Origin of the sequence: Streptomyces sp. NPDC057743 (genome assembly GCF_042798755.1) — a bacterium.
Lineage (GTDB): Bacteria > Actinomycetota > Actinomycetes > Streptomycetales > Streptomycetaceae > Streptomyces.
Window position 1 is genome coordinate 37,835 of record NZ_JBHVJX010000035.1, and the last position, 45,144, is coordinate 82,978.

38 protein-coding genes and 1 pseudogene are annotated in these 45,144 nt (G+C 74.2%); 26 read left to right on the forward strand and 13 right to left on the reverse strand.

What is annotated here, in order from left to right; translation table 11 throughout:
* Nucleotides 1–30 precede the first annotated feature (30 nt).
* From ACFVFQ_RS30745 to ACFVFQ_RS30755, 3 genes are read left to right on the forward strand one after another with little or no spacing between them, the layout of a single operon-like run.
* A complete protein-coding gene (locus tag ACFVFQ_RS30745) occupies nucleotides 31–1,359 on the forward strand; it encodes a Bcr/CflA family multidrug efflux MFS transporter (RefSeq protein ID WP_383422372.1) in 1,329 nt (442 codons plus the stop codon).
* Nucleotides 1,360–1,415: 56 nt separating this feature from the next.
* Nucleotides 1,416–2,489, forward strand: coding sequence for a serine hydrolase domain-containing protein (locus tag ACFVFQ_RS30750; protein WP_383422306.1), 1,074 nt, complete (start codon nucleotides 1,416–1,418; stop codon nucleotides 2,487–2,489).
* Nucleotides 2,490–2,530: 41 nt separating this feature from the next.
* Complete coding sequence (locus ACFVFQ_RS30755) at nucleotides 2,531–3,484, forward strand: small ribosomal subunit Rsm22 family protein (protein ID WP_383422308.1); 954 nt, start codon at nucleotides 2,531–2,533, stop codon at nucleotides 3,482–3,484.
* Between the two features lie 26 nt (nucleotides 3,485–3,510).
* Here ACFVFQ_RS30755 and ACFVFQ_RS30760 read toward each other — a convergent pair whose 3' ends face one another.
* Nucleotides 3,511–3,684: a DUF6243 family protein gene (locus ACFVFQ_RS30760; protein WP_383422310.1), complete on the reverse strand. Its 174-nt coding sequence runs from the start codon at nucleotides 3,682–3,684 to the stop codon at nucleotides 3,511–3,513.
* Between the two features lie 179 nt (nucleotides 3,685–3,863).
* Between ACFVFQ_RS30760 and ACFVFQ_RS30765 the strand changes: the two genes are divergently transcribed.
* Both ACFVFQ_RS30765 and ACFVFQ_RS30770 read left to right on the forward strand, forming a co-directional pair.
* Nucleotides 3,864–4,463: a TetR/AcrR family transcriptional regulator gene (locus ACFVFQ_RS30765; RefSeq protein ID WP_383422312.1), complete on the forward strand. Its 600-nt coding sequence runs from the start codon at nucleotides 3,864–3,866 to the stop codon at nucleotides 4,461–4,463.
* Between the two features lie 149 nt (nucleotides 4,464–4,612).
* Nucleotides 4,613–5,353 (forward strand): bifunctional DNA primase/polymerase, encoded by a 741-nt coding sequence (locus ACFVFQ_RS30770; protein ID WP_383422314.1) that lies wholly within the window; start codon nucleotides 4,613–4,615, stop codon nucleotides 5,351–5,353.
* 60 nt (nucleotides 5,354–5,413) lie between these two features.
* Here the strand turns inward: ACFVFQ_RS30770 and ACFVFQ_RS30775 are convergent, their stop codons facing one another.
* Nucleotides 5,414–6,400: a hypothetical protein gene (locus ACFVFQ_RS30775; protein ID WP_383422316.1), complete on the reverse strand. Its 987-nt coding sequence runs from the start codon at nucleotides 6,398–6,400 to the stop codon at nucleotides 5,414–5,416.
* A gap of 429 nt (nucleotides 6,401–6,829) precedes the next feature.
* Between ACFVFQ_RS30775 and ACFVFQ_RS30780 the strand changes: the two genes are divergently transcribed.
* On the forward strand, nucleotides 6,830–7,477 hold the full coding sequence (locus tag ACFVFQ_RS30780; RefSeq protein WP_383422374.1) for a PhzF family phenazine biosynthesis protein: 648 nt from the start codon (nucleotides 6,830–6,832) through the stop codon (nucleotides 7,475–7,477).
* Between the two features lie 28 nt (nucleotides 7,478–7,505).
* Here ACFVFQ_RS30780 and ACFVFQ_RS30785 read toward each other — a convergent pair.
* Nucleotides 7,506–8,133: pseudogene (locus ACFVFQ_RS30785) on the reverse strand (heme oxygenase (biliverdin-producing)).
* Here ACFVFQ_RS30785 and ACFVFQ_RS30790 point away from each other — a divergent pair.
* The gene (locus ACFVFQ_RS30790; protein ID WP_383422380.1) at nucleotides 8,081–8,236 is read left to right on the forward strand and encodes a hypothetical protein; all 156 of its coding nucleotides are present in this window, start codon (nucleotides 8,081–8,083) and stop codon (nucleotides 8,234–8,236) included. The pseudogene ACFVFQ_RS30785 and the gene ACFVFQ_RS30790 overlap by 53 nt on opposite strands.
* Nucleotides 8,237–8,360: 124 nt before the next feature.
* Here the strand turns inward: ACFVFQ_RS30790 and map are convergent, their stop codons facing one another.
* Entirely contained in the window at nucleotides 8,361–9,218 is an 858-nt protein-coding gene (gene map / locus ACFVFQ_RS30795) for a type I methionyl aminopeptidase (protein ID WP_383422318.1), read from the reverse strand.
* 67 nt (nucleotides 9,219–9,285) lie between these two features.
* Here map and ACFVFQ_RS30800 point away from each other — a divergent pair, with 67 nt between their 5' ends.
* Nucleotides 9,286–9,528: a hypothetical protein gene (locus ACFVFQ_RS30800; protein ID WP_383422320.1), complete on the forward strand. Its 243-nt coding sequence runs from the start codon at nucleotides 9,286–9,288 to the stop codon at nucleotides 9,526–9,528.
* 18 nt (nucleotides 9,529–9,546) lie between these two features.
* Here the strand turns inward: ACFVFQ_RS30800 and ACFVFQ_RS30805 are convergent, their stop codons facing one another.
* Both ACFVFQ_RS30805 and ACFVFQ_RS30810 read right to left on the reverse strand, forming a co-directional pair.
* A complete protein-coding gene (locus tag ACFVFQ_RS30805; RefSeq protein ID WP_383422322.1) occupies nucleotides 9,547–10,236 on the reverse strand; it encodes a hypothetical protein in 690 nt (229 codons plus the stop codon).
* 95 nt (nucleotides 10,237–10,331) lie between these two features.
* The gene (locus tag ACFVFQ_RS30810) at nucleotides 10,332–11,291 is read right to left on the reverse strand and encodes a dihydrodipicolinate synthase family protein (RefSeq protein ID WP_383422324.1); all 960 of its coding nucleotides are present in this window, start codon (nucleotides 11,289–11,291) and stop codon (nucleotides 10,332–10,334) included.
* A gap of 171 nt (nucleotides 11,292–11,462) precedes the next feature.
* Between ACFVFQ_RS30810 and ACFVFQ_RS30815 the strand changes: the two genes are divergently transcribed.
* The 7 genes from ACFVFQ_RS30815 (at nucleotide 11,463) to ACFVFQ_RS30845 (ending at nucleotide 17,676) form a co-directional block, all read left to right on the forward strand.
* The gene (locus tag ACFVFQ_RS30815) at nucleotides 11,463–12,146 is read left to right on the forward strand and encodes a FadR/GntR family transcriptional regulator (RefSeq protein WP_383422326.1); all 684 of its coding nucleotides are present in this window, start codon (nucleotides 11,463–11,465) and stop codon (nucleotides 12,144–12,146) included.
* Between the two features lie 232 nt (nucleotides 12,147–12,378).
* Nucleotides 12,379–13,470 (forward strand): exo-alpha-sialidase, encoded by a 1,092-nt coding sequence (locus ACFVFQ_RS30820; protein ID WP_383422328.1) that lies wholly within the window; start codon nucleotides 12,379–12,381, stop codon nucleotides 13,468–13,470.
* Entirely contained in the window at nucleotides 13,467–14,801 is a 1,335-nt protein-coding gene (locus ACFVFQ_RS30825; protein WP_383422330.1) for an ABC transporter substrate-binding protein, read from the forward strand. The genes ACFVFQ_RS30820 and ACFVFQ_RS30825 overlap by 4 nt, the downstream gene beginning before the upstream one ends.
* Nucleotides 14,798–15,700: a carbohydrate ABC transporter permease gene (locus tag ACFVFQ_RS30830; RefSeq protein WP_383422332.1), complete on the forward strand. Its 903-nt coding sequence runs from the start codon at nucleotides 14,798–14,800 to the stop codon at nucleotides 15,698–15,700. Before ACFVFQ_RS30825 ends, ACFVFQ_RS30830 begins: the two co-directional genes overlap by 4 nt.
* A complete protein-coding gene (locus tag ACFVFQ_RS30835; RefSeq protein ID WP_383422334.1) occupies nucleotides 15,697–16,551 on the forward strand; it encodes a carbohydrate ABC transporter permease in 855 nt (284 codons plus the stop codon). The genes ACFVFQ_RS30830 and ACFVFQ_RS30835 overlap by 4 nt, the downstream gene beginning before the upstream one ends.
* A gap of 43 nt (nucleotides 16,552–16,594) precedes the next feature.
* The gene (npdG, locus tag ACFVFQ_RS30840) at nucleotides 16,595–17,350 is read left to right on the forward strand and encodes an NADPH-dependent F420 reductase (protein WP_383422335.1); all 756 of its coding nucleotides are present in this window, start codon (nucleotides 16,595–16,597) and stop codon (nucleotides 17,348–17,350) included.
* 107 nt (nucleotides 17,351–17,457) lie between these two features.
* Complete coding sequence (locus ACFVFQ_RS30845; RefSeq protein ID WP_383422336.1) at nucleotides 17,458–17,676, forward strand: hypothetical protein; 219 nt, start codon at nucleotides 17,458–17,460, stop codon at nucleotides 17,674–17,676.
* A 13-nt stretch (nucleotides 17,677–17,689) separates the two neighbouring features.
* On the opposite strand, the gene ACFVFQ_RS30850 is transcribed toward ACFVFQ_RS30845, so the two are convergent.
* A complete protein-coding gene (locus tag ACFVFQ_RS30850; RefSeq protein WP_383422338.1) occupies nucleotides 17,690–18,496 on the reverse strand; it encodes a site-2 protease family protein in 807 nt (268 codons plus the stop codon).
* A 202-nt stretch (nucleotides 18,497–18,698) separates the two neighbouring features.
* Between ACFVFQ_RS30850 and ACFVFQ_RS30855 the strand changes: the two genes are divergently transcribed.
* Nucleotides 18,699–22,070, forward strand: a complete 3,372-nt coding sequence (locus tag ACFVFQ_RS30855) for a BTAD domain-containing putative transcriptional regulator (protein WP_383422340.1) — start codon at nucleotides 18,699–18,701, stop codon at nucleotides 22,068–22,070.
* Between the two features lie 53 nt (nucleotides 22,071–22,123).
* On the opposite strand, the gene ACFVFQ_RS30860 is transcribed toward ACFVFQ_RS30855, so the two are convergent.
* From ACFVFQ_RS30860 to panB, 3 genes are all read right to left on the reverse strand, one after another.
* Nucleotides 22,124–22,954 carry an ABC transporter permease gene (locus tag ACFVFQ_RS30860; RefSeq protein WP_383422341.1) on the reverse strand — a complete coding sequence of 277 codons (831 nt, stop codon included), beginning with the start codon at nucleotides 22,952–22,954 and terminating at the stop codon, nucleotides 22,124–22,126.
* On the reverse strand, nucleotides 22,951–23,991 hold the full coding sequence (locus ACFVFQ_RS30865; RefSeq protein ID WP_383422343.1) for an ATP-binding cassette domain-containing protein: 1,041 nt from the start codon (nucleotides 23,989–23,991) through the stop codon (nucleotides 22,951–22,953). The genes ACFVFQ_RS30860 and ACFVFQ_RS30865 overlap by 4 nt, the downstream gene beginning before the upstream one ends.
* A 272-nt stretch (nucleotides 23,992–24,263) precedes the next feature.
* Nucleotides 24,264–25,169: a 3-methyl-2-oxobutanoate hydroxymethyltransferase gene (gene panB, locus ACFVFQ_RS30870; RefSeq protein ID WP_383422347.1), complete on the reverse strand. Its 906-nt coding sequence runs from the start codon at nucleotides 25,167–25,169 to the stop codon at nucleotides 24,264–24,266.
* Nucleotides 25,170–25,380: 211 nt separating this feature from the next.
* Here panB and ACFVFQ_RS30875 point away from each other — a divergent pair, with 211 nt between their 5' ends.
* The 4 genes from ACFVFQ_RS30875 to ACFVFQ_RS30890 all read left to right on the forward strand — a co-directional run bounded on the left by ACFVFQ_RS30875 (nucleotide 25,381) and on the right by ACFVFQ_RS30890 (nucleotide 30,376).
* Entirely contained in the window at nucleotides 25,381–27,012 is a 1,632-nt protein-coding gene (locus ACFVFQ_RS30875; protein WP_383422350.1) for an MFS transporter, read from the forward strand.
* Nucleotides 27,009–27,674, forward strand: a complete 666-nt coding sequence (locus ACFVFQ_RS30880) for a TetR/AcrR family transcriptional regulator (RefSeq protein WP_383422352.1) — start codon at nucleotides 27,009–27,011, stop codon at nucleotides 27,672–27,674. The genes ACFVFQ_RS30875 and ACFVFQ_RS30880 overlap by 4 nt, the downstream gene beginning before the upstream one ends.
* 328 nt (nucleotides 27,675–28,002) lie before the next feature.
* Nucleotides 28,003–28,923: an endonuclease/exonuclease/phosphatase family protein gene (locus tag ACFVFQ_RS30885; RefSeq protein ID WP_383422376.1), complete on the forward strand. Its 921-nt coding sequence runs from the start codon at nucleotides 28,003–28,005 to the stop codon at nucleotides 28,921–28,923.
* Nucleotides 28,924–29,122: 199 nt separating this feature from the next.
* On the forward strand, nucleotides 29,123–30,376 hold the full coding sequence (locus ACFVFQ_RS30890) for an MFS transporter (protein ID WP_383422354.1): 1,254 nt from the start codon (nucleotides 29,123–29,125) through the stop codon (nucleotides 30,374–30,376).
* Here the strand turns inward: ACFVFQ_RS30890 and ACFVFQ_RS30895 are convergent.
* Together ACFVFQ_RS30895 and ACFVFQ_RS30900 are read right to left on the reverse strand one after the other, a co-directional pair.
* Nucleotides 30,348–32,102 (reverse strand): NAD+ synthase, encoded by a 1,755-nt coding sequence (locus ACFVFQ_RS30895; RefSeq protein WP_383422356.1) that lies wholly within the window; start codon nucleotides 32,100–32,102, stop codon nucleotides 30,348–30,350. The two genes, ACFVFQ_RS30890 and ACFVFQ_RS30895, sit on opposite strands and share 29 nt — an antisense overlap.
* Nucleotides 32,103–32,214: 112 nt before the next feature.
* Nucleotides 32,215–34,080: a multicopper oxidase family protein gene (locus ACFVFQ_RS30900; protein ID WP_383422358.1), complete on the reverse strand. Its 1,866-nt coding sequence runs from the start codon at nucleotides 34,078–34,080 to the stop codon at nucleotides 32,215–32,217.
* A 436-nt stretch (nucleotides 34,081–34,516) separates the two neighbouring features.
* On the opposite strand from ACFVFQ_RS30900, the gene ACFVFQ_RS30905 reads away from it, so the two are divergent.
* The 4 genes from ACFVFQ_RS30905 (at nucleotide 34,517) to ACFVFQ_RS30920 (ending at nucleotide 40,923) form a co-directional block, all read left to right on the forward strand.
* The gene (locus ACFVFQ_RS30905; protein WP_383422360.1) at nucleotides 34,517–35,278 is read left to right on the forward strand and encodes a DUF998 domain-containing protein; all 762 of its coding nucleotides are present in this window, start codon (nucleotides 34,517–34,519) and stop codon (nucleotides 35,276–35,278) included.
* 35 nt (nucleotides 35,279–35,313) lie between these two features.
* Nucleotides 35,314–36,162, forward strand: coding sequence for an alpha/beta fold hydrolase (locus ACFVFQ_RS30910; RefSeq protein ID WP_383422378.1), 849 nt, complete (start codon nucleotides 35,314–35,316; stop codon nucleotides 36,160–36,162).
* Nucleotides 36,163–36,486: 324 nt separating this feature from the next.
* On the forward strand, nucleotides 36,487–37,848 hold the full coding sequence (gene glnA / locus ACFVFQ_RS30915) for a type I glutamate--ammonia ligase (protein ID WP_274916014.1): 1,362 nt from the start codon (nucleotides 36,487–36,489) through the stop codon (nucleotides 37,846–37,848).
* A 51-nt stretch (nucleotides 37,849–37,899) separates the two neighbouring features.
* Nucleotides 37,900–40,923, forward strand: coding sequence for a bifunctional [glutamine synthetase] adenylyltransferase/[glutamine synthetase]-adenylyl-L-tyrosine phosphorylase (locus ACFVFQ_RS30920; protein ID WP_383422362.1), 3,024 nt, complete (start codon nucleotides 37,900–37,902; stop codon nucleotides 40,921–40,923).
* Between the two features lie 3 nt (nucleotides 40,924–40,926).
* Here the strand turns inward: ACFVFQ_RS30920 and ACFVFQ_RS30925 are convergent, their stop codons facing one another.
* Nucleotides 40,927–41,565, reverse strand: a complete 639-nt coding sequence (locus ACFVFQ_RS30925; protein WP_383422364.1) for a TetR/AcrR family transcriptional regulator — start codon at nucleotides 41,563–41,565, stop codon at nucleotides 40,927–40,929.
* Nucleotides 41,566–41,744: 179 nt separating this feature from the next.
* Here ACFVFQ_RS30925 and ACFVFQ_RS30930 point away from each other — a divergent pair, with 179 nt between their 5' ends.
* Entirely contained in the window at nucleotides 41,745–43,298 is a 1,554-nt protein-coding gene (locus tag ACFVFQ_RS30930) for an APC family permease (RefSeq protein ID WP_383422366.1), read from the forward strand.
* 58 nt (nucleotides 43,299–43,356) lie between these two features.
* Entirely contained in the window at nucleotides 43,357–45,006 is a 1,650-nt protein-coding gene (locus ACFVFQ_RS30935; RefSeq protein ID WP_383422368.1) for an amidohydrolase, read from the forward strand.
* Nucleotides 45,007–45,144: the final 138 nt, after the last annotated feature.

The window sequence follows — 45,144 nt, forward strand, 5'->3', positions numbered from 1 at the left end:
ACTGGCCCACCCCACAACCCCCTGGACACTATCTTTCCGCCCCCCGGCTCTCCCGCCGCCTACACACCGGAGGGGCCCCCCCCCCGGGCGGGCCCGGGGGGGGGGGGGGGGCCCCCCCGGGGGGCCCCGCCCCGCCGTACCAGTCTGCTCGTGACGCTCGTCCTCGGCGGGCTCACCGCCGTGCCGCCGCTCTCCATGGACATGTACCTGCCGGCCCTGCCGCAGGTCACCGCCGCGCTGCACAGCCCCGCCGCCACCGTCCAACTCACCCTCACCACCTGCCTCGCCGGCATGGCGCTGGGGCAGTTGATCGTCGGGCCGATGAGCGACAAGTGGGGGCGCCGCCGGCCACTCCTGATCGGCATGGTCGTCTACGTCCTGGCGACCGCCCTGTGCGCGGTCGCCACCAACGCCGAGGTCCTGATCGCCTTCCGGCTGCTCCAGGGGCTGGCCGGCGCGGCCGGCATCGTCATCGCGCGGGCCGTGGTGCGCGACCTCTACGACGGCGTGGCGATGGCCCGCTTCTTCTCCACGCTGATGCTGATCTCCGGGGTGGCCCCGGTGGTCGCCCCGCTCATCGGCGGCCAGATCCTCCGGATCACCGACTGGCGCGGGGTCTTCGTGGTGCTCACCGTGGTCGGCGTGCTGCTCACCCTCCTGGTCTGGTGGCGGCTGGACGAGACGCTGGCGGCGGAGCGCCGGCAGCCCGGCGGGCTCGGCCCGGCGCTGCGCACCATGCGCGACCTCCTCGCCGACCGGGTCTTCTCCGGCTACCTCCTGGTCGGCGCCTTCGCCTTCGCCGTGCTCTTCGCCTACATCTCCGCCTCGCCGTTCGTCATCCAGGAGATCTACGGCGCCTCCCCGCAGACCTTCAGCCTGCTCTTCGGCCTCAACTCCGTCGGGCTGGTCGTGGTCGGCCAGATCAACGGCAAGCTGCTGGTCGGCCGGGTCGGCCTGGACAAGGTGCTGGGCGCCGGCCTGGCCGTGGTCGCGCTGGCCGCCACCGCGCTGTTGCTGCTCTCCTCCGGGGTGTTCGGGAAGGCCGGGCTGTTCCCGGTGGCCGCCGGGCTGTTCGTGCTGATGTCCGCGATGGGCCTGATCATGCCCAGCACCAACACCCTGGCCCTGCTGCGCACCCCGCACGCGGCCGGTTCCGCCTCCGCGCTGCTGGGCACCTCGACGTTCCTGCTCGGCGCCGTCGCCTCGCCGCTGGTGGGCATCGCCGGTGAGCGGACGGCCGTACCGATGGCCGTCGTCCAGCTGGCGTGCGCGGTTCTCGCGCTCGTGAGCTTCCTGGGAATGTGCCGGCCGTGGCAGCGTAAGAAGGGACGCACCGCCGGCGAGAGGACTGAGCTCTGAACGCACCGAGACTCAAGGCGGGGTCGCCGGTCGAGGCGGGGCTGCACCCCGCCTGGATGGCGCGGCTGGTGGCCGGTGTGTGCGGACTGCCCGAGGGGCGACCGCCGTGGTGCCCGGGCGCGGTGGTACTGGCCGGCCGCGGCCCGGTCGTCGCCGCCGAGGCCGCCACCGGCTGGGCGGTCCGCTACCGCGGCTACGACCCCGCCCACGACCGGGGCCTGGACCTGCCCCGCGACCAGTGGGAGCCGATGCGGGTCGGCACCGTCTTCGACCTCGCCTCGGTCAGCAAGCTGTTCACCGCCCTCGTCGCCGTCCAGCAGGTCGAGCGCGGCCGGCTCGCCCTCGACGGGCCGGTCGCCGCCCACCTGCCGGCCTTCGCCCCCGGCATCACCGTCCGCGACCTGCTCCGGCACACCTCCGGCCTCGCCCCCGAACTCCCCTTCTACGCGCGCCGCGACCGCGCCGACCAACTGGCGCTGCTGTGGGCCGAGGCGGCCGCCCCCACCGGCGGCCCACCCGGCGGGCACTGTTACTCCGACCTCAACCTCATCGCCCTCCAACTGCTGTTGGAGGGGCTGACCGGACGCCCCCTGGACGCCCTGGTCCGCGACGACATCACCGCCCCGCTCGGCCTGACCAGCACCGGCTACGGTCCGCTCGCGCCGCAGGGCGTGGCCGCCACCGAGGACCAGCGACGCCCGTGGGCCAAGGCCGACCGGGGCCTGCTGCGCGGCGCGGTGCACGACGAGAACGCCTGGGCGCTCGGCGGCGTCGCCGGCCACGCGGGCCTGTTCTCCACCGCCCAGGACCTGGCCGTGCTCTGCCGGACGCTGCTCAACGGCGGCGCGTACGGCACCACCCGCATCCTCGGCCCGGCCGCGGTCGCCGCCCTGCTCGACCCGCCCGGCCTCGGCTTCGCCGTCGACCAGCGGTACTTCATGGGTGAGCTGGCCGGCCGGGGCGCCGCCGGCCACACCGGCTTCACCGGCACCAGCCTCGTCCTGGACCGGGCCACCGACACCTTCCTGGTGCTGCTCGCCAACACCGTCCACCCGCGCCGCCGGGCCGGCGGCAGCGCCCCCCGCGCCGCGGCCGCCACCCGCCTCGCCCGCGCGGTGGCCGCCGCCTGAGACGGTACGACCGCGCCGCGGACCCCCGTAAACTTGCCGGAATGCACGACGAACTGCGCGCCGCCCTGGCGGGCCTGCTCGACGGCCTGCCCCCCAAGCAGGCCGCGCAGGCCGTCGAGCGGCTGATCGCCAACTACCGGGGCCGCACCCCCACCGACGCCCCCGTCCTGCGGGACCGCGGCGACGTCGCCGCGTACGCCGCCTACCGGATGCCGGCCACCTTCGCGGCCGTCCGCGCCGCGCTGGCCGCCTTCGCCGCCCGTGTCCCCGACTGGTCGCCGGCCACCCACGTCGACGTCGGCGGCGGCACCGGCGCGGCCACCTGGGCCACCGCCGCCACCTGGGACGGCCCGCGCAGCACCGTCCTGGACTGGGCGCAGCCCGCCCTCGACCTCGGCCGCGAACTGGCCGCCGGCACCCTCCCGGACGTCACCTGGCGCCGCCAGGCCCTCGGCGACGGCCTCACCGTCCCCGACGGCACCGACCTGGTCACCGTCTCCTACGTCCTGGGCGAACTGCGCCCCGAGGACCGCCGCGCGGTGGTCGCCGCCGCGGCCGCCGCCGAGGCGGTCGTCCTGATCGAACCGGGCACCCCCGAGGGCTACCTGCGGATCCGCGAGGCCCGCGAGCAGCTGGTCGCCGCCGGCCTGCGGATCGTCGCGCCCTGCCCGCACAGCGCCGCCTGCCCGATCGTCCCGGGGGAGGACTGGTGCCACTTCTCCGCCCGGGTCAGCCGCTCCTCGCTGCACCGCCAGGTCAAGGGCGGCTCCCTGGCCTACGAGGACGAGAAGTTCTCCTACGTCGCCGCCACCCGCCTGCCGGCCGAGCCGGCCGCCGCCCGGGTCGTCCGCAAGCCCCAACTCCGCAAGGGCCAGGTCCTGTTGGACCTGTGCACCGCGGACGACGCCCTGCGCCGCGACACCGTCACCAAGCGGCACGGCCCGGCCTACCGCGAGGCCCGCGACGCGGCCTGGGGCGACGCCTGGCCGCACTGAGGCCGGCGGCCGGGCGCGGCCGCGGCTCACTCCTTCCGCGTCCGCTCCTGCATCTTCCGTAGCAGCTCCCGTCGCCGCTCCTGCGGGTCCGTCGCCCCGGACGCCCCCTGCGCGCGGCCGCCCGCGCCGCCGCGCAGCGCGCCCCGCGAGAGGTTGCTCCGGGTACCGCCGACGCCCAACATCCCATGTCCCTTGGTCATGAGGGGAGTTCCTTCCTGTAGCGGATCAACTTTCCGGTGGAGGAGGGGCGTTGCGGGCGCGCGACACCCACGCCGCACGAGACGATCCGTCTTGCTCCTCGCTCGTCACCATCTTCAGGTGAGACGCATCGTCTCGTCAAGACGATACGTCTCGCCTCTCGCTCGCTACACTCCCCTCCATGGCCAACAAAGCAGCCCCCGACCCCACCCGCCGCAGCGAACGCTCCCGCCGCGCCATCTTCGACGCCGCCCTCACCCTCGTCGGCGAGGTCGGCTACGAGAAGCTCACCATCGAGGGCATCGCCGCCCGCGCCGGCGTCGGCAAGCAGACCATCTACCGCTGGTGGCCCTCCAAGGCCGCCGTCCTGCTCGACGCCTTCGGCTCCGTCGTCGACGAGTACGACCAGGAGGGCCTGCCCGACACCGGCGACCTCGCCGCCGACCTCAAGACCGTGCTCCGCGCCACCGCCGACGAGTTCAACGACGCCGCCTGGCAGGCCCCCTACCGCGCCCTCGCCGCCGCCGGCGCCAACGACGAGGAACTCTCCCGCACCTTCGTCGGCCGCCTCATGGAACCCGGCACCCGCGTCTACGTCGACCGGCTCCGCGCCGCCCAGGACGCCGGCGAACTCGCCCCGGACATCGACCTGAGGATCGCCGCCGAGATGCTGCTGAGTCCCTTCTCACAGCGCTGGCTGATGCGCACCGGCGAACTCACCCACGCCTACGTCGACACCCTCGTCGACCAGGTGCTCCGCGGCCTGCGCCCGCGCGACTGAAGCCCCGGCGGCGGGCGGCGTTGGCGTGAAATGCCCTCTTCGCCCGTGCCGCGTTCACCCCGGATCCGCACACCGGTCACCTGGCGCCCAGGATGGTGGCAGCATTGACCCCAGACCACCGCTCGAAGTGACTCGAAGTGAGGGGATAGATGGAACGCAAGAGCAGGTTCTCCCAGTGGCTGCGCCGGCCGAGGAGCAAAGCGGGCGGCGATACGGACACGGGATCAACGGCCGCGCCCGGCCGTGCGGACCTGCTGCTGGCGGCCGTCGCCGCCGGCTTCCCGGTCGCCCCCGCCGCCCACCCCTCCGGCTACGGCTGTTCCTGCGAGCGCATCGGCTGTCCCACCCCCGGCCGCCACCCCATCTCCTTCGGCTGGCAGACCGTCGCCACCACCGACCGCGACAAGGTCGCCGCCTGGGTCCGCACCCTCCCGCAGGCCAACTTCGTCACCGCCACCGGCATGGCCCACGACGTCCTCGACGTCCCCGTCGAGGCCGGCCGCGCCGCGCTCGGCCGCCTGGAGGCCGCCGGCATCGACGTCGGCCCGGTCAGCCTCAGCGGCGCCGGCTTCGGCGACGGCCGGATGCTGTTCTTCACCGCCACCCGCGGCACCCCCGACGACGAGGACGAGTGGTGGCCGTGCGAGCTGGACTGCCACCCCGAGACCCTCGACGAGCATCCCGGCTTCCGCTGGCACTGCCGCGGAAGTTACGTCCTGCTGCCGCCCTCCACCCTCCCCGGCGACCAGCCCGCCGTGAGCTGGCTGCGCGGCCCCGAACTCCCGCTGCCGGACCCGCTGACGCTGCTGGAGACCCTGACCGACGCCTGCGCCGAGTTCATCGGCCGCGAGCCGGACCACGAAACGGCCGCCTGGCCCATCGGCCGCTGACCGTCCCCACCGCCGGACCCCGGGTTACTGCACTCCCTGGGCGCTGAACTGCGTACCGGACTACTGGGCCTTCGCCGAGATCAGCGCCTCGATCCGGTTCAGCACCTTGATCTTGCCGCCGGTGGCCTTCGCCGGCACCGTGACGGTCTGCCCCGACACCGACGTGAACGCCATCCGCTGGGTCTTGTCCACCGGGTTGTCCATGATCCCGCGCACCTCTGCCGGCACCGTGATCGTCCACCCCTGGGAGACCGTCTTCTGCTGGTGGTAGACGGTCGAGAAGAACACCAACGCCCCGCCGTCCGTGGTCCGCAGCGCCACCGGCGGCAGGCTCGACGCCTGGTCCTCCCACTGGATCCGGACCCCCGGCTTGTTGGCGTCCCTCGCCCGCTGGGCCCGCCACCCGTCGGTCTGCCGCCCCGGCGCGAACGCGTCGCCCTTACCGGTGCTGAGGTAGTCCGCGTACGTCTGGCTCAGCTTGCCCGGGTCGACCGTCAGCCCTGACGAACCGTCCGTCGGCACCGCCTCGGCGAAGCCGTCGGTGACCTTCAGCTGCGGCGCCTTGTTGCCCGGGAACGTCGCCAAGTACGCCGCCCGCCACGGGGCGTTGAAGCTGTTCCGGCTGAACACCAGGAACCAGCGGGTGTTCTGACCGTCCTGGCCGCGGCGGTTGCTGAGCGCGTCCCCGACGAAGAACTTCGGCCAGCCCTTCTGCTTGGGCACGGTGAAGTGCGCGTCCGAGAACGCCAGCGGGGTGAAGCCCGGGTTGCCGTCGGGGTGGACGCCGCGCGCGGCCTTGATCCCCGCCTGGTTGATGGCGAGCAGCGCACCGTCCTCGAACGAGGCGTTCACCTTCGGATCCAGCGTGCGGTTGGCCTTGTTGAAGCCGTCGGTGAACCGCTTGAGCGCCTTGGTGGCGTCGCCCTGCGACACCGCGGGCAGCTCCTCGCGCTCGCCGTGCACCGTCATGCACCCGCTGAGCATCACCAGCGCGGCTGCTGCCGACGTCACTGCTGCGGGCACCCGGAACGGCGACCTGCGTGTCATGGGGCTCGGGCTCCTTCGGGGCGACCAAGGCGGACGGACAACCGCCGGGGTGGCACGATTCGGCGGCAACCATACCCGGTGCCCCCCGCCTCCCGCCGTCCCGGCTGGTTTGTGCGCCCCCCCTTATCCGGCGACCTGGCCGCCCGCGTTCGGCTCCCGTGACGGCTGGGGTGGCTCACACCTGCCCCCCGCCCGCCGCTCTCGATCTCCCCGCCGCCTCAACTGGTCGTTGCCCCAACTGGTCACCGCGCGGCCGACAATGTGTGGATGAACGAGCGGAGCGGGCGGAGCGCGGGAGTCGTGGGAAGCGGCGAAGGGGGAGGCCGCGGCAGTGGGAGTCGGGGCAGTCGCGGGGGTGGTGGCGCCGGTGTGGATCTGCTGTGGGTGTTCTGTGGGGCGGACGGGCGGGGCGGGAACGCGCTCGCGGTGATGCGGGCGGGGGCCGCTCTCCCGGGGCAGGCCGAGCGCGCCGCCCTCGCTGCCGAACTCGGGTACAGCGAGACGGTGTTCCTCGATGCGGCCGCCGCCGCGCGGGGCGGCGGCCCGGAGAGGCGGGGGGACCTGGGCGTCGTCGACGTGGATATCCACACGCCCAGCGTGCGGCTGCCCTTCGCCGGGCATCCGCTCGTCGGCGTCGCCTGGCTGTTGCGGGAAGCGGGGCGGCCGGTGCGGGCGTTGCGGCCGTCGGCGGGGGAGGTGGGGGTGCGGTACGACGGCGACCTCACCTGGGTGCGGGGCCGGGCCAGTTGGGTGCCCGGGCGCCGCACCGAGCGGTACGGCTCGGTCGCCGAGGTGGACGCGTTGCCCGCGCCGCCGGCGGGGGAGGGCTGGCTCTACGCCTGGGCCTGGGAGGACGAGGCGGCGGGGACGGTGCGGGCGCGGGGGTTTCCGCGGCGCGGTGACGGGATCGTCGAGGACGAGGCGACGGGGGTCGCCGCGCTGCTGCTGGCGCACCAGTTGGGCCGCCCCCTGAGCGTCCGTCAGGGGGCGGGCTCGTGGATTCACGCCCGGCCGTGCGGCGACGGGGCGGTGGAGATCGGCGGGCGGGTGCGGGCCGCGGGGCCGGTGGCGCGTTAGACGCGGGCCGGGGCGATGGGGCGGGGGATCAGGCGGTGCGGGGGAATTCCTTGCCCAGGTCGTGGAAGAGGGCGGTGTTGAGGGTGAAGGCGCGCTTGCACTCGTCGATGACGCGGTGCTTTTCGAGGTCGTCGACGGGGAGGGCGTCGAGGAGTTCGCGGTAGGTGCGCTTGAAGGCGGCCGGGTTGCCGATGCCTTCGAAGACGTAGAAGCGGACGCCGTCTCCCTTGCGGGCGAAGCCCCAGGTCTTCTCGGCGGTGCCGCGGATGATCTGGCCGCCGGAGAGGTCGCCGAGGTAGCGGGTGTAGTGGTGGGCGACGTAGCCGGCCGGCCACTCGCGGGCGCAGGTGGCGATGCGGTCCGCGTAGGCGGCGGTGGCGGGGAGGGGCTCCAGGGTGGTGCGCCACTGGGGGCCGCCGAGGTGGGCGAGGTCGCGCTCCAGCTCGGCGGTGCGGGCGAGTTCGGGGCGGAGGAAGGGGCCCGCGACCGGGTCGGTGGCGAGGGCCGGGGGGGACGTCCTCCAGCGCGCGGTAGACGAACCAGAGCTGCTCGGTGTAGCGGCGGTAGGCGGCGACGCCCAGTTCGCCGCCCAGGAGGTGGCTCATGAACGAGGAGCCCTCGGCCTCGGTGTGCTGCTCGTGCGACGCCGTGCGGATGGCCGTCGAGAAGGACGGGGTGTCGGCGGACGGGGACGGGCTGGACGCTTCCAAGGTGGGCCTCCGGGGGCCGGGAGTGCGCGGACGGGCGGGAACAGGCTGATGCGTGCGCGCCGGCGTCAGCTTAGGGTTACCTCACTACGCGGGGCGGGCCCTGGTCAACCTGTTCCCGACAACCTGTCGGTAAAAACGCTACTCCTGTCCGGATCAGACCGGCGTAAGCGCCGTCACGGCAGCGTGAGGATCTCCGCCCCGGTCTCCGTGACCACCAGCGTGTGCTCGAACTGCGCCGTCCGCTTGCGGTCCTTGGTGACCACGGTCCAGCCGTCCTCCCACATGTCGTACTCGTAGGTGCCCAGCGTCAGCATCGGCTCGATGGTGAAGGTCATGCCGGGCTTGATGTCGGTGGTGTGGTGCGGGCTGTCGTAGTGCGGAACGATCAGGCCGGAGTGGAAGGAGGAGTTGATGCCGTGGCCGGTGAAGTCGCGGACGACCCCGTAGCCGAAGCGCTTGGCGTAGGACTCGATGACCCGGCCGATGATGTTGATCTGGCGGCCCGGCTTGACGGCCTTGATCGCGCGGTTGAGCGCCTCCTCGGTGCGCTCCACCAGCAGCCGCGACTCCTCGTCGACGTCGCCGCACAGGTACGTGGCGTTGTTGTCGCCGTGCACGCCGTTGATGTAGGCGGTCACGTCGAGGTTGACGATGTCGCCGTCCTTCAGGACGGTCGAGTCGGGGATGCCGTGGCAGATGACCTCGTTGACCGAGGAGCACAGGGACTTGGGGAAGCCGCGGTAGCCGAGCGTGGAGGGGTAGGCGCCGTGATCGCACATGAACTCGTGGGCGACCCGGTCGAGTTCGTCGGTGGTCACGCCGGGCGCGATGAGCTTGGCGGCCTCCGCCATCGCCTGGGCGGCGATCCGGCCGGCGATCCGCATCCGCTCGATGGTGTCGGTGTCCTGCACCTCCGGCCCGGTGTACGGGGTCGGCGCTGGCTTGCCGACGTATTCGGGGCGCCGGATCGAGGCGGGGACGTGGCGGGGCGGGGAGATCTCCCCGGGGACAAGAAGCGACTGGCCAGACATGCCAGCGAGTGTATCCGCGGGCCGTCGGGCAGGATGGGGGCACGGGAGCCACACACAGGAGGCGGCAATGGCGCTGTTCAAGAGGCGGACGGTGGGCAAGCCGGGCGAGTGGTTCTACTGCCTCAAGCACCAGGCGGTCGAGGAGGGCCCGCAGTGCCGCGCCGCCGACCGGTTCGGCCCGTACGGCACGCGCGAGGAGGCGGCGCACGCCATGGAGACCGCCCGGGAGCGGAACCTGGAGTGGGAGACCGACCCCAAGTGGCACGACAGGGGGAAGGGCGGCCAAGGCGGCGACGGGGACGACGCGTAGGCGCCGGGTCGGCCGGGGTCACCAGCGCGGGGGCGGCGGGGCGGCCAGGCCCTCGGCGAGCCGGGCGAGGCGGTCGCGGAACCGGCGGTGGTGGCGCGGGGCGGGCCGGCTGTTCTCGCCGGCGGCGGCGCTGACCAGGTGTTGGACGGTGTCGAGGTCGAGGAGGGGGGCCGGGTCCGGGGGCAGGTTCAGGGGGAGATCAGGGTCGAGGGTCGGGTTCACCTCCGGGGTGAGGCGGGGGTCGGTCCCCGGTGGGGGTGGGGCGGCGGTCAGGGCGTCGTGGGCCAGGGTGTGCAGGTCGCGGTCGCCGGAGTCCAGGGCGAGCACGGTGGCGCCGTTGCGGCGGGCGTCGTGCACCCGCTCCAGCAGGCCGGCGTCCGGTCGTTCCGGCGTCACCACCAGCAGCGTCGCGCCGCGCCCGGCGGCCGCCAGCCGTCCCGGGCCGACCGCGAGGTGCGGGGGCGCCCCGGCGGGGACCCGGTGGCGGACCAGCGTCGGCGACAGCTCCGGCAGGCCCGACCAGGCGGCCTCGTCGTCGAGGTGGGCGGCCAGGTGCCAGGGCTCGTAGCCGGCGCTGCCGACCAGCAGCAGGCCGCCGCCGTGCGGGGCGAGGGCGCTGCGCAGCGAACCGGCGAAGCGGCGGGTGGTGGCGATCCACTCGGTCCCGGCGAGGACCTCGCGCAGCAGGGCGACGCGTACGGCATCCATGGCGCGGCATGCTGCCGCACGGGCGGGCCCGTTGGGAGCCCTGGGGGCGGGGTGTCACTCGTTCGGGCGGCGGGGCGGGGTGCGGCGGTGGCTCGTCAGGCGTCGGGGCGCAGCCCGGCCTCCGTCAGCCGACGTCCCACCTGCGTGATCGAGGCGGCGCTCAGTGGGATCTGTGGGGCGGCGGTGCGGGGGTGGGCGATCACGCCGAGCAGATGGAGGGCGGCCTTGAAGCCGCCGAGGGCGGAGGAGCTGCGGCCCATGTCGGCCTCCGGGCCGGTGTCGGTGAGGTCGAAGAGGGCGACCAGGCGCTCCTGTTCGGCGGCGGCCCGGGTCCAGTCGCCGGCGCGGGCGGCGTCGTAGAGCCGGACGTAGCCGGCCGGGTCGACGTTGCCGAGGCCGGGGACGATGCCGTCCGCGCCGGCCAACAGGGCGGCGTCCGCGGTGAGTTCGGAGCCGGTGAGGACGGTGAAGGCGGGGGCGGGGCCGGTGGCGCGGGCGGTGCGGCCGCCGAGCGCGACCAGGAGCCGGCGCAGGGTGCCGTCGTCGCCGCTGGAGTCCTTGAGGCCGACGAGGGTGCCGTCCTCGGCCAGTTCGCGGACCAGGGCCGGGGTCAGCTTGCTGTGCACGGCCGCGGGGATGTCGTAGGCGATCAGGGGCAGGCCGGTGACGGCGCGCAGGTGCCGGTAGTGGGCGGCGGTCTCGCGGGGATGGGTGCGGGTGTAGAAGGGGGCGGTGGCGACCAGGGCGTCGGCGCCGAGCGCGGCGGCGGTGCGGGCGTGCTCCAGGACGCGGGCGGTGGTGGTGTCGATGACCCCGGCGAGGACCGGTACCCGGCCGGCGGCCGCGGTGACCACCGTCTCCAGGGCGGTGGCCCGTTGATGGTTGGTCAGGTAGGCCGTCTCGCCGGTGGAGCCGAGGGCGAACAGGCCGTGGACGCCGGCGTCGAGGAGGTGGCAGACCAGGCGGGTGAGGGAGGCGGTGTCGACCTCGCCGTGCGGGTCGAGCGGGGTGCACACCGGGGGGATGACGCCGTGCAGCGGGGCGGACAGTGCCATGGGGGCTCCAAGGGCGGCTGAGCTGGGACATCAGACCTGGGATGTCTCGTGCCGCGGCCACAATAGGCGTGCGCGCGGGTGCCCGGTCAAGGATTCCGGCCCCGGTGCGGGCCGAACGGGGCGGCGGCGCGCGGCACATGAGGCGTGGGAGACGGAAGAGGGGCGATGGGGATGGCGCGAGCGACGATGTCCGAGGACGTCCAGGCGCGGATCAAGCAGTTGATCCTGGACCACGGGCTGATGCCGGGCGATCCGTTGCCCACCGAGGCCGGCCTGGTCGCCATGCTCGACGTCAGCCGCAACTCGGTGCGGGAGGCGCTCAAGGCGCTCCAGGCGATGCGGATCGTGGAGATCCGGCACGGCTTCGGCACCTACGTGGGTGCGCTCACCCTGGAGCCGTTCGTGGAGGGCGTGGCCTTTAGGGCCGCGGTCCGGCACCTTCAGGGAGAGCCCAGCCTCTACGAGTTGATGGAGGTCCGGGAGGCGCTGGAGGCGGGGCTGATCGGCACGGTGGCGCGCGGGCTGCCGGAGCGGGACCTCGCGGGGCTCAGGGCGTTGGTGGAGCGGATGGCGGTGGAGGCGCGCGACGGCGAGGTGTTGAGCGACACCGACCGGGCGTTCCACCTCGCGCTGTACCGGTCGCTCGGCAACCACCTGTTGAGCGAGGTGCTGGACGCGTTCTGGGCGGCGCTGCGCCGGGTGCGGGAGGACCTCGCCGACGGCCGGCCGGACCCGGAGGTGACCTACCGTCAACATGCGGACATCGTGGACGCGTTGGAGGCCGGGGACGGCGAGCGGGCGGTGGCGGCGATGCACCGGCACTTCGACGGTATCCGGCGTCGGTTGGCCCCCTAGGGGCGCCTAGGGCTGCCTAGGGGCGCGCCCCTGGGTGGTCCATTCCGGGGCGGGTGTCCGGGGGTTCCGCTCTGCCGGGATCGTCCCGTTCACCGGGATTTCATCCCGCGTCGGTGGTGTCGTTGCCGACACGGAAACGCGTCATGTGCCGTGCCTTGACGGGTAGTTGGGCGCTCTTTATGGTCCGCAGGACAAGGGACATCCTACGTCCGGCCCGTGCAGGGGGTGACCCGTGACGTCTGCCAGCTCCGTGCCGTACCGGGCCGGGACCGAGGGCTATGCCAGCTTCCGCATCCCGGCCGTGGTGCGGGCGCGCTCCGGGGCGGTGCTGGCGTTCGCCGAGGGGCGGGTCGACTCGGCCGCCGACGCGGGCCACATCGACCTCGTGCTCAAGCGCTCCACCGACGGCGGCCGCACCTGGGGCCCGCTGCGCCGCGTCGCTCGCAACGGCACCGCCACGGCCGGCAACCCCGCACCCGTCGTCCTCGCCGGCGGCCGGGTGCTCCTGGTCCACGTCCGGGCCGCCGCCGACGCCACCGAGGACCGGATCCGCCGCGGTCTGGTCCGGCCCGCCGACGGCCGCCGGGTCTGGCTCCAGCACAGCGACGACGACGGTGTGAACTGGAGCCCGCCGCGAGAGATCACGGCCAGGGCCAAGCTGCCCGGGTGGCGGTGGTACGCCACCGGGCCGGGGCACGCCCTCCGGTTGCGCCACGGCCGGCACGCCGGGCGACTCGTGGTCCCCGCCAACCACTCCGTGGCGCCCACCGCCCCCGGGGACACCGGCACCGAGCCCCGCTACGAGGGCGGACACCTGCTGCTCAGCGACGACGACGGCGCCACCTGGCGGATCGGGTCCGCCGGCCTCGGGGCGGCCGCGACCGCCGCGCCCAACGAGACCACCGCCGCCGAACTCCCCGACGGCACCGTCTACCTCAACGCCCGCAACGCCGCGAGCGCCGCCTGGCGCCGCCTGGATGCGGTCTCGACGGACGGCGGGGAGCGCCTGGCCGCCCCCTTCCGGCCGCAGGCGGGGCTCGTCGGGCCGCGGGTCCAGGGCAGCGCCCTGCACCTCGACGACCGCGGCGCCCTGCTCTTCTCCGGGCCCGCGCACCCCGAAGCGCGCGCCCTGATGACCGTGCGCGCCAGCCGGGACGGCGGGGTGACCTGGCGGCCGGTGCACACCGTCGACGGGCGTCCCGCGGGCTACGGCGACCTCGTCCGGCTCGACTGGGACACCGTCGGACTCCTGCACGAGACGGGTGACTTCAGCGCCTACGAGACCCTCACCTTCCGCCGCATCCCCCTGGACGGGCTGGCGTGACCGGCGCGGGCGCCCCGCGCGGCGCGGTCCGCCGTCGCACGGTCCTGGGCGGGGCCGCCGCGGCCGGGTTCGCGCTCGCCGGCTGCGATGCCGGCGGCGCGGGCGCGCCCCGCGTGCGTCGGAAGGGGCAGCGGATCACCCTCACCTTCTGGAGCTGGGTGCCGGGCATCGACCGGCCCGTGGACCTGTGGAACCGCCGCCACCCCGAGGTCCAGGTCAGGGTCGAGAAGGTGTCCGCGGTCAACGGCGAGCAGTACGCGAAGATGCACGCAGCCATCAAGGCCGGCAACCCGCCCGACCTGGGCCAGATCGAGTTCCCGGTGATCCCCAGCTTCCTGTTGGACAACGGGCTGCGCGACCTCGCCCCCCTGGGCGCCGCCCGCCACCGTGGGGCGTTCCTCGCCTGGCAGTGGCGGCAGTCCGTCTTCGGCCCGGGCATCTACGCCATTCCGCAGGCCAGCGGCCCGATGGGGCTCTTCGTCCGGCAGGACCTCTTCGACCGGTGGGGCGTGCGGGTGCCGCGGACGTGGGCCGAGTACGCGGCGGCCGCCGAGGCGGTCCGGCGGCACGGCGCCTGGATCGAGACCTTCGCGCCGACCAACGGGAACCGCTTCGCCGGCCTGGCCTGGCAGGCCGGCGCCAAGTGGTTCGCCACCCGGGGCGACACCTGGATCGTGCACCTCGACGACGAACCCACCCGGAGGGTCGCCGACTTCTGGGAGGCGCTGGTCCGCCGCGGGCTGGTCAAGACCATCCCGGACCGCCGGGACGCCTGGTACCGGGACCTTCAGACCGGCGCCATCTCGGCCTGGGTGGGCGCCAGTTGGGGCGACGCCCTGTTGGCCGGCAACGCGCCCGGCACCAAGGGGCGTTGGCGGGCCACCCCGCTGCCCCAGTGGCGCCCCGGCGAGCGGGCGTCCGCCAACTGGGGCGGCTCCACCACCGCCGTCTTCGCCGCCGCCCGCTACCCGAGGGACGCCCTGGACTTCGCCCTCTGGCTGAACACCGACCCGGAGTCGATCACCCTGCTCCTCAAGGGCGGTTACGGCTTCCCCAGCGTCACCTCCGGCTACCGCCGGGCCGCCCTCGACGCCGACCGGGACTTCTTCGGCGGCCAGCCGTACGGCGCGGTCTTCGCCGACGCGGGCGCGCATGTGGACACCAGCTGGCAGTGGGGGCCGGACGTGGACGCGCTCTTCCAGGACCTCGGGGACGCCCTCACCGACGCGCTCGCGGACGGCAGTTCGTTCCGTTCGGCGCTGGCGAAGGTGCAGCGGCGGACCGTGGCCGACCTGCGGGACAAGGGGCTGAAGGCGGAGGCCGGCGGATGAGCGGGCGCCGCGGGCACGGCGCGCGGGCCGCGGCCGGCCTCGTGCTGCCCTTCCTCGCCCTCTTCGCGCTGTGCTACCTCGCCCCGGTCTGCTACGCGGTGTGGACCAGCCTGCGGCGCACCGTGCACACCGGCCCGCTGGGACTGGGGCAGCAGCACGAGGTGTTCGCCGGCCTCGCCAACTACGGCCGCGCGCTGGCCGACGACCGGTTCCTGGCCGGCTTCGGCCGGGTGCTGCTCTTCGGCGCCGTGCAGATCCCGGTGATGACGGCGCTGGCCACCGCCCTGGCGCTCCTCCTGGACAGTGCCGCGGCCCGTTGGGTGGCCTTCTTCCGCGGCGCGTTCTTCCTGCCCTACGGAGTGCCGGGGGTGATCGCCTCGATCCTGTGGGGCTTCCTCTACGTCCCGGGCCTGAGCCCGTTGGTGCGGATCGCCCAAGCGGTGGGCTGGGACGTCGACTTCCTCTCCCGGGGCAGCGTGCTGTGGTCGCTGGCCAACATCGTCACCTGGCAGTTCACCGGCTACACCATGCTGGTGCTGATCGCCCAGCTCAAGTCCGTCCCCGGCGAGCTGTACGAGGCGGCGCGGATCGACGGCGCGGGCGGCTGGCAGGTGGCTCGGTACGTCAAACTCCCGCTGATCCGGCCGGCGTTGGTGCTCACCGGGGTCTTCAGCATCATCGGCACCCTGCAGCTGTTCGCCGAGCCGATGGTGCTGCGCCCGCTGACCTCCGCCATCGACTCCGGCTACACCCCCAACCTGCACGCCTACAGCGAGGCGTTCGTCGGCGGCAACGCGCACCGGGCGGCGGCCGAGGCGGTGTTGCTGGCGCTGGTGGCGTGCGCGGCGTCGTTCGGCTTCCTGCGGCTGGTCGGCGGGCGCGGAAGGGAGCGCCGATGAGTACCCAGGTGGCAGGGGTCCGGCACCGGATCATCACCGCCTCCCTGTTGGCCGTCGCCGCCCTCTACTTCCTGGCGCCCGTCTACTGGTTGGTCGTCTCGGCCACCAAGAGCAGCGCCGACCTCTTCGGTACCTTCGGCTTCTGGTTCTCCGCCCACCCACGGCCGGTCCGGTACCTCACCGACGTCCTCGCCTACGACCACGGCGTCTACCTCCGCTGGTTCGCCAACTCCCTGCTGTACGCGGGGATCGGCGCGCTGGGCGCCACCCTGCTGTCGGCCGCGGCGGGCTATGCGCTGGCCAAGTTCCCGTTCCGGGGCCGGGAGACGGTCTTCGGGCTGGTGCTGGCCGGGGTGCTGATCCCGAGCACCGCGCTGGCGCTGCCGCTGTACTTCCTCTTCAGCGCGCTGGGGCTGGCCAACACCTACGGGGCGGTGCTGCTCCCCAGTGTGGTCAGCCCGTTCGGGGTGTACCTGTGCCGGATCTACGCGGCCGCCGCGGTGCCCGACGCGCTGGTGGAGGCGGCCCGGATCGACGGGGCGGGCGAGGGCCGGATCTTCGCCGGGCTGGGGCTGCGGCTGATGGGGCCGGCGCTGGTCACCGTCTTCCTTTTCCAGTTCGTGCACATCTGGAACAACTACTTCCTGCCGCTGGTGATGCTCTCCGACTCCGACCTCTACCCGGTCCAACTGGGGCTGACCACCTGGATCGGCTACGCGGACCGGCAGCCGGTGCTCTACCAGTACACGGTCGGCGGCGCGCTGTTGTCGGTGCTGCCGCTGATGGTCCTGATGACGGTCCTCCAGCGGTACTGGCGTACGGGGTTGACCGAGGGGAGCGTCAAGGCGTGACCGCGCCACGGGGGCCGGACCGCGGCGTGACAGTATCGCTGTCATGACTACTTCTGACGCTGCTGCGACTCCGCCCGCGACCCCGTCCGCCGGTTCGTCCGACGCCGCGAAGCCGGCCGCCCGCGACCCCTGGGACCTGCCCGACGTCTCCGGTCTGGTGATCGGTGTCCTCGGCGGCACCGGCGACCAGGGCCGCGGTCTGGCCTACCGGTTCGCCCGGGCCGGCCACAAGGTGATCATCGGTTCCCGGGCCGCCGAGCGCGCCCAAGCGGCCGCCGCGGAGCCCCTGTTGGGCGGCCTGGGCGTGGAGGGTGCCGCCAACGCCGACTGCGCGCGGCGCAGCGACGTGGTGATCGTCGCGGTGCCCTGGGAGGGCCACGCCAAGACGTTGGAGGCGCTCCGCGAGGAGCTGGCCGGCAAGCTGGTGATCGACTGCGTCAACCCGCTCGGCTTCGACAAGAAGGGCGCCTACGCGCTGAAGCCGCAGGAGGGCAGCGCCGCCGAGCAGGCCGCCGCGCTGCTGCCGGAGTCCAGGGTCACCGCCGCGTTCCACCACCTCTCCGCGGTGCTGCTCCAGGACCCCAAGATCGCGGAGATCGACACCGACGTGATGGTGCTGGGCGAGCGCCGGGCCGACACCGACCTGGTGCAGGCGCTGGCCGGCCGCATCCCGGGGATGCGCGGCGTCTTCGCCGGCCGGCTGCGAGGCGCCCACCAGGTCGAGTCGCTGGTCGCCAACCTGATCTCGGTCAACCGCCGCTACAAGGCGCACGCCGGCCTGCGGGTCACCGACGTCTGAGCCGTCCGTCGCCCTCCCCGCCGGTGCGGGCGGGGAGGGCGCGACGCGAGCGCCGCGGGGCATTTGGGACACTGGTGCCGACCGTACGACCGACAGGAGTCGCCCCCATGCCCTCGCTGCCCCCGCCCGGACCGGACCGGCGCCTCGCGCTGCTCTCCCTCGCCGTGTGCCTGCTCGCCGCCGCCGCGGCGGTGGTGTCCTTCGTCCGGGGCAGCTTCGTGGGCATCGTGTGGGTGCTGATGGCCGGCGTCTCCAGCAACATGGCGTGGTTCTACCTGCGCAAGGCGAAGCTGGCCCGGGCCCGTCAGGCCCAGGCGTCCGGCTGACCGGCCGGGGCCCTCACGCCACACCACCGACCTGCGGCACCTGCGGCTCGCCCTGCCAGAAGCGGAAGAACTCCTGGCCCCAGTAGGTGTCCCAGGCCGGCACGCCCAGCCCGCGCAGGACGGTGTGCACCAGCTCGAAGAAGACCTGGTTGACCTCCGGCACCCACAGCAGCCCGAAGACCACCAGCATCCCGAACGGCGCGAACGGCTCGACCTGGCGCCGCAGCCCCCGAGGCAGCCACGGTTCGAGCACGCCGTAGCCGTCCAGCCCGGGCACCGGCAGGAAGTTCAGGATCGCCGCGGTCACCTGGAGCAGCGCCAGGAACGCCAGCGCGTAGCGGAACGGGTCCGGGACGCCGTCCAGGGCGCCCAGCCAGAACGGCGCGCTGATCACGACCGCGAAGAGCACGTTGGTCAGCGGTCCTGCGGCCGAGATCAGGCTGTGCCGCCAGCGGCCCCTGATCCGGCCGCGCTCGATGAAGACCGCGCCGCCCGGCAGCCCGATCCCGCCCATGATCACGAAGAGCACCGGCAGCACGATGCTCAGCAGCGCGTGCGAGTAGACCAGCGGGTTGAGGGTGAGATAGCCCTTCGCGCCGACCGTGAGGTCGCCGCCGTGCAGCGCGGTGCGGGCGTGCGCGTACTCGTGCAGGCAGAGCGACACCACCCAGCCGGCGACCACGAACAGGAAGACCGCGAAGCCGGTGTTGGCCGCGAGCGTGCCGCTCCACACCGCCCATCCGGAGACCGCGAGGACGGCGACGAGCGCGAGGAAGACCGGGTGGACGCGGCGTTCGGCGCGCGGGACGGCGGTGGTCATCGGTGCGGGGCTCCAGGGTCGTTCGGGGGCGGGATCCGGCCGGGGGGCCGGGCGGGCCGTCCCCGACCGTATCCGCGGTGCGGCCGTCGGTGCACGGGCCGTGGCGCTCGGTCGCCGCGGGGGCGGGCCGGTGCGGGCGTCCCGTGCCCGCAAAACGCGGCTCGGTACGCGGGGAGTTCCGGCGGCGGGCGACAATGTCCCGGTGCGCTACGGAATTCTCGGCACCACCCAGGCCGGCCGGGCCGACGGTATTCCCGTCGTCCTCGGCGGCGCCCGGCTGCGCGCGCTGCTCGCCGCGCTCGCGCTGCGCCCCGGCCGGGCGCTGCCCGCGGACGCCCTGATCGCCGACGTCTGGGGCGCGGATCCGCCGGCCGACGCCTCCGGCGCTCTTCAGGCGCTGGTCGGCCGGCTGCGCCGGGCCCTGGGCCGGTCCGCGATCGCCTCCGTCGACGGCGGCTATCTGCTGTCCGCCGAGCCGGACGCGGTGGACCTGCACCGCTTCGAGCGGCTGACGACGGAAGGAGGCCGGGCGCTGGACGCCGGCGACCCGGCCCGGGCGGCCGCCCTGCTGGACGAGGGCCTGGGCCTCTGGCGCGGCCCGGCCCTGGTGGACCTGCCCGACGCGGCGAGGGAGACGGCCCGCGCCGAGAGCCGCCGGCTGGACGCCCAGCGGCTCCGGCTCGCCGCCGATCTGGACCTGGGCCGGGCCGCCGCGGCGCTGCCGGCGCTGACCGCGCTCTGCCAGGACCGCCCGCTGGACGAGCCGCTCCAGGTGCTGCGGCTGCGCGCGCTGCGGGACGCCGGCCGCTCGGCCGAGGCGCTCGCCGCCTACGAGGAGATACGCACCGGCCTCGCCGACCGCCTGGGCGCCGACCCCGGCCCCCAACTGCGCGCCCTCCACGCCGAACTGCTGCAACCCGACCTCGCCGCGGCGCCCTTGGCCCCCGCCCCGCCGCCCCCGGCCGCGCCCGCGTCGCCATCCCCCGCCGCACCCGCGCTGCAGCCCCCCGCCACCCCCCTGACCGGCAACCTCCGGGCCCGTCTCACCTCCTTCGTCGGCCGGGAGCAGGACCTGGCCGCGCTCCGCGGCGACCTGGCCGCGCACCGGCTGGTGACGCTGCTGGGCCCGGGCGGCGCCGGCAAGACCCGGCTCTCCCAGGAGGGCGCCGAGACCGCCGCGGCCGCGCTGCCGGACGCCTGGCCGCACGGCGTCTGGCTGGCCGAGCTGGCGCCGGTGGACGATCCGCGGACGGTGCCGGAGGCGGTGCTGACCGCGCTCGGCGCCCGCGAGACGGTGGTCCTCGGCACCACCGCCGACGGGCTGCGGCACGCCTCCGACGCGACGGACCCGCACGCCCGGCTCGCCGAACACTGCGCGGGCCGCCGGATGTTGCTGGTGCTGGACAACTGCGAGCACGTCATCGACGCCGCCGCGGAGCTCGTCGAGCGGCTGCTGACCGCCTGCCCGGGCGTGACCGTGCTGGCCACCAGCCGGGAGCCGCTGGCCGTACCGGGCGAGGTGGTGCGGCCGGTGGAGCCGCTGCCCGACCCGGTGGCGCTGCGGCTGCTGGCCGACCGCGGGGCCGCCGCCCGCCCCGGCTTCGACGTGGCGGCCGACGCTAAGACCGCGGCGGCCTGCACGGAGATCTGCCGCCGGCTGGACGGACTGCCGCTGGCGATCGAACTGGCCGCCGCCCGGCTCCGGATGATGACGCCCCGCCAGATCGCGGACCGGCTCGACGACCGCTTCCGGCTGCTCACCACCGGGAGCCGCACCCTGCTGCCGCGCCAACAGACCCTGCGCGCGGTGGTGGACTGGTCCTGGGACCTCACCGACGAGCCCGAACGGGCGGTGCTGCGGCGGCTGTCGGTCTTCGCCGGCGGCTGCGAACTGGCCGCCGCCGAGGAGGTCTGCGCGGGCGACGGCGTCGCCGCCCACGAGGTCGCCGGGCTGCTCGGCTCGCTGATCGACAAGTCGCTGGTGGTCGCCGCCCCGGGGGGCGGCGACGGCACCGGGCAGATGCGCTACCGGCTGCTGGAGACGGTGGCCGAGTACGCCGGCGAGCGGTTGGACGAGGCCGGCGAACGGGCCGCCGTGGAGCGCCGCCACCTGGTCGCCCACCGCGAACTGGCCCGCACCCTCGACCCGTTGCTGCGCGGCCCGCAGCAGCGCGGCGCGATCGACCGGCTGGAGCTGGAGCACGACAACCTGCGCACCGCGCTGCGCCGCGCCATCGCCGCCGGCGACGAGCAGGAGGCGCTGTGCCTGGTGCTCTCCCTCCAGTGGTTCTGGTCGCTCCGTGACCACCGGGGCGACGCCCGCACCTGGTCCGTGGCCGCCGGCGAGCTGGGCCCCAACCCCTTCGTCGCGCCCGTCGAACCCGCCCCCGACCTGTATGTGCAGCCCATCGACGCGCCCCCGCCGATGCCCCCCGAACTGCTGGTGGAGGCCCGCCGCCAGGTCCGGCTGGTGGCGCTGTCCACCAGGGACAGCGATCTGGAGGCGCTGCGCCACCCGGACATGCAGGAGGAGCTGTCCGGGATCATCGCCGCTTACCGCGGCGGGATGCCGCAGACCTGCAAGGTGCCCGGGGTGATGTGGTACTACGCGGTGCTGATCGCCGGCCGCTGGGAGGAGCTGGCCGAACTGGTCGACGTCGCCGTCGAGGCGTGCCGCGGCCACGGCTACGACTGGGAGTTGGCCTACGTCCTGCAGATGCGCTCGAAGGTGCTCAACGACCATGCCGGCGGCCTCGACCAGGCGGTGCAGGACGCCGACGAGGCGCTGCGGATCTTCCTGGGGATCGGCGACGCCTGGGGCGCGGCGGAGGCGCTGGCGGGGCGCGGCGAGAGCGCCGAGAAGCGCGGCGACTTCGACGCCGCGGCGCGCGACTACCGGGCCGCGATGGTGCACGCCGAGGACCTGGGCGCGCACGGTCAAACCCTGGTGCTGCGGGCCCGGTTGGGCGCGGTGATGATCGAGGACGGCCGGCCTGAGGAGGGCGAGCGGTTGCTGCGGGAGGTGCTGGCCGAGGCGGAGGACCGGCACGGCGGCCGGGACGCGGTGCCGTTCACCCGCATGACGCTGGCCATGTGGTTGCAGGTGGCCGGGCGCACCAAGGAGGCCCGCCGCGAACTCCTGCTGGTGCGGGACGCGTTCGCCTCGCACGGCCCGGACATCTTCCGGGGGGTGCTGGAGGGCTCGCTGGTCTCGCTGGACGTGGACGAGGGGCAGCACGGCCCTGACCTGCTGGTCAGGGTGCGCAGGGCGATCGAGCTGACCCGGGACCCGCTGGCGCAGATCGTGGCGCCGGACCTGCCGCTGGTGCAGCTGTTGACCGGCGCCCGGGCGCTGTTGGCGGTGCGCGGCGCGGACGCGGCGCGGGACGCGGCCCGGCTGGTCGGCGCCTACGAGGCGGGGCGGGCCCGGTCGCACATGGTGCCGCGGATCGTTAGGGACGAGCGCGCCCGCACCGAGGCGGCCGCCCGCGCGCTGCTCGGCGACGCGGCGTACGCGGCGGCGCTGGCCGAGGGCGGCGGACTCTCGCTGGACGAGGCCACCGCCCTCATCTGACGCGAGCCGGGCGGGCCTTGACCGCCCGCGGGAGGCCCCCGCGGGCGGCTGCGTCAGGTCTTGGTGCGGAACTTCCGCACGGCCAGCGGCATGGTCACGGCGGTGATGGCGACCGCCCAGCCGAGCGTGATCAGCGCCGGGTGGGCCACCGCGCCGTGGCCGTTGATCAGCGCACGGGCCGCGTCGGCGAGGTTGGACAGCGGGTTGACCTTGGTGAAGCCCTCCAGCCAGCCGGGCATCGACTGCGTCGGCGCGAAGATCGACGAGCCGAACTGGAGCGGCATCAGCACCAGCATCGCCAGGCCCTGCACCGCCTGCGGGGTCTTCACGCTCAGCCCCAGCAGGATGAAGATCCACATCAGGGCGGCGCCGAAGAGCGTGGACAGCGCGATCGCGGCCACGAACTCCAGTGCCGAGCCGCGTATTTCCAGGCCCAGGGCGAAGCCCATGCCCAGCAGGATCGCGGTGGCCAGCAGCATCCGGCCGACCTCGACGACGATCTTGGCTATCAGGACCGAGGACCGGGCGATGGGCATCGTCCGGAAGCGGTCCATCACGCCCTTGCGGAAGTCCTCGTTGACGCCGGAGCCCACCGCCATGGCGATGTTCATGCCCATCATCGCCATCATGCCGGGCACCAAGTACTGCACGTACTCGTGCTGGTTGCCCTTGCCGGCTATGGCGCCGCCGAAGACGTAGACGAACAGCAGGATGAAGATGACCGGCATCAGCAGCGCGTCGAAGAGCGTCTCCGGGTCGTGCTTGATCTGCACGAGGTTGCGCCGGGCCAGCGCGCCGATGTGCCGCAGATTGCTGCGCACGCCGATCCGGCCCTCGTCGGTGGTGGGTCGGGCGGCGCCCGTCGTGATCGTGGCGGTGCTCATGCCCCCACCTCCGCGTACTGCTCGTGCTCGTCGGACGGCTGGGGGCCGCCCGCTTCGTCGGTCCCGCTGCTCTTCTGGCCGGTGAGGGCCAGGAACACCTCGTCCAGGCTGGGTAGATGGGTGCTGATGCCGGCCAGCGCGAAGCCGTGGGCGCCGAGCACCCCGATCACCGCGGTCAGCTGCTCGTCGCTGAGGATCGGCACGTTGACCACGCCCTCGGCGTGGTCGGCGGTGGCCCCGCCGACGCCGTCCAGGCCGGCCTGGGCCAACGCGCCCGCCATCGCGTCCAGTTCGCCGGTGTCGGCCGGCCGGATCTGTAGCGTCCGCCCGCCGACCTTGGCCTTCAGCTCCTCGACCTGGCCCTCGGCGATCACCCGGCCGCGGTCGATCACCGCGAGCTCGTGGGCGAGTTGCTCGGCCTCCTCCATGTACTGGGTGGTCAGCAGGACGGTGGCGCCCTCGCGGACCATCCGCTGGACCTCCTGCCACACCTCGTTGCGGGTGCGCGGGTCCAGGCCGGTGGTCGGCTCGTCCAAGTAGAGCACCGAGGGGCGGCCGATCATCGAGGCGGCCAGGTCGAGCCGGCGCCGCATGCCGCCGGAGTACTTCCCGGCCGGTCGCTTGGCGGCCTCGGTCAGCGAGAACCGCTGAAGCATCTCGTCGGCGCGGGCGCGGGCGTCCTTGCGGCCCAGGTCGAGCAGGCGGCCGATCATGTAGAGGTTCTCGAAACCGGAGAGCTTCTCGTCGACCGAGGCGTACTGTCCGGTCAGGCCGATCCGGCGGCGCAGTGCGCGGGGTTGGCGCACCACGTCGCAGCCGGCCACCACGGCGCGGCCGGCGTCCGGCACCAGGAGGGTGGACAGGCAGCGTACGAGGGTGGTCTTGCCGGCGCCGTTCGGGCCGAGCACACCGAGCACGGTGCCCTCCCGCACGTCCAGGTCCACCCCGTCGACGGCCTTCACCTCGCCGAAGTGCTTGACCAGACCGCGCACCTCGACGGCGTTTCCGCCCCTGGTGGTCTTCGTCTGTCGCGTCATGTCCCCAACGGTGCCAGGGACCACCGACAACGCACCGACAGGCCGCCGACAGCCTGTGGATAACCGGCGTCCGGCGGCCTGTCGGCCGGTTCCCTAGGACCTAGGTCCTAGGGCGCTTCTGACGGATCTCCGTGGCGTCGCGGCGTCTGGCACGCACGCTCGCGGCGTTGCCGCAATGCCCCCCATAGCTCGGCTATGAAGCCATCCCGGCGCCTTGCGATCGCACGCACCAGACGCCGCTCCTTCCTCCACGGAGATCCATCAGAAGCGCCCTAGCGGAAGGTGTGCTCAGCGGCGGGGAACGCGCCGCCCACCACGTCCTCGGCGAACTCCTTGGCCGCGCCGCCCAGCAGCTCGCGCAGGTTCAGGTACTGCTTGACGAACTTCGGCACCCGGCCCGCGGTGAAGCCGGCCATGTCCGTCCACACCAGCACCTGGGCGTCGCACTCGACACCGGCGCCGATGCCGACGGTGGGGACGTGCAGCGAGCGGGTCACCTCGGCGGCCAGCTCGGCCGGCACCGCCTCCAGCACCACCGCGAACGCCCCGGCGTCCTGCACCGCCTTGGCGTCCCGCAGCAGTTGCTGGGCGGCCTCCTCGCCGCGGCCCTGGACCGGGTAGCCGCCGAAGGCGTGCACCGACTGCGGGGTCAGCCCGACGTGCGCCATGACCGGGATGCCGGACGAGACCAGCAGCTCCACCTGGTGCGCGGAGCGCTCCCCGCCCTCCAGCTTGACGGCGCCCACCCCGGCCTCCTTGACCAGCCGGGTGGCGCTGCGCAGCGCCTGGACCGGGCCCTCCTGATACGAGCCGAACGGCAGGTCGGCGACGACCAGGGCGCGGGTGGTGCCGCGGACCACCGCGGCGGACAGCACGGTGATCTCGTCCAGCGTGACCGGCACGGTGGACTCGTAGCCGAGGTGGCAGTTGCCCATCGAGTCGCCGACGAGCAGCACCGGGATGCCGGCGTCGTCGAAGACCGAGGCGGTCATCGCGTCGTAGGCGGTGAGCATCGGCCACTTCTCGCCGCGCTCCTTGGCGGCGGCGATGTCGCGGACGGTGATCCGCCGCGAACGGGTGCCCCCGTAGAGGGACTTGGGATTGTCCTTGCCGGTCGTGGCGACGGGCTCCTGGGGTGCCCCCGTGGCCGGTTTCCGGGCAGGCGAAAGCTGCGTCATGGTGACGGCTCCTGTTTCCTCATCTCGAAGCACCCTGACGGTGTCTCCGGACTCCCGTCCATGCTGGCACGGCCCGCCCGGGGAGTAAAAGGGGGCGGCCGCAGCGGCCGGCCCCCCGCAGGTCGGGGGTGTTCCCGCGAACCGGTGGCACCTCCCGGCGCCCCTGTCAATACGGAACGGTTCCGTATCGGAAGCGGCGTATGGTGGCGCCATGGCCACCTCATCGACGCCACCCGACGCACCCGGCGCTCCCGCGGCCCCCCGCATCCCCGAGCACATCCACCGGCGGCGCTGGGTGATCCTCTCCGTCCTGATGCTCAGTCTGCTGATCGTGGTGCTGGACAACTCGATCCTCAACGTCGCGATGAAGACCATCGCGACCCCGGCCCCGCACGGCCTCGGCGCCACCCAGAGCGAGTTGGAGTGGGCGATCAACTCCTACACGCTGGTCTTCGCCGGCCTGCTGTTCACCTCCGGCCTGCTCGGCGACCGCCTCGGCCGGAAGAAGGTGCTCCTCTTCGGCCTGGCGGTCTTCGGAACCGGCTCGGTGCTGGCCGCGGTCTCCGACTCGCCCGCCCAACTCATCGCCTTCCGCGCTCTGATGGGCCTCGGCGGCGCCTTCGTCATGCCCGCCACCCTCGCCATCTTGATGAACGTCTTCGAACGGGAGGAGCAGCCGCGGGCGATCGGCGTGTGGGCCGGCGGCGTCGGGCTGGCCATCGCCGTCGGCCCGATCGCCGGCGGGCTGCTGCTCGACCACTACTGGTGGGGCTCGGTCTTCCTGATCAACGTCCCGATCGTGCTGTTCGCCCTGGGCACGATGGTGATCCTGGTGCCCGACTCCAAGGACCCCGCCCCCGGACGGCTGGACCCGCTCGGCGTGCTGCTCTCCGTGGTCGGCCTGGTCCTGCTGGTCTACGGGATCATCAAGGGCGGCCAACTCGCCGACTTCACCGACCCGGTGGTGCTGGCCACGGTCCTGTCCGGCCTGCTGGTGCTGGCCGGCTTCGTCGTCCACCAAAAGCGCAGCGACCACCCGTCCATCGACATCGGCTACTTCCGCAGGCCGGCCTTCTCGGCCGCCGTCACCGCCATCGCGCTGGTCTTCTTCGCGCTCATGGGCGTGACGTTCTTCATCGTCTTCTACGTGCAGAGCGTGCGTGGCTACAGCCCGTTGGGATCGGGGCTGTTGATCCTGCCGCTGGCCGCCGCGCAGTTGATCTTCGCGCCGCGGGCCCGGCTCGCGGTGGACCGGTTCGGCGCCCGCGCGGTGTGCACCGTCGGCATGCTGGTGGTGGCCGTCACCATGGCCGCGATGATGCTGCTGGGCAAGACCACCCCGATCTGGGTCCTGGAGGCCCTGTTCTTCTTCCAGGGCACGGGGATGGCGCACATCATGCCGCCGGTCACCGTGACGATCATGCAGTCGCTGCCGCGCGAGAAGGCCGGCTCCGGCTCGGCGCTGAACAACATCTTCCGGCAGGTCGGCGGCACCCTCGGCGTCGCCGTCCTGGGCTCGCTGCTGTCCACCAGCTACCGCACCGGCATCCAGGGCACCCTCGACGGGCTGCCCGGCCTGCCAGGACCGGTGCGGGACGCGGCCGGCGAGTCCATCGAGGCCACCCTCGGCCTCGCCGCCCGACTGGAGCCGGCGCTCGCCCGCCCGCTGACCGCCCGGGCCGACGACGCCTTCCTGCACGCCATGCACGTCACCGCGCTGGGCTCGGCGCTCGTCTCGGTGGTCGGGGCCCTGGTGGTCGCGGCGTTCCTGCCAGGCAAAATGGCCCCGGCAACGCATCCGGCGGAGCCGCGGGACGGACGGAAGGCGGGCGCAGCGCGATGACGGCGGCGGAAGACGGCAGGTCGGCGCGCGGGGCGCGCGCGGGGGCGCCCACCCCCGCGCGCCGGGGCCGCCCGCGCAGCGCCGCCGCCGACTCCGCCATCGTCGAGGCGGTGCTCCGCCTCATCGAGGACGGCGTCCCGATAGGGGAGCTGTCCATGGAGCGGATCGCCCGCGAGGCCGGCGTGGGCAAGGCCACGCTCTACCGCCGCTGGCCCGGCAAGAGCGCGCTGCTGCTCGACGTGATGCGGTCGCTGGACGCGCCCGGCCCGCCGCTGCTGGGCCGCTCGGTCCGCGAGGACCTGGTGGTGCTGCTGGAGTTCTGGCGCCACCGCGGCCTGGCCAAGCGCAGTTCCGCGGTGCTGCGCACGGTCGTCAGCCACGTCCAGGCGCAGCCCGAGCTGTGGACGCAGTACCACGAAACGGTGGTCAGGGCCCGGCACGAGGCGCTCATAGGGGTGCTGCGGCGCGGGACGGCCACCGGAGAGATCCGCACCGACCAGGACCTGGAGACCCTCGCCGACCTCTTCGTCGGCCCGATGCTGGCCCGCGCCCTGCTGCGCGAGTGGCGGGAGCTGCCCGAGGGGTTCGCCGAGGACGTCGTCGACACGGTGCTGGAGGGCGTGCGGCCCCGTCCCGCGCTGCCGGACGCGAAGGCCGGATGACCGTCGGCGGGGGGTCGTGTGATGGGACCATGCCCGTTCTGTCACAGCCGCCGTCACGAAGCGTCAATCCGGAACCCCGGGCGTCGGGCGGCCCGTCATCCCTTGCGGAACGTCGAGGCGGATCCGGCGGCACGCGGATCTAAGAGAGCGTTTCACCGCCATCACCTAGGGTCGATGATCACAGGTGAGGCGCACCGGAGCAGGGCGGCAAGGCAGTGAGGACAGCACAATGGCGCAGGCGTACGTGACGCAACCGGGACAGGGCCAGGGGTCCGAGCGGGCCGGCTCCCGGCCGGGGCGCCTGCGCAACTGGTGGCGCAGAGAGGGGATGTGGCGCCGCGGCATCGTCCTGGCGGTGCTCGCGGTGGCCCTCGGGCTGGCGATGGTGTTGCACGCCCGGATCCCCAACACCGTGGGAAATCTGGGCAGTTTGCTGGAGACCTTCCTGCCGTGGCTGGGGCTCGGCGTCCCGCTGCTGCTGCTCTGCGCGCTGTTGCGCCGCTCGGCGACGGCGCTGGTGGCGCTGGTGCTGCCGGCCGTCGCATGGTGCGCGCTCTTCGGCGGGCAGATCACCGACAAGTCCGGGACCGGCGGCAACCTCACCGTGCTCACCCACAACGTCGACGCCGGTAACCCCGACCCGGCCGGCACCGCCCGCTCCATCGTGGCCTCCGGCGCGGACGTGGTGGCCCTGGAGGAGCTGACCGGCAAGGCCCTGCCCACCTACCGCGCGGGCCTGGCCGCGGCGTACCCGTACCACACGGTGCAGGGCACCGTCGGCCTGTGGAGCAAGCGGCCGCTGGCCGATACCCGCCCGGTGGACATCAAGATCGGTTGGGTCCGGGCGCTGCGCGCCACCGTCACCGCCGCCGACGGCCGCCAGATCGCCGTCTACGTCGCGCACATGCCGTCCGTGCGGGTCCACGTCGACAAGGGCTTCACCGCGAACCAGCGGGACGGCAGCGCCCGGGCGCTCGGCGAGGCGATCGCCGCCGACCCGGTCCGCCAGGTGATGCTCCTCGGCGACCTCAACGGCACCATGAACGACCGCTCACTGGCCCCGCTGACCTCCCAGCTCCGCTCCGCCCAGGGCGCGGCGGGCGACGGCTTCGGCTTCAGTTGGCCGACCGACTTCCCGATGGCCCGGATCGACCAGATCCTGGTGAAGGGCATCGACCCGGTCAAGGCGTGGGTGCTGCCGGCGACCGGCAGCGACCACCGGCCGGTGGCGGCGACCCTGAAGGTCTGAGGAAGCGCGGCCGGGCGCCAAGGCCCGCGCCGGTCGGACGGCCCCCGGGGCGTCTGGCCGACGCGGGCTTTTCACATGCCGTTTTCGCGTCGGAATACTGGGCCTGGAACACTTTGTTCCGTACTCGAACTTAGGCGTTCGGCGCAGAACGTCCGCGCGGGTGCACCGCGCACCTCCCCCCAACCCCGAAAGGTTCTCCATGCCCTTGGCTCTGCTCGCGCTCGCGATCTCGGCCTTCGGTATCGGCACCACGGAGTTCGTGATGATGGGCCTGCTGCCCGACGTCGCGCACGATCTGGGCACCTCCGTGCCCACCGCCGGCTACCTCGTCTCCGCCTACGCCCTCGGCGTCGTCATCGGCGCCCCGCTCCTGACCGCCCTCGGCTCCCGCGTGCCCCGCAAGCGGATGCTGGTGGCGCTGATGGCGGTCTTCACGGTCGGCAACCTCGCCTCCGCCCTCGCCCCCACCTTCGGCCTGCTGGTCGCCGGCCGGCTGCTGGCCGGGCTGCCGCACGGCGCGTTCTTCGGCGTCGGCGCGGTGGTCGCCGCCCGGATGGTGCACGAGGGCCGCCGGGCCCGCGCGGTGGCGACCATGTTCCTCGGCCTGACCATCGCCAACATCGTCGGCGTGCCCGCCGCCACCCTGCTCGGCCAGCACCTCGGCTGGCGCGCCACCTTCCTCGTCGTGGCCGTTATCGGCCTGGTCGCGATGGCCTCCCTGGCCCGGCTGGTCCCGCCGCTGCCCGTCGAGGCGCACACCGGCCTCGGCGGCGAGCTGCGCGCGCTCGGCAACCGCCAGGTGCTGCTCGGCCTGCTCACCACCGTCTTCGGCTTCGCCGGCGTCTTCGCCGTCTACAGCTACCTGGCGTCGATGATGACCGAGGTCACCGGCTTCGCCGCCGGCACCGTCCCGGTGGTCCTGGCGCTGTTCGGCATCGGCATGACGCTGGGCGCGCTGGCCGCCGGGCCGCTCACCGACCGGGCGCTGCGCCCCACCCTCTACGCCGCACTCGGGGCGCTCGCCGTCGTCCTGACCGCCTTCCACTTCGTCGCGACGGTGAAGTGGGCGGCGCTGGTCAGCGTCGTCCTCATCGGCGCGGTCGGCTTCCTGACCACCACGCCGCTGCAGATGCTGGTGATGAACAAGGCCCAGCACGCGCCGACTTTGGCCGCCGCCTCCAACCAGTCGGCGTTCAACCTCGCCAACGCCGGCGGTGCCTGGATCGGCGGCCTGGTCCTCTCGGCGGGCTGGGGCTGGACCTCGCCCACCCTGGCCGGCGCGGTGCTGGCCGCCGCCGGCCTGGTGGTGGCGCTGGTCGCCGGCCTGCTGGACCGCGGCGCCCCCGAGACCACCAAGATCGTGGCGCGCGGCGGCGAGGGCGAGCCGGGGCCGGCGGCTTCGGCGGGGGAGGCGGCCGAGGCCGTCACGCCCCCTCTCGCCAGTGGTTCGTGATCGGCAGCCGCCGGTCCTTGCCGAAGCCCTTGGCGGAGATCTTGGTGCCGGGCGGGTACTGCCGGCGCTTGTACTCGGCGCGGTCCACCAGCTGCAGCACCCGGGTCACCAGCGCCGCGTCGAAGCCCTGCGCGACGATCTGGGCCCGGCCCAGGTCGCGGTCGACGTACAGCTCCAGGATCCGGTCCAGCACCGGATAGTCCGGCAGTGAGTCGGTGTCGACCTGGCCGGGCCGCAGCTCGGCGCTGGGCGGCTTGCTGAGCGTGTGCTCCGGGATCGGCGGGGTCTGGCCGCGCTCGGCGGCGGCCCGGTTGCGCCAGTGCGCCAGCTCGTAGATGACGGTCTTGTAGACGTCCTTGATCGGGCCGTAGCCGCCGACCGAGTCGCCGTAGAGCGTCGAATAGCCGCACGCCAGCTCGGACTTGTTGCCCGGCGCGAGGACCAGATGCCCCTCCTGGTTGGAGATCCCCATCAGGATCGTGCCGCGCAGCCGCGACTGGAGGTTCTCCTCGGCGAGCCCGGTCAGCCCCAGCGCCCCCAGGTAGGCGTCGAACATCGGCCCGATCGGCACCGTGCGGAAGTGCAGCCCCGTACGGCGGGCCAACTCGGCGGCGTCGCCCAGGGAATGCTCGGAGGAGTAGCGCGAGGGCATCGCCACCGCGTGCACCCGCTCGGCGCCCAGCGCGTCGCAGGCCAGCGCGGCCACCAGCGCGGAGTCGACCCCGCCGGACAGCCCGACCAGTACGCTGCCGAAGCCGTTCTTGGCGACGTAGGCGCGCAGCCCCACCACCAGCGCGGTGTAGACCTCCTCCAGATCGTCGAGCCGCTCGGCGATCTGGCCCACCGTCTGCGGCGGGTACGGCGCCAACTGCTCGGTGGAGAGCACCACATGGTCCACCCGCAGCCCGTCGTCCAGCACCCCGGACGGCGGCTCGGGCGCCGCGGCGGGCAGCTCCAGATCGAGCAGCACGCACCCCTCGGCGAACTGCGGGGCCCGCGCGATCACCCCGCCGTCCCGGTCGACGACGATCGAGTCGCCGTCGAAGACCAACTCGTCCTGGCCCCCCATCATCGCCAGGTACGCGGTGGTGCAGCCGGCCTCCTGGGCCCGCTTGCGGACCAACTCCAGCCGGGCGTCGTCCTTGTTCCGCTCGTACGGCGAGGCGTTGACGGACAGCAGCAGCCCGGCGCCGGCGCTGCGCGCGGCCGGCACCCGCCCGCCCTCCTGCCACAGGTCCTCGCAGATGGCCAGCGCCACATCGACGCCGTGGACCCGGATCACCGGCAGGGTGTCGCCGGGGACGAAGTAGCGGAACTCGTCGAAGACGCCGTAGTTGGGCAGGTGGTGCTTGGCGAAGGAGAGCGCGACCTCGCCGCCGTGCAGCACCGCCGCCGCGTTCTGCGGGGCGCCGGCCGGCCGGCCGTAGCGGGGCAACGCCTGCGGGCAGCGGTCGAGGTAGCCGACGACGACCGGGACGTCGCCCAGCCCCTCGGCGGCCAGCCGGCCGGCGAGTTCGGTCAGCGCGGCCCGGCTGGCCTCGACGAACGACGCGCGCAGCGCGAGGTCCTCGACGGGGTAGCCGGTCAGCGCCATCTCGGGGAAGGCGACGAGGTGCGCGCCCTGGCCGGCGGCGTGCCGGGTCCAGTGCACGATCGTCTCGGCGTTCCGGGCGATGTCGCCGACACAGGAATCGATCTGATTGAGGGCGAGACGAAGTTGAGGCACCCCGCCAGTCTAATCGTCTTTCTGACGCAATGGGGGTGTGACGCCATGCCGCGGCCCCCTGCGACGACGTCACAGGGGGCCGCGGTCGAGACCGGGAACCGGGTCCCGGAGGTCACTTCCGCCGGTAGCCGAGGACCGTCATCATCCCGGACTCCGAGTGGTAGATGTTGTGGCAGTGCAGCATCCACAGCCCGGGGTTGTCCGCGTCGAAGTCCACGGCCAGGCGCTCGCCCGGGTACACCAGCGTGGTGTCCTTGCGCGGCCCGCCGTTTGGCAGGTGGAAGCTGTGCCCGTGCAGATGCATCGGGTGGAACATGCTGGTGCGGTTGCGGAACACCAGGCGCACCCGCTCGCCCTCCCGCACCCCGTAGCGCTGCGACGGGGTGTACGGCCGCCCGTTGATCGCCCAGTCGAAGCTGCGCATGTTGCCGGTGAGCTTCAGGCTGATGATGCGGTCCGGCCGCCGGGAGCGGGCCCGCACGCTCTCGTGCGCCCGGAGCCGGTCCGCCGTCATCAGCCGCCCGTCCAACGCCTTCGGCCGGGCCGACGCCTCGGGGGCCCGCCCCTCGGCGGTGCGCAGCACGGCCAGCGCCGACCGCCGCTTGCCCTCGGCGAGCGCGACCAACGGGAAGACCCCGGACCTGACGGTGACCACCACGTCGTAGCGCTCGGCCATGCCGATCAGCAGCGCGTCGGTCCGGGCGTGCTCCACCGGGTTGCCGTCGGTGTGCGTCACGGTCATGTGGTGGCCGCCCAGCGCCACCCGGTACGCGGTGTCGCCGCCGGCGTTGATGAACCGGATCCGGATCCGGTCGCCGGGCCGGGCGCGGAAGGTCTCCGGGTCGTGGTGGGTCCGCCCGTTGATGAGGTGGTACGGGTAGTCCACGTTGCCGGGCATGCTGCGCAGCAGTCTGCTGTGGGCGCCGTGCAGGATCCGGGACGGGCCGCGGCCGCCGTCTCGGGGGCCGTCCCCGCGGCGCGCCCCGCGGGTGGCCCGCTCCGTGAACAGCCGCTCGGCGCCCGCGTCCAGACCCAGCCGGCCCAGGTCCATGTCGTCCGGGTCGACGTCCGGGTCGACGTCCGGCCCGCCGATGTTCGTGCTCAGGCCGCCCTCGTCCGCCCGCCCGCCGTCGCGCCCCTCGTGCCCGCGCTCCGCACCCTGGTCGTCGCGGTCGTCCCGGTCGTGGTCGTCGCGGCGGTCGTCGTCGCGCCGGTGCCCGTGCTTGCGCCGGTGCTTGTGGCCCGCGTCGCGGCCGTGCCCGTGCATGTCGTCCGCGTCGCCGTGCATCAGACCCCGGCCGTGGTTCAGCTCGTTGAGGACGGTGTCCGGGTCGCTGCCGTCCACCCCGTCGAGCCAGTCGTCGAGCACGACGACCCACTCCTTGTCGTACGCCATCGGCTCCTTGGGGTCGTCGACGATCAGCGGGGCGTAGAGGCCGTGGTCCTGTTGGACGCCGAGGTGCGGATGCATCCAGTAGGTGCCCGGGTCGGTGACCTTGAAGCGGTAGTGGAAGGAGGCGCCGGGCTTGACCGGGCGCTGGGTGACGTCGGGGACGCCGTCCATGTCGTTGCGCAGCGGCAGCCCGTGCCAGTGCAGCGTGGTCGACTGCGGCAGCCGGTTGAGCAGGGTCACCGCGAGGGTCTCGCCCGCGGTGAGCCGGAGCTCCTCGCCCGGTACCCCGTCGCCGTACGCCCAGGTGTGCACGGTCCGGCCGCCGAGGTCGACCCGGGTCTCCCGGGCCTCGACGTGCAGCCGCCGCACCGGGCCGGAGGTGCGCCGGTCTTCGGCGTCGGCGACCTCCGGGCCGTGCGGGTCGACATAGCCGCCCCGGCCGGAACGGCCGTCGTCGGGCCGGCCGTTCGGACCGGTCGCGGAGTCGGCGACGCCGGGGGCGGAGGCGGCCAGTAGGCCGCCGCCGGCGACCGCGATGCCCGCGCCGAGCAGGGCCCGGCGGGAGTGCGTACGAAGGGAATCCATGGGGTGTGCACCTCGTGGCGTTGTCGGGGACGGGGCGGGAAGACCGGGAGCGGCCGCGGACGCCGGCGCGTGACGGGGAGGGGGCCCGCGGCCCGGTGCGTCCCGGTCGAACGGGGCGGGCGGGGACCGTCGAGGGGCCCTCGGGGAGGCCCGGCGGTCAGGCGGGGCGTCGTCGGCGCGGCGGGGATATCGGCCACCGGCCGCGCGGTGGGCGACCGGACCGGGCGGTGGCCCTGCGGTGATCACGCATCGCGCACCTCTCGACGGCCGGAGACCTTCACGACGCATCCTGGGTCTCCGGGGGCCCGCCCCCGGAGGTGGCCCACCGCGCCGCTCCCGCCGCGCCCCGTGGACCGCCCGCCTATTCTTGGCCTTCCCCCGTCCCCGGCGAACCCGGCATTCCGGACGTGCCGTCGGTTTCCACCCGAACACCAGGATGTCCGTGCGCCCGACCCGCCCCGCCCCCGGTGCCCGTACGGCGGCCGCCGCCGTGCTGTTCCTCGGCGCGCTCGCCTACACCGCCTGGGTGTGGGAGCTGGTGATCGCCACCGGTCTGGACCCGGTGCGGGCGTACGTGAGCGAACTGGCCGCCGCGGACCAGCCGCTGGGCGGTCTGTTCCGGGCCACCGACCTGGTCGCCGGGCTGCTGGTGCTCCTCGGGGCGCTGCTCGCGCTCGCCACGACCCGGCGGCGGCCCTGGACCAGTGCCGGCCTGGGCGCGCTGGCCCTGTTCGGCGCCGCCACCGCGCTGGACTCCCGGCTGCCGCTGAGCTGCCCGCCCACCAGCGACCCGGTCTGCGCCGCCCGGGAGACCGCCGGACTGGTCCCGGCCACCCACACCGCGCACGCGGTCAGCTCCACCCTGGCCATGCTGGGCGCGCTCGCCGCGCTGATCCTGCTCACCGTCGCCGCCCGCCGGTACGGCCAGTGGCCCGCGCTCGCCCGCCTCGGCCCGGCGCTGGTGCTGGCCGAACTCGCCGCCACCGCCTGGACGATGGCCGAGATCGCCGTCCTCACCGCGGGCCGGGACACCTGGGCGCTCGGCGTCGGCCAGCGCCTCCAGGTGCTGCTGGTCGCCGTCTACCTCGCCGTGCTCGCCGGCTGCCTGGCCCGCCCCGGGCCCCGGGCCGAGCCCGACCCCGAGCCCGTACCGACGCCGCGCCCTGCGGACCCGCCGCAAGGAGACCCAGCCCCGTGAACCGTTTTGCACAACTCCGCCCCGCCCCCGGCCGGATGGTGCGCGTCGACGGGGTGCCGCTGCATGTGCTGAGCGAGGGCCGCGGCCCCGTCGTCGTGCTCAGCGGCGGCCTCGGCATGGCCTGGTTCGACTGGGACGCGGTCGCCGCGCTGCTCGTCCCGCACCGCACCGTCGTCCGCTTCGACCGGCCCGGCCTGGGCCTGAGCGCCCCGGCCGGTGGGCCGCCCGACCTGGCCGGCGAGGCGGACCGGATCGTCGGGGTGCTGGACGCGCTCGGCCACCGGGGGCCGGCCACCGTCGTCGGCCACTCGCTGGCGGGCTTCCACGCCGAGGCGTTCGCCCGGCTGCACCCGGACCGCTGCGCCGGGCTCGTCCTCGTCGACGGCAGCGTCGAGGAGGACCCGCGGCCCCGACTGCCGCGCGCCGTGCGGACGGCGTGGGCCGGCGCGCTGGCCCGGGCGCTGTCGGCCGCCGGGATGCCGCGCGCCCTCGGGCCCGCCACCCGGCGGCTGATCGGGCACGCCACCACCGTCGGCAGCCACCCGCCGCACCCGTGGGAGGCCGCGGGCTACCGCACCAGCCGGGTCGTGCGCGCCTGCGTCCTGGAGAACGCCAGCTACCCCTACCAGGCCGCCGACCTCGCCGCGCTGCGCACGGACCACCCGCTGCCCGCCGTCCCCGTTGCCGTCCTCGCGGCCCACGACGGCGGGGACGGCGCCCGCGACCAGCGGTGGTTGGCCCGCCAGCGGGCGCTCGCCGAGCTGTTGGGCGGCCGCTGCACGGTCGCCGCCCCGGCCGGCCACCTGATGATGGCCGACGCCCCGGAGACCATCGCCCGCGCCGTACTGGACCTCGCCGCCGACCCGGCGACCCCGGAGCGCTGACGGCCCGCGCCCCGCCGCCCGGGACAACTGCCGGGACAACCGCCGGAAGAACTGCCGGAAGGGCAAGGAACGGGCCGCTCAATACCCGGTCAACGGCCCCCCACGCCGGCTCCAAGACTGGCTCAAGCCGCCCGGAATGTGGCCGTGGGCCGCGCAGAGCCGGCCCCGCGCGGGGAAGATGCCTGGCGCGAGCGGACGGAGAACGGTTCTGATTCAGGCCAAGGGTGCGTAATGTGACGGTAACCCCCTGACGTGATACTGGTGGGCCACGACGCGATGATCCCCGCGTGGACAGGCCGAATGACCTGCAAGGATTGGTGAACCATGGACAAGCAGCAGGAGTTTGTGCTCCGGACCCTGGAAGAGCGCGATATCCGCTTCGTCCGGCTGTGGTTCACCGACGTCCTGGGCTTCTTGAAATCCGTCGCGGTGGCCCCGGCCGAGCTGGAGCAGGCATTCGACGAGGGCATCGGCTTCGACGGCTCGGCGATCGAGGGCTTCGCCCGGGTCTACGAGTCCGACATGATCGCCAAGCCGGACCCGGGCACCTTCCAGATCCTGCCCTGGCGCGCCGAGGCCCCCGGCACCGCCCGGATGTTCTGCGACATCCTGATGCCCGACGGCTCGCCCTCGTACGCCGACCCGCGGTTCGTCCTCAAGCGCATCCTGGCCAAGACCTCCGACCTCGGCTTCACCTTCTACACCCACCCCGAGATCGAGTTCTTCCTGCTCAAGGACAAGCCGGTGGACGGCTCCCGGCCGATCCCCGGCGACTCCTCCGGCTACTTCGACCACACCCCGCAAAACGTCGGGATGGACTTCCGCCGGCAGGCCATCACCATGCTGGAATCGATGGGCATCTCGGTGGAGTTCAGCCACCACGAGGGCGCCCCCGGCCAGCAGGAGATCGACCTGCGCTACGCCGACGCGCTCTCCACCGCCGACAACATCATGACCTTCCGGCTGGTGATGAAGCAGGTCGCGCTGGAGCAGGGCGTGCAGGCCACCTTCATGCCCAAGCCCTTCTCGGAATACCCGGGTTCGGGCATGCACACCCACCTCTCGCTCTTCGAGGGCGACCGCAACGCCTTCCACGAGTCCGGCGCCGAGTACCAACTCTCCAAGGTGGGCCGCTCGTTCATCGCCGGCCTGCTCCGGCACGCCGCCGAGATCTCCGCCGTCACCAACCAGTGGGTCAACTCCTACAAGCGCATCTGGGGCGGCGCCAACCGCACCGCGGGCGCCGGCGGCGAGGCCCCCTCCTACATCTGCTGGGGCCACAACAACCGCTCCGCGCTGATCCGCGTGCCGATGTACAAGCCCGGCAAGATGGGCTCCACCCGCGTCGAGGTCCGCTCCGTCGACTCCGGCGCCAACCCGTACCTGGCGTACGCGGTGTTGCTCGCGGCCGGCCTCAAGGGCATCGAGGAGGGCTACGAACTCCCGGCCGGCGCCGACGACGACGTGTGGGCGCTGTCCGATTCCGAGCGCCGGGCGATGGGCATCGAGCCGCTGCCGCAGAACCTCGGTGAGGCCATCGAGTTGATGGAGCGCAGCGAGCTGGTGGCCGAGACCCTGGGAGAGCACGTCTTCGACTTCTTCCTGCGCAACAAGAAGCAGGAGTGGGAGGAGTACCGTTCGGAGGTCACCGCCTTCGAGCTGCGGAAGATGCTGCCGGTGCTCTGAGGCCGGACCACCCCTCGGGTCCGCGCCGACCCGCCGTCGAGAGGCCGCGCCATGGCACTACCCGCTCCGCAGGGACGGCGGAGCAGCACCTTCACCCGGCTGTTGAGGCACGGTTTCACCGACCCCTCGGCGGCCGGGACGCTGCTCGACGCCCCCGAACTCGCCCCCGTACGCGACGACTCGGTGCTGCTGGAGGCGCTGGGCGGGACCTGCGATCCGGACCTGGCGCTGCGCGGCCTGGCCCGGCTGGTGGAGGCGCTCGACCCGGCGGAGCGGCAGGAGCTGCTGACCACCGTCGCGACCGCCAAGCCGCTGCGCGACCGGCTGTTGGGAGTGCTGGGCGCCTCCGAGGCGCTCGGCGACCACCTGGCCAGGCACCCGGGGGAGTGGCGGTCGCTGGTCACCTACGAATCGGTCGATCTGCACCCCACCACCCCGGAGTTCGAGCAGGCGCTGGCCGACGGCATCTGGGACGGTCCGGGCGCCGACCGGCCGCGGGCGGACGCGCTGCGCGTCGCCTACCGCCGCTGCCTGCTCGGCATCGCGGCCCGCGACGTGTGCGGCACCATCGACGTCGCCGAGACCGCCGCCGAGCTCGCCGACCTGGCCACCGCCACCGTCCGCGCCGCGCTGGAGATCGCCTACGAGGAGCAGCCCGGCGACGCCGCGCAGGTCCGGCTGGCCGTCATCGGCATGGGCAAGTGCGGCGGCCGGGAGCTCAATTACGTCTCCGACGTGGACGTCATCTACGTCGCCGAGCCGCGGGAGGGCGCCGAGGAGGCCAGGGCGCTGCAGGCCGCGACCCGGCTGGCCTCCCGGATGATGCGGCTGTGCTCGGACAGCACCATCGAGGGCACCATCTGGCCGGTGGACGCCAACCTGCGCCCCGAGGGCCGCAACGGCCCGCTGGTGCGCACCCTGACCAGCCACCTCGCCTACTACCAACGGTGGGCCAAGACCTGGGAGTTCCAGGCGCTGCTCAAGGCCCGCCCGATGGCCGGCGACCTGGCGCTGGGCCAGAGCTACGTCGACGCGCTGGCGCCGATGGTGTGGGACGTCGCCGAGCGGGAGAACTTCGTCGCCGACGTCCGCCAGATGCGCCGCCGGGTGGTGGCGAACATCCCCGTCGCCCAGGTGGACCGGGAGCTCAAGCTGGGCCCCGGGGGCCTGCGGGACGTCGAATTCGCCGTCCAGCTCCTCCAGTTGGTGCACGGTCGCACCGATGCGACGCTGCGCAGCGCCACCACCCTGGACGCGCTGGCGGCGCTCGCGTCCGGCGGCTATGTGGGCCGCCAGGACGCCGCCGCGCTGGACGCCGCCTACCGCTTCCTGCGCACGCTGGAGCACCGGATCCAGCTCTTCCGGCTGCGCCGCACCCATCTGATGCCCGAGGACGAGTCCGAACTGCGGCGCCTGGCCCGGTCGTTGGGGCTGCGCACCGAGCCGGTGGAGTCGTTGCGCCGGGAGTGGAAGTGGCACGCCCGCGAGGTGCGCCGGCTGCACGAGAAGCTGTTCTACCGGCCGCTGCTGGACGCCGTCGCCCACCTGGAGGTCGGCGAGGCCCGGCTGTCCGCGAAGGCCGCCGGGCACCGCCTGGAGGCGCTCGGCTACGCCGACCCGATCGCCGCGCTGCGGCACCTGGAGGCGCTGGCCTCCGGGGTGACCCGCAAGGCGGCGATCCAACGGACGCTGCTGCCGGTGCTGTTGGGCTGGTTCGCGGACTCCGCCGACCCGGACGCCGGGCTGCTGAACTTCCGCAAGGTCTCCGACGCGCTCGGCAAGACCCCCTGGTACCTGCGGCTGCTGCGCGACGAGGGGGCCGCGGCGGAGAACCTCGCCCGGGTGCTGTCCGCCGGCCGGCTCGCCCCGGACCTGCTGCTGCGCGCCCCCGAGGCGGTCGCCCTGCTCGGCGCCGCCGACGGGCTCCAACCGCGCAGCCGGGCCGCCCTGGAGCAGGAGGTGCTGGCCGCGGTCGGCCGCGCGGACGGCGCCGAGGCGGCGGTGGCGGCGGCCCGCGGGGTGCGCCGCCGGGAGCTGTTCCGCACCGCCGCGGCGGACGTCATCGGCGCGCTCGGCACCGAGTCCAGCCCGGCCGAAACCGACCACGGCCACGCCGTCGACGCGGTCGGCTCGGCGGTCTCCGACGTCAACGCCGCCACCCTCGCCGGCGCCCTGCGGGCCGCGGTCCGCGCGCAGTGGGGCGACACCCTGCCCACCCGGTTCACGGTGATCGGCATGGGCCGCTTCGGCGGCCACGAGCTGAGCTACGGCTCGGACGCCGATGTGCTCTTCGTCCACGAGCCGCGCGAGGGCGCCGATGAGCAGGATGCCGCCAAGGCCGCCCACGCGGTCGCCAACGAGATGCGCCGGCTGCTCCAACTCCCCTCCACCGACCCGCCGTTGCCGATCGACGCGGACCTGCGACCGGAGGGCAAGTCAGGACCGCTGGTGCGCTCCCTGGCCTCGTACGCGGCGTACTACCGGCGCTGGGCGCTGGTGTGGGAGGCGCAGGCGCTGCTGCGCGCCGAGCCGGTGGCCGGCGACGCGGAGCTGGGGGAGCGGTTCGTCGAGCTGATCGACCCGCTGCGCTACCCGGCCGAGGGCCTGGGCGAGGACGCGGTCCGCGAGATCCGCCGGCTCAAGGCCCGGATGGAGTCCGAGCGGCTGCCCCGGGGCGCGGACCCCACCACGCACGCCAAGTTGGGCCGCGGCGGCCTGAGCGACGTGGAGTGGACGGTCCAGTTGATGCAGCTGCGGCACGGCTGGGAGCTGCCCGGGCTGCGCACCACCCGGACCCGGGACGCGCTGGCCGCCGCGCACGCCGCCGGGCTGCTCGGCACCGACGAGGCCCGGACGCTGGACGAGGCGTGGGTGCTGGCGGCCCGGGTGCGCAACGCGGTGATGCTGGTGCGCGGCCGGCCCGGGGACACCTTCCCCGCGGACGGCCGGGAACTGGCCGCCGTCGGCCGCTACTTGGGCTACGAGGAGGGCCACGTCGGGGACATGGTCGACGACTACCGCCGGACCACCCGGCGGGCCCGCGCCGTGATGGAGGAGCTGTTCTACGGGGGGTAGCCGCTAGGGCGTGCCCGCGCCTGTGCCCGTGCCCGCGTCGGCGGTGCGCAGCGCCCGTAGGTGGGCCAGGTAGCCGGCGAGGGTGAGTTCGAAGGCGGTGTCGGCGCGGGCCGGCCCCGCGGCGTCCTGGGCCGCGGCCAGCCGTGGCGCGTCGGCCGCGCCGGCGGCCTCCCACATCCGCTCCGGCGCCGCCATGTCCAGCGCCGAGCCCAGTACGAGGTTGTCCAGGCCGGTGATCACCGCCAGCACCTCCTCAGGCGCGAAGCCGGCGTCCAGCAGCAGCCCGGCCACCCGGTCGTACTGGGCGAGCGCCCGCGGCGCGCGGACCGGTGCGGTCATCAGCATCGGGATGGTCCGCGGGTGGGCGGCGAACGCGGCGCGGTAGGAGCGCGCCCAGGCGGCGAGCGCCTCGTCCCAGGGGGCGTCGCGCAGGGTGTCGGGGTCCATCGCCTCGGTGACCCGCTCCCGCAGCAGCTCGATCACCCCGGCCCGGCCGTCCACGTGGTGGTATACCGACGCGGTCTGCACGCCGAGCCGCCGGGCCACCTCAGGGACGCTGAAGTCGCCCTTCTCGTCGACGAGTTGGAGCGCGGTCGCGCCGATCCGTGCCCGGTCCAGCAGGGCCTTGTGCGGCCGCCCCATGGTGCCCCCTCCCGGCGAAGGACCCCGTCGGGGGGTCTTCCGGAATCGTACGGCGGGGGGTACGGTCCACAAACCGAAAGGCTTTAGGTTTCCTCTCCCGCGGTCCCGCTGCCGTTCCCACCCCCGTACGCGCACGGCCGCCCCCTCTCCCCGTCCGGTCGCAGAAGGGCAACCGAGCCATGGCCGTAGAGTCCGGGTCCCCCAACGGGGCAACGCCACCCCCGCCCGCCGCCGAGGGCGCCACGCTGCGCCGCGGCACCCTCGGCGTCGCCGACATCGCCTTCTTCGTCATCTCCGCCGCCGCCCCGCTCACGGTCATGGCCGGTACCTCCCCGATCGCGCTCGGCGCCGGCGGCGTCGGTGCCCCGGTCGGCTACGCGCTGGCCGGCGCCACCCTTGCCCTGTTCGCGGTGGGCTTCACCACCATGGCCCGGCACGTGCGCAACGGCGGCGGCTTCTACGCCTTCATCACCCGGGGCCTGGGCCGCCCGGCCGGCTTCGGCGCCGCCACCGTGGCCCTGCTCGCCTACAACGGCATGCAGATCGGCGTCTACGGCCTGCTCGCCACCGCCACCCAGGAGGCCCTTGGGGCGTTCTGGGGCGTGCACGTCCCCTGGCCGTTGATCGCGCTCGTCGGCGTGGTGGTCATCTGGTTTCTCGGGTACCGCAGCATCGACTTCGGCGCCAAGGTGCTCGGCGTGCTGCTGGTCGCCGAGACCGGCATCCTCGTGCTGCTCGCCGGCGGCGTCCTGCTGCACGGCGGCGCCCACGGTCTGACGCTGGACTCCTTCACCCCGCACGCGGTCCTGGTCCCCGGCACCGGCGCGGTGTTGGCCTTCGCCTTCGCCGCCTTCACCGGCTTCGAGTCCACCGCCATCTACCGCCGCGAGGCGCGTAACCCCCGTCGCACCATCCCGCGCGCCACCTATATCGCGGTCGCCTTCCTCGGCCTCTTCTACGCCTTCACCCTCTGGATCATCATCCAGGCGTACGGCTCCGACCGGATCCTTAGCGCCGCCGTGGCGGACCCCGCGGGCCTCTTCTTCGCCGCCACCACGCGCTACGTCGGCAGTTGGGCCGCCGGGCTGATGCACCTGTTCATCCTGACCAGCATCCTCGCCTCCCAACTGGCCTTCCACAACGCGATCAACCGCTACGGCCTGGCCATGGCGCAGGAGGGTGTGCTGCCCGCCGCCCTCGGCCGGGTCCACCCGCGGCACCGTTCCCCGTACGTCGCCGGCGCGGTGCAGAGCGTCCTCGCCGCCGTGCTCGTCCTCGGCTTCGCGCTGGCCGGCGCCGACCCCTACACCCAACTGCTGCTGTGGATGAACACCCCGGGGATGTTGGGCCTGTTGGCGCTCCAGGTACTCACCGCGGTGGCCGTGCCGCTGTACTTCCGGCGCGTCCGGCACCGGGAGGGGGCGCTGCGCACCACGGTCGCGCCGCTGCTCGCCACGGTGTTGATGTGCGGCGCCCTGTGGCTGGTCATCGCCAAGATCGACATCATGACCAACGCGGGCACCACCACCAACCTCGCCCTCGTCCTGGCCGTCCCGGCCGCCTTCGCCGCCGGCCTGCTGCTGGCCCGCCGCATCCGCCGCACCCGCCCGGACGTCTACGCGGGCTTCGCGGCCGAACCAGACGAGGAACAGGCCGCACGGGCCGCACGGGCCGCACCGCCGGCCCCGCCCGCCTCCGGCGCCCCGCCCGAGGAGGCCGCCGCCCGCGGCTGACACCGACCCCGCCCGGCCCCGCCCGGCCCCACCAGTCGTCCCGCACCGAGGAGTTACCGTGCCGCCCAGCCCGCCCCGCGCCCCGCTCACCGTCGCCGACACCGTCCTCGTCGGCGCCCGGGTCCGCACCCTGGACCCGGCCCGCCCCTGGGCCGAGGCCGTCGCCCTCAAGGACGGGCGGATCGCCGCGGTCGGCGACGCGGCGGACGCCCGGCACTGGCGCGGCGCCGCCACCGAGGTCATCGACCTGGCCGGCGCCACCCTCGTCCCCGGCCTCACCGACGGCCACAGCCACCCCCTGTGGGGCGTCGAGATGGCCACCGGAGTCGACCTCACCGCCGTCCGCGACCTCGCCGGGCTGCGCGCCGAACTCGCCGCTGCGGTACGGGAATTGCCCCGGGGTGGCTGGGTCACCGGCTGGGGCCTGGACCACAACGCCTTCGGCGACCGCCCCGTCCACCGCGACCTGATCGAGGACGCGCTCGGCGGCGCCCCCGCCTTCCTCCGCCTCTACGACGGCCACTCGGCGCTGGCCAGCGGCCGGGCGCTGGAGGCCGCCGGGATCACCGGGCCGCGGGAGTTCGCCCAGCGCGCCAGCGTGGTCTGCGACGAGGCGGGGCGTCCCACCGGGCACCTCGTCGAGCACGCCGCGATGAACCTGGTGCTGCCCGCCATGCCGCGCCCCTCGGCCGCCGACCGCCGGGCCCGACTGCTGGGCCTGCTGCGGGAGATGGCCGCGGCCGGCCTCACCGGCGCCCACGTCATGGACATGGAGGACGCGGACGCGCCGGAACTCCTCGCCGCCATCGAGGCGGACGGCCCCCTCCCGGTCCGGCTGCGGCTCGCCCCCTGGTGCATGCCCGGCATCGACGCCGACGGCCTGGACCACCTGGTCGCGCTCCAGCGCCGAGCCGGCCGGCACTGGCGGATCGGCGGGGTGAAGTTCTTCATGGACGGCACCGTCGAGGGCGGCACCGCCTGGCTGGAGCGGCCCGACTGCCACGGCCAGGGCACCGACGCGTTCTGGCCCGACCCCGCCGCCTACACGCACGCCGTCCACCACCTCGACCGGGCCGGGGTGCGCACCGCCACCCACGCCATCGGCGACGCCGCGGTCCGTCACGTCCTGGACACCGTGGAACTGCTCGGCGACCCCCGGCCCGGCGCCCGGTACCGCCACCGCATCGAGCACATCGAGACCGTTCCCGACGCCCAACTGCCGCGCTTCGCCCGGCTCGGAGTGGTCGCCTCCATGCAGCCCACCCACACCCACTACACCCGCGCCGACCACACCGACGCCTGGTCCCGACGGGTCGGTGCCGAGCGGGCCGAACGCGCCTGGCGCTGCCGCGACCTGCGGGACGCCGGCGCCGCCCTGGTCCTCGGCTCCGACTGGCCGATCGCCCACCACGACCCCCGCCAGGTGCTGGCCACCGCCCGGCTACGGCGCCCCGCGGGCCACCCCGAGGTCGCGCCGGTCACCCCCGGCCAGGCGCTGACCGGACTTCAGGCGCTGGAGGGCCTGACCGCGCACGCCGCGCTCGCCGCCGGCGAGGAGGCCGCGGCCGGCCGGATCGCGCCCGGCTTCCGCGCCGACCTGACCGCCCTCGCCGTCGACCCGGCCACCGCCCCCGCCGACGAGGTGGCCACCGCCCCCGTCCGCCTGACCGTCACCGGCGGGCACCTCACCCACCGCGCCACGGACTGACCACGGGCGACCGGCCCGCGCGAGCGCCGACGTCCGCCCGCGGAACGGCGGCGGGCCGCCGGGCCCCCGGCGGGGGGGAGCCCCCCGCCCCCCCCCCCCCCCGGGGGCGGGGGGCCCCCCCGCCCCCCCCGCCCCCGG

Excerpts from the sequence above, each read along its gene's own strand:
- ACFVFQ_RS30750 (WP_383422306.1), top strand. The coding sequence starts at position 1,416 with ATGGCGCGGCTGGTGGCCGGTGTGTGCGGACTGCCCGAGGGGCGACCG.
- ACFVFQ_RS30755 (WP_383422308.1), top strand. The coding sequence starts at position 2,531 with ATGCACGACGAACTGCGCGCCGCCCTGGCGGGCCTGCTCGACGGCCTG.
- ACFVFQ_RS30760 (WP_383422310.1), bottom strand. The coding sequence starts at position 3,684 with ATGACCAAGGGACATGGGATGTTGGGCGTCGGCGGTACCCGGAGCAAC.
- ACFVFQ_RS30765 (WP_383422312.1), top strand. The coding sequence starts at position 3,864 with ATGGCCAACAAAGCAGCCCCCGACCCCACCCGCCGCAGCGAACGCTCC.
- ACFVFQ_RS30770 (WP_383422314.1), top strand. The coding sequence starts at position 4,613 with ATGGAACGCAAGAGCAGGTTCTCCCAGTGGCTGCGCCGGCCGAGGAGC.
- ACFVFQ_RS30775 (WP_383422316.1), bottom strand. The coding sequence starts at position 6,400 with ATGACACGCAGGTCGCCGTTCCGGGTGCCCGCAGCAGTGACGTCGGCA.
- ACFVFQ_RS30780 (WP_383422374.1), top strand. The coding sequence starts at position 6,830 with ATGCGGGCGGGGGCCGCTCTCCCGGGGCAGGCCGAGCGCGCCGCCCTC.
- ACFVFQ_RS30790 (WP_383422380.1), top strand. The coding sequence starts at position 8,081 with ATGAACGAGGAGCCCTCGGCCTCGGTGTGCTGCTCGTGCGACGCCGTG.
- map (WP_383422318.1), bottom strand. The coding sequence starts at position 9,218 with ATGTCTGGCCAGTCGCTTCTTGTCCCCGGGGAGATCTCCCCGCCCCGC.
- ACFVFQ_RS30800 (WP_383422320.1), top strand. The coding sequence starts at position 9,286 with ATGGCGCTGTTCAAGAGGCGGACGGTGGGCAAGCCGGGCGAGTGGTTC.
- ACFVFQ_RS30805 (WP_383422322.1), bottom strand. The coding sequence starts at position 10,236 with ATGGATGCCGTACGCGTCGCCCTGCTGCGCGAGGTCCTCGCCGGGACC.
- ACFVFQ_RS30810 (WP_383422324.1), bottom strand. The coding sequence starts at position 11,291 with ATGGCACTGTCCGCCCCGCTGCACGGCGTCATCCCCCCGGTGTGCACC.
- ACFVFQ_RS30815 (WP_383422326.1), top strand. The coding sequence starts at position 11,463 with ATGGCGCGAGCGACGATGTCCGAGGACGTCCAGGCGCGGATCAAGCAG.
- ACFVFQ_RS30830 (WP_383422332.1), top strand. The coding sequence starts at position 14,798 with ATGAGCGGGCGCCGCGGGCACGGCGCGCGGGCCGCGGCCGGCCTCGTG.
- ACFVFQ_RS30835 (WP_383422334.1), top strand. The coding sequence starts at position 15,697 with ATGAGTACCCAGGTGGCAGGGGTCCGGCACCGGATCATCACCGCCTCC.
- npdG (WP_383422335.1), top strand. The coding sequence starts at position 16,595 with ATGACTACTTCTGACGCTGCTGCGACTCCGCCCGCGACCCCGTCCGCC.
- ACFVFQ_RS30845 (WP_383422336.1), top strand. The coding sequence starts at position 17,458 with ATGCCCTCGCTGCCCCCGCCCGGACCGGACCGGCGCCTCGCGCTGCTC.
- ACFVFQ_RS30850 (WP_383422338.1), bottom strand. The coding sequence starts at position 18,496 with ATGACCACCGCCGTCCCGCGCGCCGAACGCCGCGTCCACCCGGTCTTC.
- ACFVFQ_RS30860 (WP_383422341.1), bottom strand. The coding sequence starts at position 22,954 with ATGAGCACCGCCACGATCACGACGGGCGCCGCCCGACCCACCACCGAC.
- ACFVFQ_RS30865 (WP_383422343.1), bottom strand. The coding sequence starts at position 23,991 with ATGACGCGACAGACGAAGACCACCAGGGGCGGAAACGCCGTCGAGGTG.
- panB (WP_383422347.1), bottom strand. The coding sequence starts at position 25,169 with ATGACGCAGCTTTCGCCTGCCCGGAAACCGGCCACGGGGGCACCCCAG.
- ACFVFQ_RS30875 (WP_383422350.1), top strand. The coding sequence starts at position 25,381 with ATGGCCACCTCATCGACGCCACCCGACGCACCCGGCGCTCCCGCGGCC.
- ACFVFQ_RS30880 (WP_383422352.1), top strand. The coding sequence starts at position 27,009 with ATGACGGCGGCGGAAGACGGCAGGTCGGCGCGCGGGGCGCGCGCGGGG.
- ACFVFQ_RS30885 (WP_383422376.1), top strand. The coding sequence starts at position 28,003 with ATGTGGCGCCGCGGCATCGTCCTGGCGGTGCTCGCGGTGGCCCTCGGG.
- ACFVFQ_RS30890 (WP_383422354.1), top strand. The coding sequence starts at position 29,123 with ATGCCCTTGGCTCTGCTCGCGCTCGCGATCTCGGCCTTCGGTATCGGC.
- ACFVFQ_RS30900 (WP_383422358.1), bottom strand. The coding sequence starts at position 34,080 with ATGGATTCCCTTCGTACGCACTCCCGCCGGGCCCTGCTCGGCGCGGGC.
- ACFVFQ_RS30905 (WP_383422360.1), top strand. The coding sequence starts at position 34,517 with ATGTCCGTGCGCCCGACCCGCCCCGCCCCCGGTGCCCGTACGGCGGCC.
- ACFVFQ_RS30910 (WP_383422378.1), top strand. The coding sequence starts at position 35,314 with ATGGTGCGCGTCGACGGGGTGCCGCTGCATGTGCTGAGCGAGGGCCGC.
- glnA (WP_274916014.1), top strand. The coding sequence starts at position 36,487 with ATGGACAAGCAGCAGGAGTTTGTGCTCCGGACCCTGGAAGAGCGCGAT.
- ACFVFQ_RS30920 (WP_383422362.1), top strand. The coding sequence starts at position 37,900 with ATGGCACTACCCGCTCCGCAGGGACGGCGGAGCAGCACCTTCACCCGG.
- ACFVFQ_RS30925 (WP_383422364.1), bottom strand. The coding sequence starts at position 41,565 with ATGGGGCGGCCGCACAAGGCCCTGCTGGACCGGGCACGGATCGGCGCG.
- ACFVFQ_RS30930 (WP_383422366.1), top strand. The coding sequence starts at position 41,745 with ATGGCCGTAGAGTCCGGGTCCCCCAACGGGGCAACGCCACCCCCGCCC.